This is a genomic window from Nonomuraea sp. NPDC049625 (genome assembly GCF_040675285.1).
In the GTDB taxonomy this organism is placed as follows: domain Bacteria; phylum Actinomycetota; class Actinomycetes; order Streptosporangiales; family Streptosporangiaceae; genus Nonomuraea; species Nonomuraea angiospora_A.
In genome coordinates, this window is record NZ_JBFAOQ010000003.1 from 826,582 (window position 1) to 884,252 (window position 57,671).

Here is a 57,671-nt window from a genome sequence, read left to right on the forward strand (position 1 = left end):
CCGCTGTTGGTGGTCGTGGGCGCGGGGGCCGCGGGCGCCCGACAACGCCTGTTATGAATCACGGATCGGCACCGATCTCATCTGGGAGAGCGCTCTCTCTCCTACTGGAGGTACCGTGTTCCGATCCAGACGCCCGTTATGGGTGGCTCTTTCCCTGGTCGCCGCCCTGATCGTCGCACCACAGGCGGCCGCGGCCGCCGACCCCCTCACGATCACCGATTTCGAGTCGGACAGCGTTCCCTCAGGCGTGTACGCCTGGGGCAACGACGCGGCCTCGACCCCCACGCTCACGATCGAGCCTGGCCCCGGCAGGCCGGGAGCCCCGGCGACCAACCGGGTGCTCAAGTCGGTCTACACCGTGAGCCAGTGGGGTGGCTGGTCGCACGATCTGGCCGCCACCCAGGACTGGTCCCCGTACGAGGGCTTCTCCTTCTGGGTGAACGGCGCCGCCTCGGGCCAGAAGATCTTCTTCGAGGTCAAGGACGGCGGCGGCGGGGCAGGCGCCGCCGAGCTGTTCGAGTCGTCGTTCACCGACGACACGGCGGGCTGGCGGCAGGTGAAGGTGCCGTTCGGGAGCTTCACCAGGCGCGCCGACTACCAGCCCGGCGGCGCGCCGTCCGACGGTGAGCTGGACCTGGTCGCCATGTGGGGCTACTCGATGCGGCTCCCGGCCTCCTCCCAGGGCACCCTGGAGTGGGACCAGGTCGAGCTCTACGGCACCGCTCCCCCGCGCCCGGTCAGGCTGTCCACTGACCGGCCCGTCTACCCGGTGAACGAGAAGGGCGAGGCCAAGGTCAACGTCACCGTCGCCACCGCCGACGGCCGCCCCCTGCCCGCCGACCTGGCCGTGTCCTACAGGACCGGTACGGGCACCGCGACCCCCGGCGGCGACTACACGCCCGTCGAAGGCACGCTGACGTTCCCCGCGGGCACGGCGTCCGGGGCCGCCAAGGCGTTCACGGTCAAGACGCTGAAGGACGGCCAGGACGAGGTCGCCGAGACCATCCCGATCGAGCTGTCCGGCACGGGCACCAGGCCCCCGGCCGAGGCCCCGGTGGTCATGATCAACGCACACGGCCTCCCCTACCTGAACCCCCGCAAACCGATCAAGGAACGCGTCGCCGACCTGATCGGGCGGATGACGCTGGACGAGAAGATCGGGCAGATGACGCAGGCCGAGCGCGGCGCGCTGGGCAAGCAGAGCGACATCGCCACGTACGTGCTCGGCTCCCTGCTGTCGGGCGGCGGCTCCACCCCCTCGTCCAACACGCCGCGGGCCTGGGCCGACATGATCGACGCGTTCCAGCTCCAGGCACAGCGGACCCGGCTCCAGGTGCCGCTGATCTACGGCGTTGACGCCGTGCACGGCCACAACAACGTGGTCGGCGCGACGATCTTCCCCCACAACGTGGGCCTGGGCGCCACCCGCGACCCCGACCTCGTCGAGCGGGCGGGCGAGATCACCGCCCGCGAGGTCAAGGCCACCGGCATCCCCTGGGACTTCGCGCCGTGCCTGTGCGTGTCGCGCGACGACCGGTGGGGGCGGGCCTACGAGTCGTTCGGGGAGGACCCGGCGCTGGTGTCGCGGATGGCCACGGTCATCGACGGCCTGCAGGACAACGGGGTGCTGGCCACGGCCAAGCACTACGTCGGCGACGGAGGCACCGCGTACGGCTCCTCGACCAGCGGCGACTACACGATCGACCAGGGCGTCACCAAGACCGGCCGCCAGGAGCTGGAGGCGGTCCACCTGGCGCCGTTCGTGGAGGCGGTCAAGCGCGGCGTGGCCACCGTCATGCCGTCGTTCTCCAGCGTCGACTTCGGTGACGGCCCGCTCAAGATGCACGCCCACAAGGAGCTGATCACGGACGTGCTCAAGGGCCGGCTGGGCTTCAAGGGATTCGTGATCAGCGACTGGCAGGCCATCGACCAGATCCCCGGCGACTACCCGAGCGACGTGCGCACCTCCGTCAACGCCGGGCTCGACATGATCATGGTGCCGTACGCCTACCCGGCCTTCGAGAGCACGCTGAAGGCCGAGGTCGAGGCCGGGCGCGTGCCGGTCGGCCGGGTGGACGACGCGGTCGCCAGGATCCTGACCCAGAAGTTCCGGCTGGGGCTGTTCGAGCACCCGTACGCCGACCGGTCGGGGATCGACGACGTCGGCTCGGCGGCGCACCGGGCGGTCGCGCGTACGGCGGCGGCCAGGTCGCAGGTGCTGCTGAAGAACGACGGCGGCCTGCTCCCCCTGCGCCGCGACGCCAGGATCTACGTGGCCGGCTCGAACGCCGACGACATCGGCAACCAGACCGGCGGCTGGACGATCAGCTGGCAGGGCTCGTCCGGGCCGATCACTCCCGGCACCACGATCCTGTCAGCGATCCGTTCCCGCGCGTCCTCCGTGACGTACTCGCGCGACGCCTCGGCCGAGCTGGCCGGGCACGACGTGGGCGTCGTGGTGGTGGGCGAGACCCCGTACGCCGAGGGACAGGGCGACGTGGGCCGCGCCGGGCGCACGCTGGAGCTGTCGGCCGCCGACCGGGCCGCGATCGACAAGGTGTGCGGGGCGATGAAGTGCGCGGTCCTGGTCGTCTCCGGGCGTCCGCTGCAGCTCGGCGACCTGTCGGGCGTCGAGGCCGTGGTGGCCTCCTGGCTGCCGGGCACCGAGGGCGCGGGGGTGGCCGACCCATTGTTCGGGGCGGTGCCGTACACGGGGCGGCTGCCGTTCACCTGGTTCCGCTCGGTGGCGCAGCTGCCGATCAACGTGGGCGACGCGGCCTATGACCCGCTCTGGCCTTACGGGTGGGGGCTGCGCACCGACCGGGCCCGCGACCGGCTCAAGGCGGCGCGCGACCGGCTCGCCTCCGGCGACGGCTTCTCCAAGGCCGCGTCGCTGGTCCTCGCGCTGCCCGCGCGCGCCTGGAACGCCGACGGGTCCGTACGTGACGCGCGGGCCGTCCTGGGCGCCCTGGGCACGGCCGCGACGCTGCTCGAACGGTCGAAGACGGACGCGTACACCGTGGACGACGCCGTCGTGTCGGTGGCCAGGGACGTCGCGCAGGGCGCGGGCAGGCGGCCCGACCTGCAGGCGGCGGCCGACCACGAGCTGGCGGCGGGCAACCTGAGGAAGGCGGTGGACCTGCTGGCCCAGGCCGCCCGCTGAGGTCACGAGGGGCTGTTCCCGCCCCGGCGGGAACAGCCCCTCACATCAGTCGCGGCACAGGCAGAACGGGTGTCCGGCCGGATCCAGGAACACCCGGAAGCTGTCGTCCTCGCTCGGCTGGTGCTCGTGCTTGGTCGCGCCGATCTCGATCACCTGCTTCTCCGCCTCGTCCATGTCGACCACCGTCACGTCGAGGTGGAGCTGCTGGGGGCGCTCCGGGTCCGGCCAGGTGGGCGGCCGGAAGTCGGGGGCGAGCTGGAACCCCACCCGCTTGGGAGCCCCGCCGTCGCTCACCACCGCCCACTCGTCATCGGCGTAGGTGACGGGCCATCCCAGCAGCCGGGAGTAGAACTCGGCCAGCGCCCTGGGGTCGGGACAGTCGAGCACGACAGTGCGGAACTCAGCGATGCCACTCACTCGATTCACCTCTCATATTCGTTTGCGGGCACGTCCGCAGACAAGAATGGATGCCATGGCTGCCAACTCGTACATGGTGCCGCTCGGCACTCCAGCACCCGCCTTCGACCTGACCGCCATCGACGGCGGCAGTGTCTCACTCGGGGATCTCAAAGGCTCGCCCGCCACTCTGGTGGTCTTCCTGTCCAACCACTGCCCGTATGTGCGCCACATCGAGAAGGGCCTCGGCGCCTTGGCCGCCGACTACGGCGCCAGGCTTTCCATCGTCGCGATCAGCAGCAATGACAGCGTGAACTACCCGGACGATGATCCGACACACCTGGCTGAGCAGGCGGCGCGGGCCGGGTTCTCGTTTCCGTACCTGCTGGACGACACCCAGGAGGTCGCCAAGGCCTACCGGGCGGCGTGCACGCCTGACTTCTTCCTGTACGACGCGCACCTGCAGCTCGTCTACCGGGGCGAGTTCGACGGCGCCAGGCCGGGCAACTCGGTGCCGGTGACCGGCGAGTCGCTGCGCGCCGCCATCGACGCCGTGCTCGAGGGCGAGCCGGTGCCCGGGGAGCAGAACCCTTCGCTCGGCTGCGGCATCAAGTGGAAGCCGGGCAACGCTCCCGCGTGATCCGGTTCCGGCCCTGCTCACCGGGCGGTGCCCAGCCGAGCAGCTACCGGGACGCGGTGACGGCCGACCGACCTCGGCAAGCCGGTCGGAAGTGCCCCGCTGCCTGCCCGTGTGGCACGTCGCCACCGCCTGCCCCCCGGCAGTCACCTGGTCGGCCCTGGCGGTGGGGGCCGCAGGGAAGGAGCCGGCGCTGCGGCCGCGAGAAGGTGGCACGCTTGTTCGCCGGGTTCGACGTGCTCGAACCCGGCGGCACCCGCGTGGCGGAGCCCGCGGGCGGCGAGCGGGCGGGCCGCTCAGGCGCCCGCGGCGCTGACGGCGGGTGGGAGGGCCAGCAGCAGTTCGTGCGGCTCGCCGCCGTCCCAGTGGCGGATCAGCTGGTTGCCTCCCTCCCCTGGGTCGAAGCTCTCGCACCCCAGGGGCCCGTAGCAACCCGCCTGGTCCAGCATGAGGATCAGCGGATCGTCCTCGGGCAGGCTGGCCGCATAGGCGGCGGTGTCGAGGAGAGCCAGGGCCAGCCTGGCGTTGCGACCGCCGTCCTTGGACTCCACGCGGTCGAGGCGGCGCCGGGCTTGGGCACGGAGGTACTCGGCGAGCGATTCGGACCTACTCACGACAAACCTTCTTCGATCACGTACATACGGCTACGACATCATCACGCAAGGTGACGGTTTTTCGTGGGACGTTTGCCAACTCCAGCCAGTCGCCACCCCGTCCATCACTGGCTTTGGGGCGCAGTGCATCATTTGTTGCATGAGTGCGTTCGACGACCTGTATGCCGCCAACGCGAGGTTTGCCAAGAAGTTCGGAAACTCCGGCCTCACAGGCCGCGCCGGCCGTGGGCTGGCCGTCGTGACCTGCATGGACTCCCGCATCGACCCGCTCGGCCTGCTGGGCCTGAAGCCCGGCGACGCCAAGATCCTGCGCAACGCGGGCGCCCGGGTGACGGACGACGTCCTGCGCACCCTGGTGCTGGCCGTCTACCTGCTCGGCGTGGAACGCGTCCTCGTCATGCCCCACACGGACTGCGGCATGGCCAAGGTCACCGACCCGGACGTCCACGCCCTCACCCAGGAACGCGGGGTGGACACCCGCAGCCTGGAGTTCCACACGGTCCCCGACCAGACCGAGGCGCTCCGCCACGACCTCACCCGCATCAGGACCAGCCCGTTCCTGCCGGAGGGCATGCCGATCGCGGGAGCCATCTACGACGTCCGCACGGGCCGGCTGACGCCTGCCGCGTTCTGAAGGAATTCACCTGACCTGAGTGGCGCCCGGTCCGTACAGCATGACCGGGCGCCCCGGACCCGCCCTGGGCGCGTACGAGAGGACGCGCTTTGGGCGATCCGAGCTCTCCCCCCGTCCCCGTACGAGAGGACGCGCTTTGGGCGATCTGAGCTCTCCCCTCGTCCCCGACGGCGCGAGCGCGGACGACTTCGTGGGGGCACTGCGCCGGTTGCGGTTGTGGGCGGGCTCGGTGGCACCAAGGTGGTTTCAGGGACCGAAGTCGCCGTCATACCCCTCAGCACGATCTCGTACGTGCTGGCGGGGTCGGGCTGCCCAAGCTGCCGCGCCTGAAGTTCGTGGAGGCGTACGTCGCCGCCTGCCTCGCGACCTGCGCTTGTCCGGAGGGGGACATACAGGAGCAGGTGGAACACTGGCGCACGATCTGGCGCCACTTATCCCACAACCGACCAGCCCGCACCAGGCACCCAAGACGGCGCGAGCGGCCCGCTCATTCAAAGCCCAGGACCCTCACAACCGAGCAGCCCGCACACCACGACCCCTGAGACGACGCGACCAGCCCGCGCATCAAGGCCCTTGAAACGACCCGAGCGGCCCGCATATCAACCCCGACCGCCCCGCGCACCAGGGCACCTGGACGACCCGAGCAGCCTGGACATCGTGAACCCTGGGACAACCCGGGCGGCCCGCACCATGGCCCTGAGAACCGTCAGCGAAGAGCCAGCGGCGCACGCGTAGCAATCCGAAGCCCCGCTCCGCGCGTCAGAGCCCCGAGAGGCCGCGCTGAGCCGCGACCCGGGGTACCACTCCAGGAAATCGCCAAACGGCCCTGCATGGCACCTCAGAGCCGCGCGCGCATGCCTCAGGAACTCCCCTGACCTTTCACAGGGGGCTCACCAGCCACCCTGGGCACCGCGGGCGGTCTCTCCCTGGGTCCCTTGGGCGGCCTCCCAGACGCCCGCCGCGTACACAACCTCACCGGACGGCAGAACGGCTCCACGTCCTCACCGGACGGCGGAACAGCTAGGCGTCGATGTGGTCGCGGTCGACCTCGGCGGCGCTGTTGACGATGAACTCCCGCCGAGGCGCAACCTCGCTCCCCATGAGCAGGTTGAAGATGGCCTCGGCCTCCTCGACGTCCTCGATGCGGACGCGGCGCAGGACGCGGTGGCGCGGGTCCATGGTCGTCTCGGCCAGCTGGTCGGCGTCCATCTCGCCCAGACCCTTGTACCGCTGCACGGGGTCCTTCCACCGCTTGCCCCGGCGTTCGAGATCCCGCAGCACCTTCTGCAGCTCGGCGTCCGAGTAGCAGTAGATGTACTTCTCCTTGCCCCGCCCGGGGTTGGTCAGCTCGATGCGGTGCAGCGGCGGCACGGCGGCGAACACGCGCCCCGCCTCCACCATCGGCCGCATGTAGCGGTGGAAGAGGGTCAGCAGCAGGCAGCGGATGTGGGCACCGTCCACGTCGGCGTCGGCCATGAGGATGACCTTGCCGTAGCGGGCGGACTCGATGTCGAACGAGCGCCCGGACCCGGCCCCGACGACCTGGATGATGGCGGCGCACTCGGCGTTCTTGAGCATGTCGCTCACGGACGCCTTCTGGACGTTGAGGATCTTGCCCCGGATCGGCAGCAGCGCCTGGAACTCCGAGTCGCGGGCCAGCTTGGCCGTGCCAAGGGCCGAGTCACCCTCGACGATGAACAACTCGCTGCGGTCGATGCCGTCGCTGCGGCAGTCGACCAGCTTCGCCGGGAGCGCCGAGTTTTCCAGCGCGCTCTTGCGCCGCTGGTTGTCGCGGTGCTCGCGGGCCGCGATGCGGGCCTTGGCGGCGGCGACGATCTTCTCGAGCACGGCGCGCAACTGCTGCTTGAAGCCGCGCGGCGGGTTGGTGAACAGCTCCCTCAGCTCGCGGGAGACCACGTGGGAGACGATGCGGGTGGCCGCAGAGGTGCCGAGCACCTCCTTGGTCTGGCCCTCGAACTGCGGCTCCGGCACCCGGACCGTGACCACGCCGGTCAGGCCCTCGGAGATGTCGCTGTTGGTGACGGGGTCGTCGCCGTTCTTCAGCAGGCGCGTCTCGCGCAGCAGCTCGTTGACCGTGCGCACCAGGCCGCGCTCGAACCCGGTCAGGTGGGTGCCACCCTTGGGGGTGGAGATCACGTTGACGAACGAGCGGACGGTCGACTCGTAGCCCTTGCCCCAGCGGATCGCCACGTCGACGGTGAGCTCGCGCTGCACCTCGGTGGGCGTCATGTGGCCCTGGTCGTCGAGGACCGGCACGGTCTCGTGGAAGTGGCCCAGGCCCTGCAGCCGCAGCACCTCGCACACGGCCTCGTCGCGGGCCAGGAACTCGGTGAACTCGGAGATGCCGCCGTCGAAGCGGAACTCCTCCTCGGTGCGCTCCTCGTGCCTGCTGTCGAAGACGGCCAGCGTCAGGCCGGGCACCAGGAACGCGGTCTGCCGCAGGCGCACGTGGATCTCGTCGAGCGAGACCTCGGCGTCGGGCAGGAAGATCTGCTTGTCGGCCCAGAAGCGCACACGGGTGCCGGCGGGGTTCTTGGGGAGCTTGTCGCCGATGCGCAGGCCGGACTTCTTCTTGAACTTCGCGGTGGGCCCGGGGCCGTCGAAGATCCCGGGGACGCCACGGCGGAAGCTGATCTCGTGGACCTTGCCGTCGCGGTCGACCTCGACGTCCACTCGCGAGGACAGGGCGTTGACCACGGAGGCGCCGACGCCGTGCAGGCCACCGGACGCGCCGTAGGAGCCGCCGCCGAACTTGCCGCCCGCGTGCAGCTTGGTATAAACCAGCTCGACCCCGGCCAGACCGCTCTTGGGCTCGATGTCGACGGGGATGCCCCGGCCGTTGTCGCGCACCTCGATGGAACCGTCGGCGTAGAGCTCGACCTCGATGCGGTCACAATGACCCGCCAGCGCCTCGTCGACGCCGTTGTCCACGATCTCCCAGAGGCAGTGCATGAGCCCGCGGCTGTCGGTGGACCCGATGTACATACCAGGGCGCTTGCGAACTGCTTCCAGGCCCTCAAGCACCGACAGGTGACGAGCCGTGTAACCCGCCTCCACTAGCGTCACTCCAGCTCCCCTGGTCTAGGCATCGAACACGTGTGCGTAGCTTACCGTTCTTCCCACACGCGCGCGTACAAGCTTGCCATGCCGACACGTTTGCCGTTACCAACCGGCTGATCGTCATTACTTTGGGACACATTCCGCTCTGGGCGTAGAGAGGGGGCGGTTGGGAACGTCCACGTCCGGTTAGATGTTGTTCCAAGTGACTGACGCCAGATCCTCGCTTCGGCGGGGGTGACCCGAAAGGCGATACGTGACTGGAGCTCTCGCCCCCGTTAAGCCGCTGACGGCCCTCGACCGCTGCGACCGCTGCGGCGCCCAGGCCTACATTCGCGCGACCCTGCCTGTGGGTGGGGAGTTGCTGTTCTGCGCCCACCACGGGCGTCAGCACATCGCAGCGCTGCGCGAAAAGGGTGCCGACATCCTGGACGAGTCGGCTCGACTCAGCGAAACCTCTTCAATTGCCCCCAACGACGAGCGCTGACGCAGCGCCTGTCGTGCTGAGATAACCACATATAGCGACAACGCAGAACGGCGACCCCGGCACCGCCCGGGGCCGCCGTTCTGCGTTCAGTCACTCGGTTATGCCCGGAGACACGCCGTAATGCACGGAGAACGGGCTTTATACGAGCGGATCGGCCGGTGCACACGCAGACGCGCGACTTCGCAGGCAGGTCGGCCACTTCGCAGGCAGACGCGCGACTTCGCGACAGACGCGCCGCTTCACAGGCAGACGCACGACTCCACGGGCAGACGTGCGACTTCACGGGCAGGTAAGCCGCTTCACGGGCAGACGCGTGACTTGGCAGGCGGACGCGCGACTTTGCGGGACGCCAGACCCCCGCAGAGCGGCCGCCGGGACCGATATCGAAGCGGTCGTGCCCAGAAGCATCGGCCGCGCCCAAAGCGACAGCGAGGCCGGTCAGCGGACCCGGTAGTGGTACCGGTCCACGATCTCGAGTCCCTCACCACGGTAGAGAGCCTGCGCGGCCAGGTTCGGGGCCGTGGTGACCAGGTAGGCGGATTTCGCATCCGCATGCCGCACGAGCGCCCGGATGACCGCACGAGCCAGTCCCCGCCTGCGGGCCTGGGGCAGGGTGGCCATGCAGTAGATCCCAAGCGTGTCACTCTGCGAGGACGCCTCGTCCCGAGAGACACCGTACGTGCCGGCCTGGGGCACGGCCCGGCCGACGGCCAGCGCCACGCCGTCCTCCTCGAACGCCGCGTACCAGGCGGGCACCCCGGTGCAGATGCGCTCCGCCTCCTCGAACCCGGTGCCGTAACGACCGTCCACGGCCCACCACGTCTCCAGCCAGCCCTGCCACGGCCGGTCCTCGATCCTCACCTGGTACGGGGGCGGAGGGCCGGCGGGCGAGCCGGCCATGATGACGGTCGGATCGACCAGTTCATAGCCTCTCCGCTCCAGCTCCTCGTCCAGCCCGGGCGTGGCGTTCGGCCCCAGCGAGAAGACGCAACGCACCCCGCGCTCCCCGTAGAAGGCCTCCGCCGCCTCGATCGCCCCGTCCAGGTCGGCGGGCTCGTCCAGAGGGAGTACCGAGTTGGCCCGCTTGGTCACGCCACCGGCGTAACGAAGCACCCATCCGTCGTGAACGCGCTGCTCATAGGCGGGCCAGGCCTCATGGACAAGGAGGTCGAAATTCACCCGCGCAGCCTAGCCGACCTCCGAATACGCCCTCCCTCCTGCCTGCCGGGCGCCGGTTGCCGGGGCTGAAGCCTCCCCAGAACGCTTCAACAGCGTGCCGCAGGGCCGGGCCCGACGCCGGAGCGGGACTCGCCGCCATGCCGGGAGCCTGCGCCCGAGGCCGACGATTCAGCGAAGAACATGGCCCAGGGGGCGCCGTTGCGGCGGCCGGCCATGTCCACCCGGTGAGCGTCACCCTGGACAGAGCCCGGCCACGGTCGGCGGGTGGTGCCCGCTTGGGCCACCGTAAAAGATCGTGACGGGGACGGCGGGAGAGCCTCCGACCAGGAGCAATAAGGTAGGGGGTTGTGCTGATCCTGTTGCCGCCGTCCGAGGGGAAGGCGCCCGAAGGCAGCGGGCCGCCCGTCGGCGAGCTGTCCTTCCCCACCCTCGACAAGGCCCGCAAGCGCGTGCTGAACTCGCTCGTACGGGCCTCCAAGCGCCGCGACGCCCTCGACGTGCTCGGCCTCACGCCTGGGCTCGCTGGCGAGCTGGTCAAGAACGCGGCCCTCAAGACCGCCCCCACCCTGCCTGCCGCCGACCTCTACACCGGCGTCCTCTACGACAACCTCGGGCTGGGCACCCTCGACGACGAGGCGCGGAGGCGGGCGGAGGAGGCGGTGCTGATCTTCTCCGGCCTGTGGGGTGTGGTGAGAATCACAGATCTCATCCCGCCGTACCGGCTCTCGATGGGCGTCAATCTCCCGCCTCTCGGCGGGCTGGCCACGTTCTGGCGTCCGTTGATCGCCAAGGAGCTGGACAGGGTGCCGGGGCTGGTGGTGGATCTCCGTTCGGCCACGTACGCGAGCGCCTGGCAGCCTGGTGCACGGTCGGTGACGGTACGGGTGTTCCGGGACGGCAAGGTCGTCAGCCACATGGCCAAGGCGACCCGGGGCGAGATCGCCCGAGCCCTTCTGCGGCACGACACCGCCCCGGACACCCCTGATGAGCTGGCCAAGACTCTCGATGCCCTGGGCTACACCATCGACCTGGCCGAGCCCGCTCGCGCCAACCGCCCCTGGACCCTCGACGTGCACGTCACCGACCCGGCGTAAGGGGTCGCGGGACGGCTACTGCCCATCGCCCGATCGCAGGGAGCCGGTCAAGGGCGGGCCCGCCCTGGTGATGCCGCCTCTCGACGGTGACCGCCGTAGCGACGACCCTCAGGCGGGGATACGTCTCCACGAGCCGTGCCACAACGGGCGTGGGGTGGGGCGATTGGCGTGCGGTGGGGGTACTGGGACTGCTGACCGTCGCTGACGCGGGGGCATACATCCGGGCTCGGGCGAGGCGCATGCGCCTGAGCCCGGGCGTGTCGGAGGCACGCGGCGGGCTGCGGGCCACGATCGTCAGCGCAGCGCCCCGGGCGTGTCGCACGATCGCGAACTGCCCAGGCGTTTCGCACGATCACCGGCTGCCCGGGCGTGTCGCACGGCCGCGACGCTGGATATACGCGGCGCCAGCGATGCGACCGGGGGCGCCCCGTAGTGCGGTGGAGAGCGACGGGAGCGCGACAGAGCCACCCGTGGTGCAGTGGGGGCGGTGGTGACAGTGCGTCAAGCCATCGACGCTGCAGCGGCGGTCCCGTAGGGGTACGGCGGCGCGGCGATGGTGCAACTGAGGCGTTGGGGACTGCGAAAAGCCACCGACGGCGCAGCGGCGGTGCCACCGGCCGAGGGGGCGGAGGTGCAGCCGAGGTGCCAACGGCCGGTGGGGCGGTGGCGGGGGCGCAGCGGCGGTGCCAACGGCCGGTGTGGTGGAGCGGCGGCATGGGTGCAGCCGAGGTGCCAACGGCCGGGTGCAGCTGAGGTGCCAACGACGCGACGAGCGACCATGATCCAGCGGCGGTGCGGGGAGTACGGCAGAACCGTCAGCGGTCTGGCGCGGCGTGCAGCAGGGCCGTCGGTTGGGTGACGAGGCGTGCAGCAGGGCCGTCAGCTGGGTGACGGGGTGTGAGACAGGGCCGTCGGCTGGGTGGTGGGGCGTGCGGCGGAGGCGGCTGCGGTGTGGCAGACGCGGGGTGGGATGGTGGGTGGGAATGCCGCCGCCCCGCACGGAAGGACCGGGCGGGGCGGGGGATTCGTGCGTGTTAGTCCAAGTAGTCCCGGAGGACCTGGGAGCGCGAGGGGTGGCGCAGCTTGGACATGGTCTTCGACTCGATCTGGCGGATGCGCTCACGGGTGACCCCGTAAACCTTGCCGATCTCGTCCAGCGTCTTCGGCTGCCCGTCGGTGAGACCGAAGCGCATCGAGACGACGCCCGCCTCCCGCTCCGACAACGTGTCGAGAACGGAGTGCAGCTGCTCCTGGAGCAGCGTGAAGCTGACGGCGTCGGCTGGGACGATGGCCTCGGAGTCCTCGATGAGGTCGCCGAACTCGCTGTCGCCCTCCTCACCCAGCGGGGTGTGGAGAGAGATGGGCTCACGGCCGTACTTCTGGACCTCGACGACCTTCTCGGGCGTCATGTCCAGCTCGCGGGCCAGCTCTTCCGGCGTGGGCTCGCGGCCCAGGTCCTGCAGCATCTGCCGCTGGACGCGGGCCAGCTTGTTGATCACTTCGACCATGTGGACCGGGATGCGGATGGTCCGCGCCTGGTCGGCCATGGCACGCGTGATCGCCTGCCGGATCCACCACGTGGCGTAGGTGGAGAACTTGTAGCCCTTGGTGTAGTCGAACTTCTCGACGGCCCTGATCAGACCCAGGTTGCCTTCCTGGATCAGGTCGAGGAAGAGCATGCCGCGGCCGGTGTAGCGCTTGGCCAGCGAGACCACGAGCCGGAGGTTGGCCTCCAGCAGGTGGTTCTTGGCCCGGCGACCGTCCTCGGCGATCCACTCCAGCTCGGCCTTGACGTCGACCGGCAGCCCCTCGGTCTCCCCGCCGCCGAGCTGCTCCTCGGCGAACAGGCCCGCCTCGATGCGCTTGGCGAGCTCGACCTCCTGCTCGGCGTTGAGCAGGGGGACCTTGCCGATCTGCTTGAGGTAGTCCTTGACCGGGTCGGCGGTGGCGCCGGCGGCGGCCACCTGGGCGACCGGGGCGTCATCGTCGTCGTCGGACAGGATGAGGACCTCGTCCTCGGTCTTCTGGACCGCGGCGACCTCGGAAGGCTTGGGCTCGGCGTCGGACTCGTCGTCGGACTCCTCCTCACCTTCGGAGTCGGAGTCCTCGGCCACGATCTCGTCGTCCTCGACGTCGATGTCCTCGAGGTCCTCCAGCTCCACGTCGCCGTCGAGCTCGATGTCCTCGTCGTCGTCGGCGTCGGCCCGGGACTCGGGCTTCGGCTTGGTCTCGGCAGGCCCAGCGCTCTTCGGCTCGGCCTTCTTGGCGGCGGCGGGAGCCGCGGCCTTCTTCGCCGCCGGAGCGGCCTTCTTGGCAGGGGCCGCCTTCTTGGCGGCCGGCTCGGCTTCAGTGGTGCCCACGACCGCGGTCACGGTCTCGGGCTGCTGCTCTTTGGCGGCCGCTGCCGTCTTGGTCTTGACGGGGGCAGCGGTGCGGCGCTTTGCTGGACCACGAGACTTCTTCGGCGCAGCCGAATCCGCGGCGGTCACGACCACGGTCACGCCCTCTTTGCTGAGGTTCCGCAAGAACGCGGCGGCGTGCGACATGGGGATGTCCGCCTCCTCAAAGGCCTGACGGACATCCTCAGACTCGAGGAAACCCTGCGAGCGCCCACGCTCGAGCAGTCGCTGAATGACGGGCTCGTTCAGCTCTTGTGGCTTCGAGCGAGTCGAACTTGCAGGCGACACGAACACCTCTCGAACGAACGCGTGGCGACTATGGACCCAGATGCCCGCTGGGGGGCTGTTGCCTCTCTCGGAGATCGGTGAGGCCGTGCGGACCGCGACGGACCTGCACAGCATTCTGGCACGACCCCGCGCTCCGTACGGCCACCTCCCGGCGGTTGACCTCCACCCTAGGCCGACCGAGACAGTAGTGCGTACGTAAGCGGGGCACTGATACCCGAAAGCAACCGTTATGACTGTTTCATTCAGTCACTCTTCGTGGCTGGCGGGACGTGAATTGCTAGCGCGGTAACGTCATCATCCTGTTCATATCCAGACAACATCCGGTCAACCAGGAAGTCCAGCAACATGTGCGGACTACTCACAACTTCAGGCGGAGCTTCGGTCACAACACTGCAAAGGTCTGCCAATCCGGCATCCAGCCCGCGCTTCCTGTTCTCGACGAGACCGTCGGAGTAGAGCACGGCGGTATGGCCGGGCGGCACCACGAACCGGAACTGCCTGCGGCTGGTCGGCCAGCCTAGCGGAGTGCCGGGCTCGCCGTCGCACAGGATCGCCGTGCCCTGCGGCGAAACCAGGACGGGAGGCGGGTGGCCGGCCAGGGCCAGAGTGCCCTCGCCGGTGACCGGCTCCACGACCATGTACGCCAAAGTCGTGACCTGTTCTTCCTCTTCCGTGGCCTCGAAGACCCGGTCGAGCCCGGTCAGCACGGCCGCGGGCGGCGGGTTGGTCAGCGCCAGCGCCCGCATGGCGTTGCGGATGCGGCCCATGCCCGCCGCGGCCTTGACGCCCTTGCCCATGACGTCGCCGACGACCGCCGCGACCCGCCCGTCCTGCAGGACGAACGCGTCGTACCAGTCACCGCCGACCTGGACGTGGCGGCTGCCCGAGCGGAAGCGCTGGGCCAGCACCAGACCCTTGATCACGGGCAGGCGGTCGGGCAGCAGGCTGCGCTGCAGCGTCTCGGCGGTGCGGTGCTCACGCTCGAACAGCGTGGCCCGCTCGACCGCCAGCGCGCACTGGCCGGCCAGCGCCTCCAGGAAGACGCCGTCCTCCTGGGAGATCTTCACCGGCCTCGTGAAGGAGAATCGGAGCGCTCCCAGAGCCCTCCCCGCCGCCAGCAGCGGCAGGCCCACCCAGGCCCGCTCGTCGCCGTGGGTGATGAAGCCGGCCAGGATCTCCTCGTCGTCGCCCGCCTCGAGCAGCTGGGCCTTCAGCGACTCGGGCGACTCGGCGAAGACCGGACGGCGGCTGTTGACGGCCATGGTCATCACGTTGGAGTGGGACAGCGGGATCTCGTCACCCGTGATCCCGGAGGCCTCCATGATGCCCTCGCCGTTGATCAGCTTGAGCGCCGCGCGGTCGGGGTCGAGCAGCGCCACGGCCGAGCGGTCGGCGGCCAGGGCCGTGCGGCCCACGTCGATGATGACCTGCACCACCTGCTCGACCGTCAGGGCCTCGGCCAGCTGGGCGGTGGCCCCCTGGAGCCGGGCGGTGCGCAGGGCGGCGGCGCCGAGCTGGTCGGTCAGCCTGCCGCGCATCTCCTCGGCCTCGCGCTGCGGGGTGACGTCGGTGTTGGCGCCGACCCACTCGACGACCCGGCCGTGCCTGATGATCGGCACGGCCCGCACCTCGAAGTGCCGGTAGCCGCTGGCCCGGGTGCGCACGCGGTAGTTCCACTCGAACATGGTGCGCCCGCGCAGCGCCTCCCTCCAGGCCTCCTCGGTCTGCTGGCGCTCCTCGGGGTGGACGACCTCCAGCCAGCCGTTGGCGAGGTATTCCTCCAGGCCCTGGCCGGTGATGGCGCGCCACTGGGGAGCGTCCTCGACGACCGCGCCGGTGGGGGAGGTGATCCAGACGAGCTGCGACTGGGCCTCGACGAGCGAGCGGTAGCGCTCCTCGCTGCGGCGCAGCGCCTCCTCGGTCTGGCGGCTCTCGGTCACGTCGAGCCCGACGAGCGCGATGGCGCGCAGCTCGCCCGCCGCCTCGTCGTGGACCGGCGAGAACGACAGCGACCAGTGCCTGGTGTCGCCCTCCGCCGTCCGCACGCGTACGCGGCCCTCGGTGACGGGCGCGTCGGTCTCGATGACGGCCTGCACGGCGTGGGTGATGATCTGACTGAGGTCGGCGGCCAGCACCTCGACCGGCAGCCTGCCGGCCATGCGCTCGGCGGGCACGTTGACGACGTCGCTGAACACGTCGTTGACCCGCTGGATGCGGCCGTCGCCGTCGAAGAACGCGAAGGCGAACTCGGCCTCCGACAACATGCCCTTGAACAGAGCGGAGTCCGAGATGTCCACATCCGACTCCCGGGGACGGGGAACGGAGGTCTCGGCACTCATGGTCCGCACCTCCGTCGCGTGCCAGGGTCTCCCACGCGGCACATCTCCATAACTGTGTATCGGCGTAGCGCAGCTCCGGGCGACCGGATTCTGCAGTACATCATCGGCGATGGGCATGTGCGGACGGAAGCCCCTGCCGCGGCCCGGTCGCCTTTAGGGTCTACGCATCCTGTCAAAGTCGCTCCACATTGCGCAGCAAGATCAGGTTACAGCGCTCGATGGCCGGGGCCGAGACCCCGGCCCCAACTACTTCGCCGCGCGCTTCGCCTCCTGCTTGAAGGCTCGCACTCGGGCCAGGCTGTCGGCGTCGACCACGTCGGCGACCGACCGGCTCGACCCCTCCTCGCCATAGTGTCCGGCCGCTTCCCGCCAGCCCGGCGGCTGGACCTCCAACTGCTTCCCCAGCAATGCCAGAAAAATCTGGGCCTTCTGTTTGCCGTATCCCGGCAGGGCCATCAGTCGTTTCAGCAACTCTTTGCCGTCGGCGGCGTCTGCCCACAGCTTCTCCGGCTGACCGTCGTAGTGCTCGACGAAGTAGGCGGCGAGCTGCTGGACCCGGGCCGCCATGGACTTGGGGTAGCGGTGCACGGCCGGCTTCTCGGCCAGCAGCGCCGCGAACACCTCCGGGTCGTAGGAGGCGATCTCCCCGGCGGTCAGGTCGTGGCCCAGACGCTGGGAGATCGTATATGGCCCCGTGAACGCCCATTCCATGGGGATCTGCTGGTCGAGCAGCATGCCGACAAGCAGGGCGAGCGGGCTGCGGCCGAGGAGCTCGTCTGCCTCGCTCCGCTGGGCGAGCTGGATGCGCATGGAGACAGCTTCGCACGAATGGGCACCGGGTGAAGTGAACACAACCGCCGCGGAGCCTTGACAGCAGCCCGAGAAAAGGTGAAATGAGAGCGCAAGTCGCCCTGCCGACATTCCTGGGGGTTTGCCCCCTGGTCTCCAGAGGAATCTCACTTCTATGCTCGCTCTGGCCACACGGTTCCTGCGGGAGCCGGTCAGTCTCAGGCTGGCCGAAGAGTTCCTGACCGTGCCCGTGGACACGATCGACCGCTGCGTGGCCGACGTGTGCGCGTGTGCGCAGCATCTCGGCGTCTCGGCGACGCCGGAGATCGTGGAGCGCATCGCTCGCGAGCATCTGCTCGCGATCGTCAACTCAGCGCCTCCGCCCCGAAGTTCCCGGTAGACAAACAAAAGCCCGGAAGTCGAGTTAAGTCCCATCCAGAAGTCCCCGATAACATCGGGGTCACCAGGCCGAGTTCTCCGCACCGTTTGCGCCTGGAATACGAGAGAGTGAGGGTGTGCGCCGACACCGACGAGATCCCCGGGAGAGCACCCCGCCAGACGACGTGTTCAAGGAGATGGTGCAGGCGGCTCGCGAGCTGCTCGCCGTACGCACCCCTCTGGACGCGGAGCTGATGGTCTCCGACATGATCGGGGCCTGGTGGGGCAGGCGGGTCAGGGGCGGCGACGTGGAGCAGGTGCTCGGGGAGGGACTGGTCGACTACGCCGCCAAGGCCGGCACGCCGGCCTCGCTGACGCTGCTCATCTGCCTGGCCTATCTGGGCACGGCCCGCCAGGGCGCCAAGGCCGAGGGCGCGGCGCTGGCCATGATGGAGTCGGGGGTGGCCAGGCCTGGCTGGGCCGACCGGGTGGGCGCGGTCAAGCCGGCGGGCTGTTACGTCTCCCGCGACTCCTACGGCGACCAGGACACGGTGATCTGCACCTTCGCCTACCGCTGGGACGAGGGCTCGCTGCCCGTCGACCGGCACGCTCTCGTCATGGTGGTCGACTACAACATGAGCGGCATGGCCCGGGACGCCTGGGTGTCCTCGCAGGTCGACAAGCTGCTGGAGCAGGCCAGGGCCGAGGCGGCGGGCAATCCGCTGCTGCTGTTCGAGGAGATCGAGCCCGAGCAGGCCAGGGCGCTGCTGGAGTCGGCCATGAAGGCCACCAGGGAGCCGAAGACGCCGCCGCCGGTGAGCGACAGCTACAGCGCCTACCACGCCTTCGCCCGCGCCAGGCTCAAGGCGCTGCCTCCCGGGCGCAAGCGGCCTGCGCCGCGGCACACCGAGGCCCCGTACAGCAGGGAGCGGCGGGCCATGCTGGCGGCGGAGTTCCTGGCGTCCGACGCGGCCGAGCACCTGTCCGACCCGTCGGCGGCCTCGCGCTGCGCCGACCACATCATCGACTACGGCTGCGACCAGGACTTCAACCGTCCGCTGCGGGTCAGCCCGACCAAATGTGAAACGTTCCTGCTCGACTGGCTGCCGCGCAAGGTGATGCTGAGCGTGGCCGAGCAGGAGGCGATGCCGCACGTGCTGTCGGCGTGGGTGCGCTTCGCCGCCCACCGCACGGGCCTGCCGGAGCAGGGGCTCAAGGCCACGCTGGACGCGGTGTGGGAGGCGATCGGCAAGTTCCCCGAGGCGTACCGGGACCCGACGTCCTTCGGGCTCGACCGGCCGCTGCTGGAGCGGCTGCTGCCGGACGGCGACCTGTCGGCGCTGGCCAGGCGGGTCTTCGCGTTCCCGTACCTGCAGGGCGTGCACAACGGGATCGAGCTCGACAAGCTCAACCCCGCCGACCAGGCGGACCGGCGTACGCTGCTCGAGATCGACCACGGCGACGCGATCGACCAGGAGCACCTGGCCTGGCACGAGGAGATCGCCACCCGGCTGTGGGAGGGCGACCCGCCGCAGCTGTGGGAGGCCGCGCAGCGCCTGCTCGACCTCGGCCACGACCGCCACGACGTGCTCCACGTGCTGATCGAGATCGCCGAGCGGATCGGCGGCGACCCCGACGAGCTGGCGGCGGCGCTGGACGACATCGCCGACATCCCGGACGAGTTCTAGGAACGGTCCCCGCGACGGACCGCCGGACGCGGACCGCCGTAGAATTTTCTTCTATGGCGATGTACACCCGCTTGACCGAAGGGCGTTATCGGTCGTCCGAGCACACGCAGGGTCCGTGGGACCCGCGCACCCAGCACATGGGCCCGGTCACCGCCCTGATCGTCCACGAGCTGGCCCAGACCGCGCCGCGCCCGGGCCTGGAACTGTCCAAGCTCGTGGTGGACGTGTTCGCCCCCGTGCCCGTGGCCGAGCTGGAGATCGCCACCGACGTGACCCGCGACGGCAAGCGCGTGCAGTGCCTGTCGGCCAGCGTCTCGTCCGGCGGCCGCGCGTACGCCAGGGCGAGCGCCTGGCGCATCCGTACGGCCGACACGCCCGCCTCGCCGGTCCCCGGGCCGCCGGGGCCGGTCCCGCCGCCCTCGGAGGAGGTCGCCGGCTCGTGGCTCGGCTCGGGATTCGGGTACGGCCGCGCGCTCGACTGGCGTTTCGCCGAAGGCGGCCCCATGCGGCCCGGCCCCGCCACGGTCTGGGGCCGGTTCACGGTGCCGCTGGTCGAGGGCGAGGAGTTCACCCCGATGGAGCGCCTGGCCGCCTTCGCCGACAGCGGCAACGGCGTCAGCGCCGCCCTCGGCTTCGACACGCACGTGTTCGTGAACGTGGACCTGACCATCTCGCTGTTCCGCGCCCCCGAAGGCGAATGGATCTGCATGGACGCCGCCACGGTCGTCGGCCCGTCCGGCAGGGGCCTGACCCGGTCCACCCTGTACGACGGCACAGGTGAAGTCGGTACGGCGATCCAGACGTTGTTCGTCGCACCGAGATAGGCGCCGAGATAGCCTCTACTGCCATGGTGATCGACCTCAACGCCGACCTGGGTGAAGGGTTCGGCGTCTGGCGGCTCGGCGACGACCTCGCCCTGCTCGACATCGTCACGAGCGCCAATGTGGCCTGCGGTTTCCACGCGGGCGACCCCGTGACGATCAGACGCACGTGCGCGGCGGCCGTCGACCGCGGGGTGACGATCGGCGCGCAGGTGTCCTACCGCGACCTGGCCCACTTCGGGCGCAGGGAGATGGACACCGAGCCGGAGGAGCTGTGCGCCGAGGTGCTGTACCAGCTCGCGGCCGTCGACGGCATCGCCAAAGCCATGGGCGGCCGGGTCTCGTACATCAAGCCGCACGGCGCGCTCTACAACCGGATCTGCCGCGACGAGGTGCAGGCGGCGGCGGTGATCGACGCGGTGGCCGACTACGACCCCTCGCTGCCGGTGCTCACGCTGCCCGGTTCGGTGGTGCACGCGGTGGCGGCCGCCGCGGGCGTCCCGACCGTGAACGAGGCGTTCGCCGACCGCGCGTACACCCCCGAGGGGACTCTGGTGTCGCGCAGGGAGCCGGGCGCGGTCATCCACGACCCCGCCGCGGTGGCCGACCGAGCGTGCCGGATGGCCGTGCACGGCTCCGTGACGGCCATCGACGGCAGTTCTGTCCCGGTTTCGGCACGTTCCATTTGCGTGCACGGCGACACGCCTGACGCCGTCCGGCTGGCGCAGGGAGTGCGGGACGCGTTGCTGGCGGCCGGAGTGGTCCTGCAGGCGTTCGCGTGATCCGGGCGGCCGGGGAGCACGGGCTGCTCGTGGAGACCGGCTCGCTGGAGCTGTCTCACCGGCTGGACGCGGCGCTGCGGGCCGATCTGCCGGCCGGGGTGGTGGAGATCGTGCCGGGGCCGGAGACGGTGCTCGTGGTGGCTCCTGGGGCGGATCAGGCGCGGCTGCGGGCGGTTCTGGCGGACGTCGTCGGCCGCGAACGGGACAGGGCCGGTGTACGGGCGGCCGAGGGGGAGGTCGTGACGATTCCCGTCGTCTATGACGGGGCGGATCTCGATTCCGTGGCGGCACTGGCCGGGATCCCGGTGGACGAGGTGGTCTCCCGGCACGCGGGGCGGGAGCTGGTGGTGGGCTGGCTGGGGTTCGCCCCGGGGTTCGCCTATCTCACGGGGCTGGATCCGGTGCTGGAGACGCCCAGGCTCGACACGCCGCGCACGTCGGTGCCGGCCGGGTCGGTGGCGGTGGCGGGGCCGTACTCGGCGGTCTACCCGAGCGCCTCGCCGGGCGGGTGGCGGCTGATCGGGCGCACCTCCGTGCGGGTGTGGGACGTGACGGCCGACCCACCCTCGCTCTTCAGGCCGGGCGTGCGCGTACGGTTTCAACCCACATGATCGAGGTGATGGCGGCCGGGCCGTACGCGACCGTCCAGGATCTGGGGCGGCCGGGCCTCGCCCACCTGGGGGTGCCCCGCTCGGGGGCGGCCGACGCGCCGAGCCTGCGGCTGGCCAACAGGCTCGTGGGCAACCCGGAGGGGCTGGCGGGGATCGAGCTGACGTTCGGCATGGCGCGGCTGCTGTTCCACGACGGGGCATGGGTGGCGCTGGCGGGCGCGCCCGTGGACAGCGCGGCGGGGATGGGGTCGCCGTACTGGGTCGCGAAGGGCACGGAGCTGCGGCTGGGCATGCCGGACTGGGGGCTGCGCACTTATGTGGCCGTGCGCGGCGGGATCGCGGTGGAGCCGGTGCTCGGCAGCCGCTCCACCGACTCGCTGTCCGGGCTCGGCCCGGAGCCGCTGCGGGCGGGCACGCTGCTGCCCGTCGGGCGGCCCGAAGGCGTGATCTCCGTCGACCTGGCGCCGCCGCCCGGGCCCCGGCCCGCCGTGCTGCGGGTGACGCCGGGGCCGCGGGACGACTGGTTCGTGCCGGACGCGCTGGCCGAGCTGTGCGCGCGGCCGTACTCGGTGAGCCAGGACAGCAACCGCGTCGGGGTACGGCTGAGCGGCGCCGAGCTGGTCAGGGCCAAGGAGGGCGAGCTGCCGAGCGAGGGGATGGTCACCGGGGCGATCCAGGTGCCGCCGAGCGGGCAGCCGATCGTCTTCCTCGCCGACCACCCGCCGACGGGCGGCTACCCGGTGATCGGCGTCGTACGCGAGGCGGACCTGCCGGTCGCCGCCCAGCTGCGGCCGGGCGACGAGGTGCGGTTCACAGTTCGACCTGGCCGGTGACGCAGGTCAGCACGGAGCCGCCCACCCACACGTCACCCTCGGCGTCGGTGGAGATGTGCACCCGGCCCGAGAAGCCCAGCACCGTGCCCTGTCTGGCCACGTACGGGGCCTTGGCCCGGCCCGAGCGCAGCAGCCACTGGGCCATGGAGGCGTTGAGGCTGCCCGTCACCGGGTCCTCGATGGTGGAGCCGTGCGCGTGCGTGAACGCCCGCACCTCGAAGTCGTACGGCGCCCCCTCGGGGTAGGGGCCCGCCACGCCCACGTAGTTGGGGACGAGGCCCGGGCGCAGCGCGAGCACGGACTCGGCGTCCGCGAGCAGCACCGCGATCCAGCCGGGGCCGTTGTCGGCCCACTCCATGTCCACGATGTCGGCCCGCCCGATCCCGAGGGATTCGGCGATCCGCCCGGCCAGCGGCTCCTCCACGGGGCCCGACCGCACGAGGGGCGGCGCGTGGAAGGCCAGCCCGTCGCCGCTCCTGCGTACCCGTACCAGCCCGGCCGCGCACTCCTGGACGATCTCGCCCTCCTGGTGCGGCACTCCCCCGGCCTCCAGCCAGGCGTGGCAGGTGCCGAGGGTCGGGTGCCCGGCGAAGGGCAGCTCCACGGACGCGGTGAAGATCCGTACCCGGTAGTCGGCCTCGGGTGTGGTCGGCGGCAGCAGGAAGGTGGTCTCGGCCAGGTTCGTCCAGGTGGCGAACCGCTGCATCTCCTCGGTCGTCAGCCCCTGGCCGTCGAGCACGACCGCGAGCGCGTTCCCGTGGTACGGGGTGGTGGTGAAGACGTCAACCTCGGTGAAAGGGCGCAACATAATTCGGAGTCTCGCAGACAGGTCTTTTCCCGTTAACACGCCACCAGCAGACTGGACGGTGTGGCGGACTTTGATGTTGTGGTCCTGGGTTCCGGGCCAGGTGGACAGAAGGCCGCGATCGCGGCGGCGAAGCTCGGCAAGCGTGTCGCCGTGGTCGAGAAACGACACATGCTCGGCGGCGTGTGCATCAACACGGGGACGATCCCCTCCAAAACCCTCAGGGAGGCCGTCCTCTATCTCACAGGGCTCAACCAGCGGGAGCTGTACGGCGCCAGCTACCGCGTCAAGGACGAGATCACGGTCACCGACCTCGGGATGCGCACCCAGCACGTGATCGGCCGCGAGATCCAGGTGATCCGCAGCCAGCTCGCCCGCAACCACGTGACGGTGCTGCAGGGCACCGGCCGGTTCCTGGACGCGCACACGATCGGGATCACGCACGAGGAGGGCAAGTCCGAGGAGACGAAGATCACCGCCGAGAAGGTCGTGATCGCCACCGGCACCTCGCCCGCCCGTCCGGACAGCGTCGAGTTCGACGACAGGACGATCATCGACTCCGACGCGATCCTGCACCTCGACCGGATCCCCGAGACCCTGGTCGTGGTGGGGGCCGGGGTCATCGGCATCGAGTACGCCTCCATGTTCGCCGCCCTCGGCACCAAGGTGACGGTGATCGAGCGGCGCGAGCGCATGCTGGAGTTCTGCGACCTGGAGATCGTCGAGGCGCTGAAGTACCACCTGCGCGACCTGGCCGTGACGTTCCGCTTCGGGGAGAACGTGGCCGCCGTCGAGCGCCGCCCCGGCGGGGCGCTGACCCTGCTGGAGAGCGGCAAGAAGATCCCCGCCGACTGCGTCATGTACTCGGCCGGGCGCCAGGGCAAGACCGCCGAGCTGTGCCTGGAGGCCGCCGGCCTGGCCGCCGACGCCCGCGGCCGCATCTCGGTGGACTCCAACTACGCCACCGAGGTGTCGCACATCTACGCCGTGGGCGACGTGATCGGCTTCCCCGCGCTGGCGGCCACCTCCATGGAGCAGGGGCGGGTGGCCGCGCAGCACGCGTGCGGGGAGCCGGTCGAGGACGCCCGCGAGCTGCCGCCCATCGGGATCTACACCATTCCCGAGATCAGCTTCGTCGGCCGGTCGGAGGACGAGCTGACCCGGGACAAGGTGCCGTTCGAGGTGGGCATCTCGCGGTACCGGGAGCTGGCCAGGGGGCAGATCATCGGCGACTCGTACGGGATGCTCAAGCTCCTCGTCTCCCCCGAGGACCGGCGGCTGCTCGGCGTCCACGTGTTCGGCACGGGGGCGACGGAGCTCGTGCACATCGGGCAGACGGTCATGGGGTGCGGCGGGACGATCGACTACCTGGTCAACGCCGTGTTCAACTATCCGACGCTGGCCGAGTCGTACAAGGTGGCCGCGCTGGACGCGATGAACAAGATGCGGGTGGTCGCCCGCCTCACCGCCGGCATGTGATCACGACAGCGTCCACTTCTGGTTGGCGGCGCCCGTGCAGGTCCAGATCTGCAGCCGGGTGCCGTCGGCGCTGGAGTTGCCGGTGACGTCGGCGCACTTGTTCGCGGCGGGGTTCACCAGGTCGCGGCCCGAGGTGTAGGTCCACTGCTGGTTGGCGCCGCCCGAACACGACCACAGCTGGAGCTTGCTACCGTCGGCGGTGCCGCGGTCGACCACGTCGAGGCACTTGCCGAGCGCGCGCAGCGTGCCGTCGCCCGGGCGGGTCCACTGCTGGGCGGCGGTGCCGTTGCAGGTGTAGAGCTGCACGGCCGCGCCGTCCGCGCTGCTGCCGCCGGCCACGTCGACGCACTTGCCGCCCAGGCCGGTGATCGCGCCGGCCGGGTTGCCGCCCGGCGTGCCCGACCAGGTGAAGGTCGCGGTGGTACGGGCGGGCAGCGTGTACACGAACGACTGGTTGCCCCAGTTGACCCTGACCGACTGGGCCGAGGTGCCGCCGTTGTGGGCGATCAGGGCCTTGGAGCCGTCGGGGTTGCGCCAGGCGACGTTCTGCACCGTGGAGTTGGCGGTCGAGTCGATCCGGTACGCGCCAGGTCTGACGAACTTGGTGAGGTGGCCGGTCGTGTAGTACTCGATCGTGTAGTCCACCTGGCCGGCGCGCGAGCCGCCCTCCTGGACCGTGATCAGGCCGGTGCAGGTGCCGCAGCCGCCGTTGTGCGGGCCCATCTGCTGGTTGAGCGCCAGGCTCCACTTGACCAGGCTGCGGCTCCAGTTGCGGGTGTAGTTCACGATGTCGGCCATGTCCTCGTTGTGCTGGTTGCCGATCCAGGTGCCGCCGGAGTGCTCGGTGCTGAACTGGGGCACCGACGGATACTGGTCGTGCACCTGCGAGCCGACCGCCGGGTCGCCGAAGTAGCCGTGCCAGGCGATGCCGCCGAACAGCGGGTCGTTCCGCAGCGCCGCGTCGGCCAGGATGGGGCCGCCGATCTGGCCGTAGTCGCCGTAGTTCCAGTCGTGTACGAGCACCTTCGTGGTGATGCCGGCGGCCCGGAAGGCCGGGTACACGAAGTTCTTGGTCAGCTCGATGAGGCCGGAGGAGTTCCAGTTCATGCCGGGGTAGTTCATGGCGGTCGGGTTGGACGCCTGGCAGCAGTTGGGCTCGTTCTGGACGGAGATGTAGTTCACCGGGACCCCGGCGGCCTGGTAGCTCTGGACGTACTTGACGAAGTACTGGGCGTACGTGGCGTAGTACTGCGACTTCAGCCAGCCCATCTGGTCCATCCGGCCGTTGTCCTTCATCCAGCCGGGCGCGCTCCACGGCACGCCCTTGACCCGCAGCTCCGGGTTGAGCTGCTTGGCCTGGACGGTCAGCAGGCGGACGTTGGTGTCGTAGCCGTTGGCGCCGAAGTCGTTGAGATCGCAGCAGGTGTCGTCGAGCGAGACCATGCCGGGGCGCGACAGGTCGGAGGCGCCGATCGGGTTGCGGACGAACGACAGGCCGATCCCGTCCGTGGGCGAGAACAGCTTGCGCATGGTCGCGTCCCGCGTGGCCGCGCTGACCGGGCCGCCGCGCAGCAGGTACGCGGTCGTGTCGGTGATCGACGCGCCGCCGCCCTCGAACTGCTGGTACGTGGTGCCCTCGTTGACGGTGATCGTCTGGTTGGCGCTGCCGCCGGCGGAGCCGAAGGCGATCGGGGTCTGTTGCGCGAGGCCGCGGGTGACGTTCCGGCCTCCGGAGTCCGAGGTGGTGGTGAGCCAGACGTTCACCGTCTCGCCGGCGGCGTACGCCGGGACGGGCACGGCCAGCGCCAGCACGGCCGCGCAGACAAGCGTGAGTATTCGGGACACGGCGTTGTTTCCCTTCCGGGCGGGGGGTGATGTCCATGTAACAAATGAAACAATAAAGAAACTTTCTTTTAGGTGACCACGGGTCATGGGCAGCGTCAAGGCCCATTTGTGGCTATGAAACAAATGAAACGATCAGGCGGGGCCGGTGGAGCCGCGGACGATCAGCTCGGTCTCGAGCGAGACGTGCAGCGCCTCCACCGTGTGGCGGCTCAGCAGCCGCATCAGCAGCGTGACCGCCATCCGGCCCATCTCCTGCAGGGGCTGGCGCACCGTGGTGAGGGCGGGCGAGGTGGCCCTGCTGACGTCGATGTCGTCGAAGCCCGCCACCGACAGGTCGCCCGGAACGCTCAGCCCGCGCTCGGCCGCCGCCCACAGCGCTCCGACGGCCATCTTGTCGTTGAACGCCACCAGCGCCGTCGGCCGCTCCGGCAGGTCGAGCAGCTCGCAGGCCGCCAGGTAGCCGTACTCGGTGCTCGGCTCCGGCACGCTGCGCAGCAGCTCGGGCTCGGGCAGCACCCCGGCGTCCGCCAGCGAGGCCGTGTAACCCGCGAGCCTGGCCTCGCTCGGCAGCCACTCCACCGGGCCGCCGATGATCCCGACCCGGCGGTGGCCCAGCCCGACCACGTGCGCCATCAGCTTGCGCCCGCCCGCGAAGTGAGCGGCCGAGACCGCCGCGATGTCCTTGGGGGGCGGGGTCCGCGGGTCGATCACCACGAAGGGGAAGCCGCTGTCGCGCAGGCGTACCAGCTCGTCGCCCGGCTCCGGGGGCAGGACGAGGATCGCGCCGGCCACGCCCTGCCTGCCGGGCAGCCCGGCGAGCACCGGGGCGTCCTGGGCGGCCTCGCCCGCGCCGAGGATCATCTGCCTTCCGTGCAGCTCGATGGTCTCCCCCACCGAGGAGACGATGAGCCCGAAATAGTCGGTCAGCACGTACGGGCAGCGCACGTACACGGCGCCGGCCGACGGGTCGTGGATCGTGCGCGGCCGCGGCGCCTGGTCGCCGAGGCGCCCGACGGCGCGCAGCACCAGCTCCCGGGTGTGCGGGGCGACGTTGGCCTGGCCGTTGAGCACGCGGGAGACCGTGGCGATGGACAGCCCCGTCTCCGCCGCGACGTCACGCACCGTCGCGCGCGCCCTGCCGGACCTGGCCGCCATCCACGCCCCTCGCTCCGCCCTGCCGCCAGAATAGCCGGGGCGGTCACGGCCTGGCCGAGGTGGCCGCCTCCCATGTGCGGAGGTAGGACTCGGCGCCGGCCGCCATGTCCCGGACGATCTCGTCGCCGGCGATGATCCGCATGTCCTCGATCCAGTCGGGCACCAGGCCGTAGTTGGCGACGCCGTCCGTGTTGACGTCCCACACCCGCTGGCCGGTGCGCAGCCGGTCCAGGAGCACGCTGCCGTCGTACGACCTGAACGGGTACGTCACCCCGTTGGCGCCCGCCCGCGGGGCCGGCAGCCTGCCCATGCCGTTGACGTCGAGCCCGTAGCCGTAGCCGGCGACCTGGTGCGCCTGCCTGGAGGGTCTGGTGCGGGCCCACTCGGCGACGAAGTGCTCCGCGTCGTGGCCGTACTGCGTGATCATGCCGCCGAGGGCGTAGATGCGGTCGAAGTAGAGCGGGTCGGCCCAGCTGTGGGAGGAGATCACGCCCGGGTAGCGGGCGGCTTCGAGCAGGTCGAGCGTGCGGTCGGCGGCCTTGACGCTCATGTGGTCGAGCTCGATCAGCATGCCGCGGCGGATCATGCCCTGGACCATGTACTCGCCCAGCGCGGTCAGGCCCCTGGTGTTGCAGTGCGGGGCGGGGGGATAGACCGGCAGCGAGATCCCGGGAGGCAGCAGGCCCGCGATCGGGTCGGGCAGGACGCCGCCCGGGTCGATCGGGTTGTCGTGCTCGGGGGTCGTACAGGTGCGGGCCTGCCAGAAGGAGCCGGTGCCGAGGAAGTTGCCCAGGTTGACGATCGCGCCCTGGGTGCCGGAGTCGAACCGCACGCCGCACAGGGCGTTGTCGTACTTGTGGCAGACGAACATGCTGCGTACGCCCAGCGCGTACATCTCGTCCAGGCCCCGGTCGATCTGCGCCCTGGTGCACTGGGGGATGCCCAGGATCTGGCGGCAGCCGAACGGCTCGGAGGTCTCGATCCCCAGGACCACGGCCAGCTTGCCGGCCTGGATGACCTGCCGGGCCTCGGCCGGATCGGCCACGATCCGGAACCAGCCTTTGCCCGGCCCGCCCTGCTCGGCGTCGATGTGGTCCTGCAGCTCCCTCGCCCGCTGGGCCTGGAGCCTGATGATGGTCATCTCGTCGCACGAGTTCTTCTTCAGGGGGTAGATCGCGCACAGCTGGCGGTTGGCCACCAGGTCGTTCACCAGGATCCGCAGTCCGCCCCGCCAGGCGCGCTCGACCCAGGTGTAGTAGGCCTGCTGGTGGGTCAGCGAGTCGTTCGCCGGCCAGTCCCTGAACGTGGGCCAGCCGACGGGGTCGTGGGTGCCGGTGACCGTGCCCTTGCGGGTGAAGTTCTCGAACCAGGCCAGTTCGCCGTTGGGGTAGTGGTCGGGGCAGTCGGTCAGCGCCTTGGCGATGCCGTCGGGGTCGAACGGCTTGCCGCACATGAGCCGGCCGCCGAACGCCTCGTAGGAGAAGAGGTGGCTGTGGGCGTCGATGAAACCGCTGACCTGGGCTGCCGTGGTGGTGGTGGTCTTGGCGGTGGCCGTGGCCTGGGGGATCACCAGGGTGCCGGCGAGGAGGAGCACGAGGACGATCAACCGGTGGGCTGAGCGGCGCGGCATGGGGCACCTCACGGGGCTGGGGGTACCGGGGGCTCGCCCACCAGCATCCGCCGCGTCCGCGTGACCAGCAAGACCCAAACATGAGCCCATCTCACATGCCACGCACCCCCGGACGGCCCCGGCCCACCGCCCGCCGCGAGGGCCTCCAGGCGGAGGTGACGCGCGGCCTCCGCCTCACCCGGCGCCGGGTCGGCGAGGCGGGGTGCGGCGGAGCTCGGCGCAACGCGGTCGGCGGCCAGGCGATCCGACCGCGAGACGGCGCACGCGAGACGGCGCGACGGGTCAGCCGGAGGACGCGCGAGACGGCGGGACGGTCAGTCGGAGGGTGGGCGGCGGGTGCGGGCGGTGGGTTTCTTGCGGCCGGCGACCAGGGTGTCGCCCGGGGCCGGTGCGGGGTCCTCCGCGCGGCTCGTCTCCCCGCTCTTGGCGCGCGGCCGGGGATGGGGCGCCGTGTCCTCCGTGGCGGCGGTGTCCTTGGGCTCGTCCTTCGCCTCCGGCTCCGGAGCCGGTGATTTGTCGGGTCCCCGGAGTGAGGCGATGACGCGGTCCGCCTCCGTGTCGGCCGCGAACTCGTTCGCCGCCTCCGACTCCCTCCGCCTGATCACCACCATGTGGTCCACCGACACCCGTCCCGCGCCCACCACGGCGAGCAGGAGGGAGGCGGCGCCCAGGAGGATGAGCTCGTTCAGGCTGATGGGGTTGAGCGGCGGGGCCACCACGAAGACCCCCAGCGCCTCGGCGAAGAGGATCAGGCCCGTGACCGAGACGGCCAGGCCCGCGATCAGCAGCGCGCCGCCGATGAGCTCGGTGAGCATGGTCACCGTGGCCCAGGCGCCGGGTGCGGGAGCGCCCTGCGCGAGAAACTTCGCCCCGGTGGCCTTCAGCCCGTCTTCCAGCTTGGTCCAGCCGTTCGCGAAGAAGATGCCGCCCACGCCGACGCGGGCGACTAAAGCAGCAAGATCACGAAGGGCCTGTTTCACGGTAGTTGTCTGCCCTAATCGGGACATGGCACACCTCAATCACGGCTGAGCAGCGTGGCCACCGCGACGGCGGTCAGGCTGAGCAGGACGACGCTCACGACCACGGTCGTGTGCAGGGCGTTCACGAAGGCCCATCGGGCCGCGTCGAGCAGGGCGCCGCCCGCGCTGCCGCCCACCTCGTGCGCGACGTGCGCCGCGCCCGCGAGCGACTGCCTGGCCTTGTCCATGCCGCTGGCGGACACGCCGGGCACCGAGTGCAGGCCGGGGGCGTACACGACGGCGGTGATCGTGCCGAGCACGGCCACTCCCAGGCCGGCGCCCAGTTCGTACGCGGTCTCCTCGATGGCCGCGGCCCCGCCCGCCTGGGACTCCGACGCCGCGGACATGATCGTGTCGGAGGCGGCCAGCAGCGCGACCTGGACCCCGAACCCGATGCCCACGAAGCAGAACGCCAGCATCACGGGATGACCCTCGACGCCCCAGGAGAGCGTGGGGGTGAGGGAGAGCGCGACGAGCCCGAGCCCGCCGCTCATCGTGGTCCGCATGCCGATGCGCGGCAGGATGTGGGCGGCGGCGAGCCCGCCGGAGATGGCCGAGATCACCAGCGGCAACATCCGGATCGCCGCGCGCAGCGGGCTGTCGCCGAGCACGAGCTGCAGGTATTGGGCGAGCATGAGCTGCAGGCCCACCAGCGCGAACACGCCGAGCAGCACGCCGGCCACCCCGGTCGTGAACTCGCGCCGCCGGAACAGCCCGACCTCCAGCAGCGGGTGGCGCAGGCGCGTCTGGCGGCGTACGAACAGGAAGAGCAGCCCCAGCCCGGCCAGGAACACCAGCACCGACGCCCACAGCGGCATCAGGCTGCCCGAGCCCGCCTCCTTCAGCCCGAACGCCAGCGCCAGGATGCCGAGCACCGACAGCACCGCGCTCGCGCCGTCCCATCCCCTGTCCTTGCGCCCCGGCGAGTCCGGCAGCAGGCGGACGGCGGCGGGGATCAGCGCGAGCAGGATCGGCACATTAATCAGGAAGACGGCGCCCCACCAGATGCCGACGAGCACGCCGCCGATGAGCGGGCCGACGGCCGCGCCGGCCGCCGCCACCGCGCTCCAGACGCCCAGCGCGATGGCGCGCTCGCGCCTGTCGGTGAAGATCTGGCGGATCAGGGACAGCGTGGCCGGCATGATCATCGCTCCGCCGATGCCGAGCAGCGCCCTGGCCAGGATCAGGGTCAGCGGCGTCGGGGCGAACGCGGCCCCGGCCGAGGCCAGCCCGAACAGTACGTAGCCGCACAGCACCAGCCGTTTGCGCCCGTACCGGTCGCCGAGCGTGCCGAACATGATCAGCAGCGGCGCGACCACCAGCGAATAGATGTCGATGATCCACAGCAGTTGCACCGCGGACGGCTCCAGCGCGGCAGTGAGCGCGGGCACCGCGATGTGCAGGACGGTCGCGTCGACGGTGATCAGCAGCAGGCTCACGCAGAGCAGCACGAGAATGGACCAGCGGCGGTCCCCGTGCTCCCGATCGGCAGTCCGTACGAGGGGTGCGGCCTGTATGACGGTCATGGGCCTCCTTGCAGGCCGATCCGTTGACAGGGCCCGCACGTGCTCTTTGGTCGGCGGCGGGAGCCCGGCTCGACGCTCGCTCCTCCCGAGCTCCTCCGCCTCGACTCCTCGCACTCCGGCTTGCGTCGCAGCTTAGGGCATGTCCAGCACTTGTCATAGCAGTATCGACTGATCCACAGATGCCCCGTTACCTCTCTAGAGAGATACAGCCATATGTCGGCATCTATCCAGGGTTCGCCCTCGACCCGATCATGGAGACCGTGGGGAGCGACGAAAGTGACAGAAATGGCGATATTTCCGACCGATCCTCACGTGAATGGTGTGACGAGGCCCTGACCAGGCTGAACGCCGGCCGCCCCGAGTCCGCGCTCGACGCCGCCCGCCGCGCGGCCGAGCTGGATCCGGGCGCGGAATGGGCGTACCGGCTCATCAGCCTCGCCCACGAACGGCTGGGCCGCGACGCCGACGCGCTGCCCGCCGCCGAGCATGCCGTGGAGCTGGCCCGCGGCTCCTGGCCGGCCCGCCTGCGCCTGGCCGCGATCCTGCGGCGCTCCCCTGGCCGCTCGCGGGAGGCGGTGGAGCACGCCACGCTGGCAGGGAAGTTCGCGCCGGAGCGGCCCGATCCCGAGGTCATGCTGGGCGACCTGGCCCTGCTGGGCGGCGACCACACCGGCGCCGAGCGGTCGTACCGGGCCGCGCTCGCCGCCGACCCCGCGAACCCCCAGGCCCGCATGAACCTCGGCCTGTCCCTGCTGCGCTGGGACCGCCCCCGCCCGCACCACGACCCCGCCTGGCCGGTCGACCCGCGCGAGACGGGCCGGGTCAGGCGGGCGCTCGAGGTCTGGTCCCGCCAGGCCCGCCTGCTGGTCGCGCTCGCCACGCTCGCGATCGCCGGGGCCGCGCTCCTCCTCGACCGGGACACCCAGCTCGGCGGGTTCGCCGTGCTGGTGCTCCTGGCGCCGCTCACGGTCAGGCAGGCGCGGCGGGTGGGGCTGTGGTCGTACGTGCCCGCGATGCTCTGCCGGGATCCCTGGCTCGGCGCGGCGGTGGTGTCGGCGGCCGTGTCGGTGGTCGCGTTCGCCGCCTGGCTGCTTCTGGGGGCGGTGCCATCCGTTCCGTCCGCGCTCGACCCGGTCTGGGCGGGGCTGGCGGGCATCGTGGTCCTGGGCTGGCCCGCGCTGGCGGCCGTACGGGCGCTGGCCGAGACGTGGCGCGGCCGCCCGCTCCTGGCGCTGGCCGAGACCACGCGCGCCCGGGAGGCCCGGGAGCACGCCCACGCGGCGCAGATCGACCGCACCGCCCGCAGGAACGCCGGCGTCCTGCTCTGGATCCTGCTCGGCAGGACCTGGTCCGTGCTGGTCCCGCTGGTGGGCGGGGCGCTCGCGGTGGAGCCCAGGGCCGCCGTCGCCGCCGTGGCGGTGCCGTACCCGATGGTGCGCGGCTACCTGCGCGCCCGTCACAGCGGCGACCGGTGGCTGCCCACCGCGACCGCGCTCGTCGTCCTGGCCGCGGCCTCCTGCGCGGCGGGCGGGCTGCTGGAGGCCTGGCGGGCCGAGCCGGCGGCGACGTGGGCGTGGCGGCTCGGGCTGGGCGCGCTCGCGGCGGCGATGGCCGTGTTCGGGGCGCGGGCGGCGCGGGCCTGGTGGCGGGGCGGGCCGGGCCCGTGGCGGACCTCCCTGATCATGTGCGACCTGCCCGTGGGCGCCGAGCCGTCCGTCACGCTGGACGCGGAGGTGCGCCAGACCTTCTCGTACGCCCGCAGCATCGTCCTTTCCTACGGCGACGCCCTCGGCCCCCGGGTCGCCGGCGCGGTGGCGACCGTCACCTCGTCGGGCGAGCTCCGGGTGATCACGGAACTGGAGGCGTGGGACGCCATCGCGGCCGACCCCAGGGTGGCGGTGTTCGCGGCGGACCCGCTGCAGCGGCGGTTCTGGGTGGAGGTACGCGGGATCGCCCAGCCCGACTCCGACGTCCTGCGCGTCACCCCCAAACAAGTGCTCGTCGGCGAATTCCCTGGGCGGCACCAGCGCCGCTAGCTAGAATCTTGTTCTATGCGTATCCTGCGCACGCCAGAAGAGCGCTTCGCCGGCCTGCCCGGCTTCCCCTACGAGCCCCGCTACGCCGAGGTCGCCGACGGCCTGCGGATGGCGTACGTCGAGGCGGGTCCCGCCGACGGCGAGCCCGTCGTGCTCCTGCACGGCGAGCCGAGCTGGTCGTTCCTCTACCGGCACGTCATGCCCGAGCTGGCCGCGGCCGGGCTGCGCGCGATAGCGGTGGACCTCGTCGGGTTCGGCCGCTCGGACAAGCCCGCCGACCAGGCCGAGCACACCTACGCCAGGCACGTCGAGTGGACCCGCGCCCTGCTGCTGGACGTGCTCGGGTTGAGCCGCGTCACCGTCGTCGGCCAGGACTGGGGCGGCCTGATCGGGCTGCGGATCGCCGCCGAGCACCCCGAGAGCGTCGCCAGGATCGTGGCCGCCAACACGGGCTTGCCGACGGGTGACATTCCCATGCCCGAGGTGTGGCACCAGTTCAGGAACGCCGTGCTCAAGGCCCCGGTGCTGGACATCGCCCGGCTCGTCCAGGCCGGCTGCAGGACGGAGTTGCCCGAGGAGGTCCGGGCGGCCTACGACGCGCCGTTCCCCGACGAGTCGTACAAAGCGGGCCCTCGCGTCATGCCGAGCCTCGTCCCGATCACCCCCGACGACCCGGCCGCGCCCGCCAACCGCGCTGCCTGGCAGGTTCTCACGACACTCGAGCGGCCTTTCCTCGTGGCGTTCTCCGACGGAGATCCGATCACCGGGGGCATGGCGCCCATTCTGCTCAAGTCGATCTCGGGCACGTCCGGCCTGCGGCATCCCGTCATCAAGGGCGCCGGGCACTTCCTGCAAGAGGACGCGGGGGCCGAACTCGGGCGACAGATCGCCGCTTTCGTGACCTCCACCTAGCGTGTCAGGAGCGCCCAATCGTCGGTCCGGTGCGGTATAACCGGGGGCGGACCGGGGAGGCGTGATGCAGGAGTCCGGCAGGGCCCAGGCCGCGGGGCGGGTCGCGGCGCGGGATCTGTTCGAGAAGGTTCGGCTGCGTTATTACCAGATTCCCCCGGCCGTGCGCCGGGTCCTCTACGTGGTGGTGCTGGTCGCCGTCATGGGCCTGGGGGCGGCGCTCGGGTGGAATCTGCTCAACACCTTCCCCCTCGTCCTGCTGGGGCTCGCGTTCGTCGCGCTGACCATGCGCTTCCCCCGCGCCGCCGCCACCGTGCTGGTGGTCGCGGGCTGGGTCGTGCTGACGCTGCCGATCTTCTCCGGGCTGTTCCCCGCGGGCTCCGGCTCGGTGCACCTGATGGTCGCGCTGGCCCTGCCCGCCGCCGCGGGCGCCCACCTCATCCGCTGGGTGGCGCCGTGGGTGACCACGCTGCTGGCGCTCGCCCCCGCCGGCGTGCTCGCCGTGCCGCTCTCGTTCGTCTCGGCGAACGTGGCGGTCTGGGTGGCGTACGCGGTGGCCGCCGCGGTGCTGGTCTACCGGTTCGTGCTGGCCCGCAGGGTCAAGGCGGAGAGCGCCGCGGCCGAGGAGCAGCAGGTACGCGTCAGGGTGCGCGAGGGCAGGCCCGAGTCCCCCCAGGACAGGCAGGGCGGGCTTCCGCAGATCTCCGTCGAGGAGGCGCTCAGCGAGCTGGAGAGCATGGTCGGCCTGGCCCCCGTCAAGGAGCAGGTGCGCTCGATCGCCGCCTCCATCGAGGCGTCCCGGCTGCGCGCCGAGGCCGGCTACACCACCGAGCGGCCCACCAGGCACTTCGTCTTCCTCGGCCCGCCCGGCACCGGCAAGACCAGCGTCGCCCGCGCGCTCGCCAAGATCTTCTACGCGTTCGGCCTGCTGGAGACCCCCTACGTGGTCGAGGCGCAGCGGGCCGACCTGGTGGGCGAGTTCCTGGGCGCTACCGCGATCAAGACCAACGAGCTGGTCGACCGGGCCCTGGGCGGCGTGCTCTTCATCGACGAGGCGTACGGGCTGGTCAACTCCTCCGACGGGCAGCCCGACAGGTTCGGGGCCGAGGCCGTGCAGACGCTGCTCAAGCGCGCCGAGGACGACCGCGACCGGCTGATCATCATCCTGGCCGGCTACGAGCAGGAGATGGGCGCGTTCCTGTCCAGCAATCCCGGGCTGGCCAGCCGGTTCGCCACCCGGGTGCGCTTCCCCGGCTACTCCCCCGCCGAGCTGGTCGAGGTCACCGAGCTGCTCCAGCGGCGACGGGGCGACACGATGGACGCCGAGACCAGGCGGGTGCTGCTCGGCCTGTTCGAGGACGTGCACCGGCGCGGCCTGGTCGACGAGCTGGGCAACGCCAGGTTCGCGCGCAGCCTGGTCGAGGCCGCCGCGCAGGCCCGTGACGTGCGCGTGGTGGGCGCGGGCGGCACCCCGACCACCGAGGACCTGGTGACCACCACCACGCCCGACGTGACCAAGGCGTTCGAGGAGCTGACCGCGCGCTTCCGCGGCTACGTCGCCACGCCCACGCTGGAGGAGGCGCTGTCCGACCTCGACAGGATGGCGGGCCTCGCGCCCGTCAAGCGGCAGGTCCACGCCATCGCGGCCCAGCTCCAGATGGCGCGCATGCGGCAGGAGCGCGGGCTGCCCACCCCGCCGCAGATGCGGCACTTCGTGTTCGTCGGCCCGCCCGGCACCGGCAAGACCACGGTCGCCAGGGTCATCGGCCGCATCTTCGCCGCGCTCGGCCTGCTGGCCAGGCCCGACGTGGTCGAGGCGCACCGCGCCGACCTGGTCGGCCAGCACCTCGGCGCCACCGCGATCAAGACCAACGAGCTGGTCGACCGGGCCCTGGGCGGCGTGCTCTTCATCGACGAGGCCTACAGCCTGGTCAACCCCGGCTACCAGGGCGGCGACGCGTTCGGCGCCGAGGCCGTGCAGACGCTGCTCAAGCGGGCCGAGGACGACCGCGACCGGCTCGTCATCGTGCTGGCCGGCTACGAGCGCGAGATGGACGCGTTCCTGTCCACCAACCCCGGCCTGGCCAGCCGCTTCAACCAGCGGGTGGGCTTCCCGAGCTACTCGCCGCAGGAGCTGTCCGAGATCGCGGTGCTGCTGGCCGGGAAGGCCGGCGACACCTTCGACGAGGAGGCGCTACGCGACCTCGACGACGTGTTCGCCTGGGTGTGCGAGGAGCGGCTGATCGACGGGCTCGGCAACGGCCGCTTCGCCAGGTCGCTGTTCGAGCGCGCCGCCATGCGCCGCGACGTGCGGCTGGCCGCCCATGCCTCGCGCGGCGGGTCCGCCAGCTCCGCCGACCTGACGACGATCACGAGCGAGGACGTCCGCACCGCCGTGGACGAGCTTTCCGGACGCTGACCATCTCCAGAGCCGACCATCTTCGGCGGTTCCCTGCGCGCGACCCGTCACATGGTGTAGCAATATAACTACGTGCGGTGCGCGTCGGAGGGGGAGCGCGATGGCGGGGTTTCTGGCCCGCAGGCTGCTCAACTACGCCGTGCTGGTCGTAGTGGCCGCCAGTCTCGCCTACCTTCTGGCTGCCACGGCTCTCAATCCCCGCTCCAACTACGCGGACCGCACGCCAAAACCTCCGCCCGCCGTCGTGGACGCGCAGCTCACGGCGCTCAACCTCAACGACAAGACGCCGCTGCTGCAGCGCTACGCCACCTGGGCGGGCGGGGTGATGCGCGGCGACTTCGGCAAGTCCGTCGGGGGCGCCCCGGTCAATGAGGATCTCAAGCGGCGCATGGGTGTGACGGCCCGGCTGGTCGTGCTGGGGATGCTGTTCGGGAGCATGCTCGGGGTGCTGGTGGGCGCCTTCGCGGCGGTCCGCCAGTACGGCTGGTTCGACCGGATCTCGACCGCCCTGTCCTTCGTGGTGCTGGCCGTGCCGGTGGTCGTGCTGGCCAACATGCTGATCCTGGTCGCCGCCTGGGCCAACGAGAACGTGTTCGGCCGCTCGGTGTTCCTGGTCAGCGGCGAGTACACCGACGGGCTGGAGGCCGGGTTCTGGGGGCACGTGGTCGACCGGCTGCAACACCTGATCCTGCCGACGATCTCGCTGTCGGTGGGGCTCGTCGCGGTCTTCAGCCGCTACCAGCGCAACATGATGCTCGACGTGCAGGGCGCCGACTTCGTCCGCACCGCCCTGGCCAAGGGGCTGAGCAGGCGCCGGGCGCTCGTCAAGCACGCGCTGCGGACCGCGCTCATCCCGGTCGTGACCTATTTCGCGTTCACGTTCGGGGCGCTGCTGACGGGGGCGACCTTCACCGAGAAGATCTTCGGCTGGCACGGGCTGGGTGAGCAGCTGATCAACTCCATCTTCAGCAACGACGTCAACACCGTCGCGGCCATCTCCCTTCTCGCCGCCGTCGCCGTGCTGTGCTCCGCGCTGGTCTCCGACCTGCTGCACGCGGCTCTCGACCCGAGAGTGCGGGCGTGATGACGCTTTCCGACGAGGAGCTCGCCGAGGAGCTGACCGACGGCACGGCGGCCACGGCGCCGTCCCGGCTGCGGGTGGTGGCCGGGCGGTTCTTCCGCTCCCCGCAGGGGCGGGTCGGGTTCGCGGTGCTGGCCGCGATGTTCCTGCTGGCGTTCGCGGGGCCGATCTTCTCCAGGTGGACGTACACCGACAAGGACTTCACCGCGTTCATGCAGCCGCCGTCGGCCACCCACTGGTTCGGAACGCTCCAAACCGGCGCCGACGTCTACGCGGTCACGCTGCGCGGCATGCAGAAGTCGCTGGTCGTCGGGCTGCTCGCGGCCCTGATCTCCACGGCGCTGTCGGCCGTGGTGGGCGCGTTCGGGGGCTACTTCCTGGGGTGGACGGACCGGACGCTGAACTGGGTGACCGACCTGCTGCTCGTGCTGCCCGGCTTCCTCATCCTGGCGATCATGTCGCCGCTGTTCGAGACCGGGCAGTGGCCGCTGTTCGTGGTCATGCTGGCGTTGTTCCTGTGGATGGTCACCTCGAAGATCGTCAGGGGGATGACGATCTCGCTGAAGGAGCGGGAGTTCATCCAGGCCGCCCGCTTCATGGGCGTGTCCCCCGTACGGATCATCTTCCGCCACGTGATCCCCAACCTGTCGTCGCTGCTGATCGTGGACGCCACGCTCAACGTCAGCAGCGCGATCCTCACCGAAACCTCGCTGTCGTACTTCGGGTTCGGCATCCAGCCGCCCGACGTGTCGTTCGGGACGCTCATCGCCGACGGGTCCAGGACGGCGGTCTACGCGCCGTGGACGTTCTGGTTCGTGGCGGGGCTGCTGGTGGTCACCGTGCTCGCGGTCAACCTCATGGGCGACGCGCTGCGTGACGCGTTCGACCCCTCGACCTCGCGGAGGAGGCGGCGATGAGCCCGGTCCTCGAGGTCACCGACCTCAACGTGTCGTTCGGCGGCGTGCCGGCCGTACGCGGGGTGAGCTACCACGTGGAGCCCGGCGAGGTCCTGGGCATCGTCGGCGAGTCGGGGTCGGGCAAATCGGTCACCTCGGCGGCCGTCATGGGGCTGCTGCCGCCCGGAGCGCGCGTCACCGGGTCCGTACGGCTGCACGGCAAGGAGCTGATCGGGGCCCCCGAGCGGGAGCTGACGTCCTTCCGCGGCAAGACCATCTCGATGGTGTTCCAGGACCCGCTCTCGGCGCTCACCCCCGTCTACCGCGTCGGCGACCAGATCGCCGAGGCGGTGCGCGTGCACCAGCGGGTGAGCAAGGAGACGGCCATGGTCAAGGCCGTCGAGCTGCTGGAGCTCGTGGGCATCCCGCGGCCGGCCGAGCGGGCGCTGGCCTTCCCGCACGAGTTCTCCGGCGGCATGCGGCAGCGCGTGGTGATCGCGATGGCCATCGCCAACGACCCCGACGTGATCATCTGCGACGAGCCGACCACCGCGCTCGACGTCACCATCCAGGCACAGGTGCTGGAGGTGCTGAAGAAGGCGCAGCGGAAGACCGGCGCCGCGATCATCATGATCACGCATGATCTGGGGGTCGTGGCCGGGTTCGCCGACCGGGTGCTGGTCATGTACGCCGGGCGTCCCGTCGAGGTCGGCGACGTCGATGACATCTACTACGGGATGCGGATGCCGTACACGGTGGGCCTGCTCGGCTCGATCCCGCGCGTGGACCGGGGCGCGCGGCAGCCGCTGGCGCCCATCGAGGGCAGCCCGCCCTCCCCCGAGGCGCTGCCGCCGGGGTGCCCGTTCGCGCCGCGCTGCCCGATGAAGATCGACGCCTGCGACGAGGGCGAGCCGCCGCTGTTCGACGTGGGGGCGGGGCACCGGGCGGCCTGCATCCGCTGGCAGGACGTACGCCCCCGCGAGCCCGTCCTCGTCCCCGTCGAACCGGGACGGCGCGAGCGCGGCGAGCGCACGGTGCTCGAGGTGCACGGCCTGGTCAAGGAATATCCGCTGCTCAAGGGCGCGATCTTCAAACGCAGGGTGGGCACGGTGCACGCGGTGGCCGGGGTCGGCTTCGACATCCGGCAGGGCGAGACGCTGGGGCTGGTCGGCGAGTCGGGCAGCGGCAAGACGACCACGCTGACGCAGATCCTGGAGCTGGCCGCGCCCCAGAGCGGGCGCATCGTCGTGCTCGGACGCGACACCGCGCGGCTGAGCGGCCCCGAGCGCAAGGCGATCCGGCGCGACATGCAGGTCGTCTTCCAGGATCCGCTGGCCTCGCTCGACCCGCGCATGACGGTGCACGACATCCTGGCCGAGCCGCTGCGTACGCACGGGCGGCGGCGCCCCGGGCGGCGCATCGCCGAGCTGCTCGCCCTGGTCGGGCTCGACGCCTCCCACGCGGCCCGCTACCCGCAGGACTTCTCGGGCGGCCAGCGGCAGCGCATCGGCATCGCCAGGGCGCTGGCCCTGGAGCCCCGGCTGCTGGTGCTGGACGAGCCGGTCTCCGCGCTGGACGTGTCGATCCAGGCCGGGGTGATCAACCTGCTCGGCTCGCTGAAGGCCCGGCTGGAGCTGTCCTACCTGTTCGTGGCGCACGACCTAGCCGTCGTGCGGCACATCGCCGACCGGGTGGCGGTGATGTATCTCGGCAGGATCGCCGAGATCGGCCAGGTGGACGCCGTGTTCGACGCCCCGGCGCACCCGTACACGCAGGCTCTGCTGTCGGCGATCCCGCTGCCCGACCCGGTACGCGAGCGCGCCCGGGAGCGGATCCTGCTCGAAGGCGACCTGCCCAGCCCGGCCAACCCTCCGACGGGCTGCCGATTCCGCACCAGGTGCCCGAAGTTCCGCGGCGAGCTCACCGACGAACAACGCAGGCTCTGCGTGGACGTCGAGCCCGAGGTGCGTCCGTTGGGCGAGGACCAGGGGGCGGCCTGCCATTACGCCGAGAGGCGCGAAGTCGTATAGACCTCGCTCTGACCAGGAGGAATTCTCTCGATGAAAGCATCACGTCTTGTCGTGGCCGCCGTTGTCACGGGCTCGTTGTGCCTGGCGGGCTGCGGCAAGGGCACGGGGAGCGGGCCGGGCCGGGAGAGCGGCGGTGACGAACGTACGATCAAGGCCTACGACATCAACCCGCAGCCGCGCGACAAGGTCAAGGACGGCGGGACGCTGCGGTGGGGCATCAACGAGTTCCCCGCGCAGTGGAACAGGAACCACGTCGACGGCAACCTGGCCATGGCCGCCGTGGTCAGCAACGCGCTGCTGCCCTCGCCGTTCCATTCCGACGAGAAGGCGGAGATCTCGGTCGACCGCAACTACGTGCTCGACGCCGAGGTGACCGCCCAGCGGCCCAAGCAGGTGGTCACGTACAAGCTGAACCCGAAGGCGAAGTGGTCCGACGGGAAGCCGATCACCTGGGCCGACTACGAGGCCCAGTGGCACGCGCTGAACGGGCGCAATCCGGCCTTCCACATCGCCTCGTCCACCGGCTACCAGGACATCGAGAAGGTGGCGCGGGGGAAGGACGACTTCGAGGTGGTGGTGACGTTCGACAAGCCGTTCGGGGACTGGCAGGCGCTGTTCGGGCCGCTGCTGCCCGCCGCCACCAACCGGACGCCCGAGGCCTTCGACAACGCCTGGCTGAACAAGATCCCGATGACGGCCGGGCCGTTCAGGTTCGGAGGGTTCGACCAGACGGCGAAGACGATCACGATCGTGCGGGACGACTCGTGGTGGGGGAACAGGGCGAAGCTCGACAAGATCATCTATCGGTCGTCGGAGCAGGACTCGCTGATCTCGGCGTTCAGCAACGGGGAGCTCGACCTCATCGACGTGGGGCCGTCGGCGCCCGACTACGCGCGGGCGAAGGGCACGCCTGGGGCGCAGGTGCGGCAGGCGGCTGGCCCCGATTTCCGGCATTTCACCTTTAACGGGTCCAGCGAGCTGCTCAAGGACCGCAACGTCCGGCAGGCCGTCCAGCTGGGCATCAGCCGCCAGGCCATCGCGCAGTCGGACCTCCAGGGCCTCGACTGGCCGATCGCCCTGCTGAACAACCACTTCTTCATGAACACCCAGGAGGGCTACCAGGACAACGCCGGGAAGCTCGGCGCGTACGACCCCGGTCAGGCGCGGCGGCTCCTGGACGCGGCCGGGTGGAAGCTGAGCGGCTCGTTCAGGCAGAAGAACGGCAAGGTCCTGGAGCTGCGGTTCGTGGTGCCGTCGGGGGTTCAGATCAGCAAGGCGGAGGGGGAGCTGGCGCAGACCATGCTCGCCCAGATCGGCGTGAAGCTGACCATTCAGGCCGTGCCGAGCGATGACTTCTTCACCAAGTACGTCATCCCCGGCAACTTCGACATCACGCCCTTCGCATACATCGGGACGCCTTTCCCGGTTTCCAGCAGTTTCGGGATTTATGCCAATTCCGCCGATGGCAAGACCTGGAACGCGAACTTCGGCCGTACCGGCTCGCCCGCCATCGACCAGGCCATGAACCGCGCCGCCCAGAGCCTCGACCCGGTGCGGGCGCGCGCGGCGGCCAACGAGGCGGATGCGCTGATCTGGCAGGAGGTCAACGTACTGCCGCTCTACCAGCGGCCGCAGAACGTCGCCGCCCGCCAGACGCTGGCCAACGTGGGGGCCCGCGGCTTCTACGACCTCCGCTACGAGGACATCGGCTTCACCGGCTGACCCGTTCGGAAGTGTCGGCGGCCGGGTGTAGAAGTGGACGCGTGACTACCAAGCTGACCTGGCCGCAGATCCTGGCCTGGCGCCTGCGCAGACAGTTCGTGAGCGAGCCGGACGCGCCCGACCCCGTGGCGGTGGCCCGGCGGCTGTGCGGCGTCCAGGCACAGGTCGCCTCCTCGGCCCAGCTCGCGGTGGCGGTCCGGAGCGACAAGCCCGACCCGGGCGGCATCGACCAGGCCCTGTGGAGCGACCGCACGCTGGTCAAGACGTGGATCATGCGGGGCACCCTCCACCTCCTCCCCGCCGACGAGCTGGCCGACTTCTGCGCGGCCCTGGGCACGTTGCGCTTCTGGGAGAAGGGCTCGTGGCAGCGCGGCCACGGGGTCACCGCCGACGAGATCGCGGCGATCATCGACGCGGTCCCCCGCGCCCTGCGCGACGGGGCGCCGGGCGGGCCGGCGCTGACCAGGGAGGAGCTCGTCGACGCCGTGGTGACGGTGACCGGGGACGCTCATCTGCGGGAGGCGCTCACGTCCGGCTGGGGTGCCCTGCTCAAGCCGCTGAGCCGCCTGGGCGAGCTCTGCTACGGCCCGCCCCGCGACGGCAGGGTCACCTTCACCTCCCCGCGCACCTGGCTCGCCGGATGGCCCGCCGCGCTGCCGCCGTACGAGGAGGCCGGGGTACGGGTGGCGCGCGCGTTCCTGGGGGCGCACGGGCCGGCGACGCCGGAGATGTTCGACACGTGGCTGTTCGGCGGCGTGGCGAAGAAGACGGTGCTGAAGGGATGGTTCCGCGACCTGGCACCCGAGCTGACCGAGGTGGAGACCGACGACGGCCGGACCCTGCTGGCCCTGACCGAGCACCTCGACGACCTCGCCGCCACCGGCCCGTCGGCCGAGGTCCACCTGTTGCCGGGCTTCGACCAGTACATCCTCGGCGCCCCGCGCGGCCTCGCCCCGCTGATCCCGCCGCCCCTCAAGCCCAAGGTGAGCCGTCAGGCGGGGTGGATCTCCCCCGTGGTCGTCCACGAGGGGCGGGTCGCGGGAGTCTGGGAGGCCAAGAACGGCCACATCACCGTCGACCTCGCCGCCCCCGTCCCCCCGGGCCCTCTTGAGGAGGCCATCACCCGCATCCGCACCCTGCTCCCGTAACCAGCCCGCGCCCGGGGGCGGGGTGGGTCAGCGGCCGGTGGTGGCCATGATGCGGTCGACGAGGCCCTGGCTGCCTTCCTCGCGCGCACAATGCGCGCAGCAGTACCAGTGCTCGCCCGACTGCACCCCGTGCCCGATGACCTTGGTGCCACAGTGCTCGCAGATGGGCGCCATCGCCTCGATCGCACACTGGAAGCAGTCGAAGGTGTGCACAGCTCCCTGCGCATGCACCTCGAACGCCATGTCGTAGTCATTTCCGCAGGTCTCGCAGACAGCCATGGTGATCCCTCCTACAGTCCATTCCGCCGGGGGGATACCCGGTTCTATGGCCTCTCTTCCTCAAAGGCCAACCAATTTCCCCAAATGTCCCTCGAAGTCGGTCAGGACCGGGCGAAGCGGGCCACCAACGGCAGGCCCAGGAGGCCGAGGAGGGCCAGGGCGGAGGGCAGGCCGAGCCATCCGCTCAGAGCCGCGACGAGCAGCGGGCTGATCACGAACCCCGCGTACGAGATCGTCGACACCCCCCACACCAGCGTTCCGCTCGGGTCGTCGGCGGCGGCCCGGCTGAGGAGGGCGGGCACCAGCGGGCCCAGCGCCAGCCCGGTCACCGCGAAGCCCGCCATTGAGGCGAGCACGGTGCCGCCCAGCCCCGCCAGGGCGATGCCCGCGCCGCCGCCCACCCCCGCCACCAGGTACAACGCCCGCAGCGGCACCCGAGGCAGCGCCTGCACGATGAGCCGCCCGGCCGTCAGCGCCGCCATGTAGACGGACGGCGCGGCGCTCGACACCAGGGGCGTGGCCCCACGGTGCTCCTCCAGCAGCAGCACCGACCACTGCTCGACCGAGTTCTCGATGACCAGGACGCAGGCGGCCAGCGCCCCCACCACGACCGCGGCGCCCCACAGCGCGCGCCTGTCCGGGCCGCCGGACGAGGCGGACGTTCCCTCGCCCGCGGGCAGCGCCAGCACTGTCAGGGACGTGGCGATCACGATCACGGCGATGATCACGATGACCGTGCCGACGCTCAGACCCAGGGATCGGGCCAGGCCGGTGGCGGGGGACGCCGCTATGACGGCGACCGGGAAGGCCGCGTGGACGGGCTGGAAGAGGCGGCGGCCGGTCTCGCGCTCGGCGCGCCCCGTGGCCAGGTTCAGGGCGATGTCGAGCGCCCCGCTGGTCGCCCCGACGAGCAGCAGCGACAGCGCGAGCTGCCAGGGTGTGGCCACCAGCCCGATCCCGGCCACGCTGAGCCCGAACAATGCCGTCGTCACCAGCAGGGCGGTCCGCTCGCGCCCCCGCACCAGCCGCCCGGCCAGCGCCATCGCGGGCAGGGCCCCCACGGGTACGGCGCTCAGCGCGAGTCCCAGGTCCCCCGCCGAGATGCCCAGCTCCACCTTGATGGCAGGCAGGAGGGCCGACCAGGAGCCCCAGAACACGGCCCAGGCCGCACACACCGCGATAAGCGGCATTTACCACAACCCCTTGATATTTCGGTCAAGGCACAGTAAAGATCGACGTTGTCCTTATTACCCCTGCCGAAGGGAAGCTCGTGCTCACCCGAACGGTCATCGCGACGGCCTTGGTCGCGGCCGGGATCGTCGCCACCCCCTCCTCCGCGTACGCGGCCACGGCCCGCTTCACCCCCGAGCGGGTCTGCGGCCCCGGCTTCCATCGTGTCAAGGACGGCCAGCGGGCGATGAAGACCCGCGAGGGCGCGGTGCTGGGACAGGTGTACCTGATGTACAACAAGCGGAGCGGCAAGAACTGCGTGACCGCCATCAAGAGCGCGTACACGGGCACGCGCACGGTCACCGGCGCCTACCTGGAGGTCAGGGGCGGCGGCCGGGCGGAAGACGTGCAGAAGTATCGCTTCTACGCCGAGACCGGCCACATCGACGGCAAGTGGAAGTGCGTGAAGTACGCCGGCTGGACCCGCGACCCGGACAACCGCGTCGAGGCCTGGGGCGGCCGCAAGACCTGGGGCAACTGCAAGGGCTGAGGTCCCTGGAGGGCGGCGTCCCGTCAGGGGCAGACGTTCTGGTACGGCACGCCGCCCAGGTACCGGGCCCACTCATCGGCCGACAGCGAACGCCCGGCCCGCGCGCACACCTCCTGCGCGACCCGTTCACTCCGCACGGGAATCGCGTGCAGGGCCTCGTCGGTCCCGGCGTGCAACGTCTCCCCGTCCGCACTGAACGCCAGCGACACCGGGCCGTCCCCCAGCCGGTAGGACCCGCCGAGCCGCCGCCTGGTCTCGACGTCCCAGAGCTGGAGCGCGCCTTTCTCCGTGACGGAGGCCAGGGTCCTGCCGTCGGGTGAGAAGGCCAGCAGGAGGAGTTCGTCGGCGGCCCGGGGCAGGGCGGGGCTCAGCCGGGTCGGCCCGTCCACCGACCACAGCCCGATCCGCCCGGTGGCCGCCTCGTTCACGGCCATGAGCCCGTTCCGGCTGAACTCGATCGCGTTCGTGGCCCCGAACCCGGCCCCCACCGGCTTGCCGGTGCGCAGGTCGACGAACCTGCCGCCGAGCAGCGACGCGTACGCCGTGCCGCCCGGGAGCAACGGCCCGCCCTGGTACCTGGTGTCGGCCGAGCTCAGCACGCGGCCGTCGGCGGCGTCGAGCACCACTTCCTTGGCCACCGGGTTCTGGGGGAACACGACGTTGGTCACCAGCCGCCGCCCGTCCCGGGTGAAGTGCACGTCGGTGACGGCGCCGGCCGGCTTGGACACCCGCGTCGACCAGAGCTTCGCGAGGGTCCGCACGTCCCAGAGCGCGATCGTGCCGTTGGCGTCCGAGACGGCCAGCCTCGTTCCGTGGAACTCCGCTGGTTCCCCGTCGTCATCGCCGACGGGAAGGCTGCCGGTCTCCTTGCCCGCGCGCACGTCCCAGATCCGAAGTCGCTTTCCGGCTTGGAGCGCCGCCCACCGGCCGTCCGGGCTGAGGAAGGCCGAGCCCGGCGTCTCCGTCGCATGCGTACGCGACCGCAGGTCCAGGCTGACGACGGCGTCGTCCACGACGTACCGCAGCGTCCTGCCGTCGGGGTCGAAGGCGACGTCGGCCAGCTCGCCCTCGGCGCGGTAGCCGAGTGCCGCCCGCCGGGTGCGCAGATCCCAGACCTGCACGTCTCTGCCGCGGTAGGCCGCGAGGTGGCGGCCGTCCGGGCTGAAGCGCAGCTTGCTTTCCGATCCGCAGACCTCGCAGGTCAGCGTCACGCCGAAGGCCCGGCCCGAGGCGACGTCCACGAGCGCGACCTCGGTCCCGTTGCCGCAGGCGAGCGTCCTGCCGTCCTGGCTGAACGCCGCCAGGTCGGGGTGCGTCACGCAGGCGCGGAAGGGCCGCTCGGCCCGCCAGCCCGGCAGCGAGCGCTGGTCGAAGCGGCCTCCGGGCAGCAGCAGGTGCCTGCCCGAGGGGTCCACGAGCGGATCGTTCACCGCCACCTCGCCGCGCTGTTCGAAGACGCCCTTGCCGAACCGCCTGCCGGTGGACACGTCGAGCAGGTAGTAGATCTCCTGCCTGGCGTACATCAGCGTGAGCGTGGTCTCGTACTCGCCGAACACGGCGGTGTATTCGCCTTCGAACGCCGGTGGAATGCGCCGTTCGAGGAGTTTCCTGCCGGTCTTCAGGTCCCAGACACCCAGCTCCTCCGTGGAGGTCTCGGCCAGCAGCCGGCCGCTGCGGCTCAGCGCGGGCGTGCCGATGATCGTCCCGTTCACCTTCATCTCGGGCCAGCTCGCCGTGCGCTCGTGGGTGCGCACGTCGTACACGTTGACCCCGCCCTCGCTGGCGCTGACCAGCGTGCGGCCGTCGCGGCTGAGCAGCCGCTCGGCCGAGCCCTTGACCGGCGGCTCGCGGAAGACGGCGGCCTCCTGCTGCTGCAGTGAGGCGATCAGGCTGGAGCGGGCCTCCGGCTGTGCCGGCGAGACCCGCCAGGCCGCCACGCTGAGCAGCATCGCCAGGGCCGGGTCGGCGGTACGCATGCGGTCGGCCTCGGCGGCCACCTGCTTGGCGGCCAGGATGTCGCGCTGGCGGGCGGTCTCCTGGCGCTGCCGGACCGCCAGCCCGCCGGCCACCAGCGCCACCACGAGCAGCAGGGCCAGCGTGACCGTGGTCAGCGTCCGGCGTCTGGCCCGGCGCCTGGTCAGGTCGGTGCCGGCGCGCAGGAAGTCGCGTTCGAGCGGGGTCAGCGTGACGTGACGGCGTCCGGTGGCGGCCCAGCTCAGCGCCTGTTCCAGGCGGCTGCCCTGGAACGCGTCGGCGTCGCGGCGGCCGTTGCCCGCCCAGTGCCGGGCCGCGGCGTTGACGGTGTTCAGCAGGGCCAGGCCGTCGCGGTCGGCGTCCACCCACATGCGCAGCCTCGGCCAGGCGCGCAGCAGGCCGGGGCGCGACAGCGCCACCGAGCCGTCCCCGTCGGCGATCACGTACGAGAACGCCTCCAGCACCCGCTTGACCGCCGCCGACTCGCGCTCGGACCGCCCGCCGAACAGCTCCTCGTACCCGGCCGTCCGCCCCTCCTCGTGCCCGTCCCCGTCCACGGCCACCAGTCGCAGGAACACCTCGGCTGCGACCTCCCGCTCCTCGGGAGCCAGCGACTCGTAGGCGTCCTCCGCGATCGTGCCGAGCGCGGGATCGGCGTGGCCGGGACCGTGCACGTCCCGGGCGGTCCGGCTGCCGGCCGCCAGCAGCCCCCTGATGTCGGAGCCGGTCCCGCTGACCAGCGCGAGCAGCAGGTCGTGGGCCGCGGGCCGGGCCGCCGGGTCCTTGTCGATGGCGGCTTCGACCAGCGCGGCCAGCCGCGGGGGCAGCGCGCTCAGGTCGGGCCGGTGCGAGAGCACCCGGTGCATGACGCCGCCCAGGTTCTCGGCGCCGAACGGCTCGTGCCCGGTCGCGGCGAACACCATGACCGCGCCCCACGCGAACACGTCGGCCGGAGCACCCGCCCGCTGCCCCGTGAACACCTCGGGCGCCATGTACGCCGGCGTGCCCGACACCTCGCCGGTCTTGGTGAGCGACATGTCGATCGTGCGCGCGATGCCAAAGTCGATCACGCGTGGGCCGTCGGGTCCGAGCAGCACGTTGTCCGGTTTGAGGTCGCGGTGCACGACCCCGGCGTCGTGGATCGCGGTCAGCGCCGTCGCCACCGCCGTGGCCAGCCGGTGCAGGTCGTCGCCGCCGAACCGGCGCCCGTCCCGCACGGCCGCGCCCAGGCTCGGCCCCGGCACGTACTCCGAGACCAGGTACGGCTTGCTCCCCTCCAGGTCGGTGGCCAGCACGCGAGCCGTGCAGAACGACGACACCCGCCCCGCCGCCATGGCCTCCTTGGCGAACCGGTCGCGGATCGCGCGGTCGCCGTTCGCGTGCAGCACCTTGACCGCGACCCGTCTGCCGCCGGCGTCGTAGGCGTCGTACACGACCCCCTGCCCGCCCGAGCCCAGCCGCCCCGCCAGCCAGTAATCCCCGATGCGCTGGGGATCCCCCGTTCTCAGCGCCTCCATGGCGGGTTAGATGGCACTTTCTTCGCGGAAGTTGTCACAACTGGGCGGCCCATCCCGTCCTCCTACAAACGAACTGAGGAGAGACACATGACCCAGCGGATCAACGTCGCACAGCAGGTTCCGCAGGCGTACCACCACTTCCTGGCCGTGGAGAAGCTGCTGCACGAGAGCGAGCTGCCGACCACCACCCTCGGGCTGATCAAGTTGCGCGCCAGCCAGATCAACGGCTGCGGCTACTGCGTGGACATGCACAGCCGCGACCTGAAGAAGGCCGGTGAGAGCGATGAGCGCCTCTGGTCGGTGGCCGCCTGGCGGGAGGCGACCGTCTACACGCCGGCCGAGCGGGCCGCGCTCGCGCTGGCTGAGGAGGCGACCAGGCTGGCCGACGGCGCGGGCGTGCCGGACGCGGTCTGGGAGGAGGCCGCGAAGAACTACAGCGAGAAGCAGCTGGGACTGCTCATCGTGGCGCTGGCCATGATCAACGCGTGGAACCGGATCGGTGTCACGGCCCGGCTCACGCCCGGAGCATGACATTCGTAGAAATGCATTGAGAGAGTCGGTGGTGGCCCGTTAGGTTGGCGCGCATGGCGGGTGGCAGGCGCCCGTCATGCCACCGGCCGGCGGCGCGGACACGCGCTTCCGAAGGGGGAGGCCATGAAACGCGTCAGAGTCACGAAGTCGACGACCAAGCGGCCCACGAAGCCGGCTCTGGAGCTGGACCTGCGGACCCCGGCGGGCCGCACACTCCCCTACTGACGTGCTCTCTTTACGCCGGATTTATCGGTCCTTCGGTAGATAACTAGATAACAAAGTCATCACGGGGGGCTCACGATGAAGAGGCTTGTGGTGGTGCCGCCACACATCGCCAGGCACAAGGTCCGCGAGATTCCTTCGGCCGACCGCCGCAAGCAGCCCGCCGATCCCAAGGTGATCGACCTGCGGGCCTACAGCGGCCGCAACGTCATCCGTTTCCCGGGCGGTCCGACCTCCGCCGCCTGAAACGCTTTGACAGCACCGTCGCCCGGCCCGGGGCCGGGCGACGGGCTCCGAGGTCAGCCGTAGAGGCGCTCGGCGTAGGTCTTGCCGTAGTAGCTCTCGAGCTGTTCGAGGCTTTCCTCCACTTTCTGCACGTCCTTGACGAGCCGCGCGTGGGAGGGCAGGACCTCGGGCTCCCAGCTGTCCGGCTTCCACAGCGAGGAGCGCAGGAACGCCTTGGCGCAGTGGAAGAAGATCTGCTCGATCTCCACCACGAGCGCGAGGTGCGGGCGGTGGCCCTTCACGATCATCTCGTCGAAGAACGGGGCCTCGCGGATGAGCCTGGCCCGGCCGTTGATGCGCAGGGTCTCGTTGCGGCCGGGGATCAGGAAGATGAGCCCGACGTGCGGGTTCGTCAGGACGTTGAGGAATCCGTCGGCCCTGCGGTTGCCCGGCCGGTCCGGGATGGCGATCGTGGTGTCGTCGATGACGTGGACGAACCCGGCGGGGTCACCCTTGGGCGAGACGTCGCAGGCGCCCGCGTCGTCCGACGTGGCGATCAGGCAGAACGGGGAGGCCGCCAGCCACTCCCGGTCACGCTCGTGCAGCCGTACGCGCTCCTTGGTCGCCGCCCTCGGCATGACCTCGCCGAGCAATTCGCGTAGCTCAGTCTCGGACCCGATCTCCACCCAGCTCATCTGCTCTCCCTTCGAGGGTTCACCCCATTTTGCCAGGGAGCGTCCGGGTCACCAGCGGCGGGCGTTCGCCATCATGCCCAGGTACGCGTCGCGTTCCACGGCGAAGCGGACCGGGTCCATGCCCTGGCGCTCGGCCCGCAGGTGCAGCATGGTCAGCTCGGTCGCCGCCTGCTGGTAGTCGCCCATGGCCCGGCCGAGCCCGGCGCCCCTGGCCCACTTGCGGGCCGCCTTGCGGCCGGACAGCGTGCTGAGCATCCTGACGTCGGCCTCCGTGATCAGCCCGGTCTGCTGGTAACCGGGCAGGTAGACGCCCATCCTGGTGACGAGCTGGCGGCGTTCGATGACGGTCACGGTGATCAGCAGGATGAGCGCCCCCATGATCACGAGGTACGCGGCGGCCACCCAGGCCAGGGAGCCCGTGGTGGCGGAGCCGTTCCAGAGGCCGTGCAGGAAGACCGCGCCCAGGTAGCCGAGCGGGATCGCGGCGAACCTGGCCGCGGTGCGCCTGGTCAGGGCGTAGGCGACACCGAGGCCGATCATGGAGGTGTAGATGGGGTGGCCGAGCGGGTCGATGAGGCCCCTGATCACAAACAGTTGCAGCGCCCCGCCGGCCCCGTCCTCGTTGTACGCGAGCAGGTAGTAGCCGACGTTCTCCACGGCCGCGAAGCCCAGGCCGGCCATGGAGGCGTACACGATGCCGTCGGTCAGCCCGTCGATCTCCCGCCGCCTGCGCAGGAGCAGCAGCAGCGCCGAGCCCTTGAGCGCCTCCTCGATCACGGGAGCCAGCAGGACGGTGCCCACGTCGTCGACGACCGCCTCGCCGAACCCGGCCCTGGTGAACAGCGCCTCCCCCACGAACGACAGCGCGATGCCCAGCACGATCGCCACCCCCGCGCCCCACGCGAAGGCGAACGCCAGGTTCAGCTTCGGCTCGGGCTCCAGCCTGTCGAGCGAGAGCACGGCCGCCAGCAGCACCGGCAGCGGCGCCACGCCCAGCAGCGCGGACAGCCCGAACCCCACGGGCCCGCCCGACAGCAGCATGACGGTCAGCACGATCAACGCCAGGGCGCTGGACACGACCAGGCCGATCAAGAGGGCCTTGCTGGGACGCTGGACTGGCATCGTGGTGCCTTTCTTTCGCTGGTCCGACCACTATGCTCGGCCCGCATCTACAGCCGCTTAACGGTCACTTGATTCGCGGTAATACGGATCCGCCACGACGGCCTCGCCGTCGGCGTAGGTGTACACCTCCCGACCGGAGACGAACACCCGCAGCGCCCGGCTCATGACGTCCAGCGGGTCCCCCGACCAGATCACGACGTCGCCGTCGAGCCCGGGACGGAGCGCGCCCACCCGGTCGTCGATCCCCATGATCCGGGCCGGGTTCAGGGTGATCGAGCGCAGCGCCTCGGCCGGGTCCAAGCCCTCCTTGACCGCCAGCGTGGCCTGGTGGACGAGGAAGTGGATCGGCACGACGGGATGGTCGGTGGTGATGGCCAGCCGCACGCCCGCCCGCGCCAGGATGCCCGGGTTGCGCAGCGAGCGCCGGCGCAGCTCGACCTTCGACCGGCTGGTGAAGAGGGGACCGATGATGACGGGGACGTCCCGGTCGGCCAGGGTGTCGGCCAGCAGGTGGCCGTCGGTGCCGTGGTTGATGATCAGCCGGTAGCCGAACTCGTCCGCCAGCCTGAGCGCGGTGGAGATGTCGTCGGCCCGGTGCGTGTGCTGGCACCAGGGCAGCTCGCCGTCCAGCACGCGGACCAGGATCTCCAGCGTGCCGTCCCGGTCGAACGGCTTGCCCTCGTCGGCGGCCGCCGCCCGCCTGGCCTTGTAGTCCTGTGCCTTCATGAACGCGTCCCGGATCACGGCGGCCACGCCCTGCCGGGTGGACGGCAGCTTCTTCTGGTCGCCGTACACGCGCTTGGGGTTCTCACCCAGCGCGCTCTTGACGCTGGCCGGCTCCTTGACCAGCATCTCGTCCACGGACCTGCCCCAGCACTTGATCGCGACCGTCTGGCCGCCGATCGGGTTGCCGGAGCCCGGCTTGATCACCGCGGTCGTCACGCCGCCGGACAGCGCGTCGGCGAAGGCCAGGTCGGCGGGGTTGATGGCGTCGAGGGCGCGCAGGCGGGCGCCGTTCGGGTCGGTCATCTCGTTGGTGTCCTGACCGGCCCAGCCCTCGGCCTCCTCGTACACGCCGAGGTGCCCGTGAGCCTCGACGAAGCCGGGCAGCACCCAGCCGCCTGCGGCGTCCACGACGGGGGTCCCCTCGGGCACGGCCACGTCCCGGCCGACGGCGGTGATCTTCCCGTCCTGGACGAGTACGGTGCCGCCGTCGATGGGGTCGCCGTCGATCGGCACAACGTATCCGCTGGTAATAGCAAAATTCATGACTCGTAACCTACCGGTGGGCGGATCGCCGAGCCCGTACGCATCGGGTCCTCCGGGGCCAGGTGACATGGGGATAGGCTGATATTTCAGGATTTGCACGAGGGAGAGGATGCATGTCGCAAACGTACGGGCCAGGCGCGGGCCCGGCCCCCCAGTCCCTTGGCGACGAGGAGCTCTCGCAGTTGCTGGCCGGCCAGCGCTTCGGCGCGCTGGCGACGAACAAGAGCAGCGGCCACCCTCACCTGTCCACCGTCCTGTACACCTGGGACCCCGACCAGCGCGTGGTGCGGATCTCCACGATCGCCGACCGGCTCAAGGTCCGCCAGCTCCACAAGGACCCGCGCTGCGCCCTCTACGTGGCCAGCGACGACTTCTGGTCCTACGCCGTCGCCGAGGGCCAGGCGGAGCTGTCGCCGGTGAGCGCCGAGCCGGGCGACGAGGTGGGCATGGAGCTCCTCGCCATGCAGCAGCACATGGACGACCCGTACGCCTTCCTGCGGCAGATGGTCGAGGACCGGCGGCTGGTGATCAGGATCCGCGTCTCGCGTTTGTACGGGACCGTGCTGCCCGTTTCGTGACGACGGCGCGGTGGCGGTTGTAGGCCACCGACGCGATCACGACGAGGACGAGCCCCAGGTCGATGCCCGCCGACCAGCGCATGGCAGTGACGTGGTGCCCCCCTTCCGCCGCCGCGAAGAAGACCGCGCCGATCACCGCCACGCCGCCCGCGCCCGCGAACTGCTGCGCCGTGCTGAGGATGCCCGACCCGATGCCGGCCTGGTGCGGGGTGACCTCCACCAGCGCCGCGCCGATGAGCTGCGGCAGGACCAGCCCGTTGCCCGAGCCGACGAGCATGAGCGCGGCCATGATGTACGGCAGGCCCAGCCCGGCCCCGACCACCATCAGGGCCAGTCCGAGCCCGATGATCACGCCGCCGATCACGACGACGATCAGCCCGTACCTTCTGACCAGTCGCGTCCCCAGGATCGACGTGACCGAGAACAGCACCCCCATCGGTGCGAACGCCAGCCCCGCCTGGAAGGCCGTCAGCCCCAGCCCGCCCTGCAGCAGCAGCGTCAGCGTGAACATGAACGAGGCGAAGTACGCCATGAACGCGACGATCGAGCCCACACCCGCCAGGTAGGAGTGGACCTTGAGCAGCGCCAGGTCGAGCACCGGCTGCCCGCCGCGCGCCCCGAGCGCCTGCTGCCACCGCCAGGTCAGCACGAACACGGGCACCGCGGCCCCCATGCTGATCCACGTCCAGACGGGCCAGCCCAGGCTGTTGCCCAGGCCGAGCGGCACCAGCACCAGAGCCAGCCCGACGGCCAGGCCCGCCGCGCCCGGCACGTCGAGCCTGGCCTGCCGGGCGGTCTCGACCTCGGGCAGCAGCCAGATGGCCAGCGGCACCACGATCAGGCCGACGGGCAGGTTGATCAGGAAGATGACCCGCCAGCCGAGCCCCAGCGTGTCGGCGGTCAGCAGCAGGCCGCCGAGCACCTGGCCCGCGATCGAGCCCAGGCCGCCCGCGACGCCGTACCAGCCGAGGGCGTGCGCCCGCTCCGACGGCGAGTAGGCCGCGGAGATCGTGGCCAGCACCTGCGGCACCATCGCCGCGCCCGCCAGGCCCTGGAGCAGGCGGGCGGCCACGAGCTGGACCGGGTTGACGGCCATCCCGCACAGCACGGACGCGATCGTGAACGCGACCACGCCCCAGATGAACAGTCGCCGGTAGCCGTAGCGGTCGCCGAGCCGGCCTCCAGTGATCATGCCGGCCGCGTAGGTGAAGGCGTACCCGCCCACGATCAGCTCGAGGGCGGCCGGGCCCGCGTGCAGGTCCCGTTCGATGGAAGGAGCGGCCACGTTGACCACGAAGAAGTCGAACTGGGCCATGAACCAGGCCGCCAGGAGTACGGCCAGCATCCCACCATGCTTCACGACATTCAGGCTAGAACTCCATGATTCGCTCCTCCGGCACGGGGGTCGCGTGTCGAATGCTCATCGGTCGGGCACCGGGCCGTTACTCTGCCATCAACCTGCAGTCATGAGATCTTGTCACCGTCGAGTCGACTGTCTCTCCCCACCCGAGGAGACCCATGTTCAGGCGACTCGCCGTCATGATCGCGATCTCGTCCACCCTCCTGACGACCCCTGCCGAGGCGGCCACCGCCGTCGTCAACGTCGCGCACCGGGGCGCCTCCGCGTACGCGCCCGAGAACACCATCGCCGCCTTCGAGCTGGCCGACAAGCAGCGGGCCGACGTGTTCGAGCTCGACGTCCAGGAGACCAAGGACCACGAACTGGTCCTGATGCACGACACGACCCTGGCCCGCACCACCGACGTCGAGCGGGTCTTCCCCGGTCATGCGCCGTGGCGCGTCGGAGATCTCACGCTCGACCAGATCCGCAAGCTGGACGCCGGCTCGTGGTTCTCCGACGAGTACGAGGACGAGCGGGTGCCCACGCTCGACGAGACGCTCAGCGAGATGAGCGGCTCGGGGCTGGACCTGCTGCTGGAGATCAAGGCTCCGGAGCTCTACCCCGGCATCGAGGCCCGCGTGGCCGCGGAGCTGCGCCGCCATCCCGGCTGGCTGGCGGAGGGGCGGCTGGTGGTGCAGTCGTTCAGCTGGGCATCGATGCGGACCTTCCACCGCCTGCTGCCCGACGTGCCGATCGGGCTGCTCGGCACGCCGTCCAGCGCCGACCTGCCGGGGCTGGCCAAGTTCGCCGACCAGATCAACCCGCCGTACACCTCGTTGTCGGCCTCGTACGTACGGCGCGTGCACGCCCTCGGCATGCAGGTGCTCGCCTGGACGGTGGACAACCCGGACACCATGCGGCGGATGCTGGACTACCAGGTGGACGGCATCATCACCAACAAGCCGGACGTCCTGGACGAGCTACTGAGCGGCTGAGACGGCGAGCACGGCCTGCGCGAGCGCTCCCAGGACCGCATCCACCCCTGTGAAGCGGTCCCCCACTGAGACACTTGGCCCGGTCATCGACCGGCCTCCCCCACGCCCAGCGCGCAGGCTTCCCTCACGCCCAGCGCACAGGCCGAGGACGATCACGTACCCACCGAACAAAGTCGGCAGCACAGGCGACGAGCCCAAGCCACTCACGACGGCCCCACTTCTCGCAGCCGGCCGAATCCGCTCACGGCGAGCCGCACCGGGCCCCTTCCTCAGACGGCGGGGCGCAGCACCCTCACGATGGCCCCGCGCTCAGGCGGCGAGCCGAATTCCCTCGGGAGGACCCGCGCCGGGACCCACCCCCGAGACGACGAGGCGGAGGCGAGCCGAATCCGCTCGCCCCCGCCCCGGTCAACCGATCTCGCGACTAGCTGCAGCCGCTGGTGGAGCCGCAGCCCTCACAGACGTAGCAGCTCCCCGCCGGCCGCATCTTGGTGCCGCAGGTCATGCAGAGCGGCGCGTCGGCCGTGAAGCGCTGGTGGCTCTCCAGCGTCAGCTCCTTGACCGCCGGCGACTGCTCGGCGACCTCCGCCTTCGGCTTCTCCTCGATGGGCGCCGACTGGGCCAGCGCCTCGCGGTCCACCGTCTCCTGCAGCGCCGCCGGGTCCTCGCCGCGCTGCTGCGCGGCGCGCTCGGCCGCCGAGAAGATGCCCAGGGCCGCCCGCTCGTCGTAGGGCAGGTGGTCGAGGGCCAGGCGGCGGAAGATGTAGTCCATCACCGACGTCGCCATCCGGATGTCCGGGTCGTCCGTCATCCCGGCCGGCTCGAACCGCATGTTGACGAACTTGCTCATGTACGTCTCGAGCGGCACGCCGTACTGCAGGCCGATGGAGATCGCGACGGAGAAGGCGTCCATGACGCCCGCCAGCGTCGAGCCCTGCTTGGACATCTTGAGGAAGACCTCGCCGAGCCCGTCGTCAGGGTAGGACGAAGCGGTCATGTAGCCCTTGGCACCGCCCACCGTGAAGCGGGTGGTCATGCTCGGCCGCTGGTTGGGCATGCGCCGCCGGGTCGGCCGGTTGACCTCGATGACCTTGACCTCGGGCTCCGCCTTGGCGGCCTCGTCCTTCTTGGCGGCCTCGTCCTTCTTGGCGCCGTTGCCGGCCGACAGCGGCTGGCCGACCTTGCAGTTGTCGCGGTAGACGGCCAGGGCCTTGAGCCCCAGCTTCCAGCCCTCCTGGTAGACCTGCTCGATGTCGTCGATCGTGGCCGACTCGGGCAGGTTGACCGTCTTG

The 57,671-nt window shown here is 70.9% G+C and carries 46 protein-coding genes (1 of these 46 running past the window's edge); 25 read left to right on the forward strand and 21 right to left on the reverse strand.

Annotated elements, in window-relative coordinates; all coding sequences use genetic code 11:
* The first annotated feature begins 115 nt into the window (after positions 1-115).
* A complete protein-coding gene (locus AB0J87_RS17335) occupies positions 116-3,163 on the forward strand; it encodes a glycoside hydrolase family 3 N-terminal domain-containing protein (RefSeq protein WP_363966235.1) in 3,048 nt (1,015 codons plus the stop codon).
* Between the two features lie 45 nt (positions 3,164-3,208).
* On the opposite strand, the gene AB0J87_RS17340 is transcribed toward AB0J87_RS17335, so the two are convergent.
* Entirely contained in the window at positions 3,209-3,580 is a 372-nt protein-coding gene (locus tag AB0J87_RS17340) for a VOC family protein (RefSeq protein WP_363966237.1), read from the reverse strand.
* Between the two features lie 55 nt (positions 3,581-3,635).
* On the opposite strand from AB0J87_RS17340, the gene AB0J87_RS17345 reads away from it, so the two are divergent.
* Positions 3,636-4,199: a thioredoxin family protein gene (locus tag AB0J87_RS17345; RefSeq protein WP_363966238.1), complete on the forward strand. Its 564-nt coding sequence runs from the start codon at positions 3,636-3,638 to the stop codon at positions 4,197-4,199.
* Between the two features lie 293 nt (positions 4,200-4,492).
* On the opposite strand, the gene AB0J87_RS17350 is transcribed toward AB0J87_RS17345, so the two are convergent.
* Positions 4,493-4,810, reverse strand: coding sequence for a hypothetical protein (locus AB0J87_RS17350; RefSeq protein WP_350739125.1), 318 nt, complete (start codon positions 4,808-4,810; stop codon positions 4,493-4,495).
* Positions 4,811-4,949: 139 nt separating this feature from the next.
* On the opposite strand from AB0J87_RS17350, the gene AB0J87_RS17355 reads away from it, so the two are divergent.
* Positions 4,950-5,444 (forward strand): carbonic anhydrase, encoded by a 495-nt coding sequence (locus AB0J87_RS17355; RefSeq protein WP_350739128.1) that lies wholly within the window; start codon positions 4,950-4,952, stop codon positions 5,442-5,444.
* 1,020 nt (positions 5,445-6,464) lie between these two features.
* On the opposite strand, the gene AB0J87_RS17360 is transcribed toward AB0J87_RS17355, so the two are convergent.
* Positions 6,465-8,531 carry a DNA topoisomerase IV subunit B gene (locus AB0J87_RS17360; RefSeq protein WP_363966241.1) on the reverse strand — a complete coding sequence of 689 codons (2,067 nt, stop codon included), beginning with the start codon at positions 8,529-8,531 and terminating at the stop codon, positions 6,465-6,467.
* A 247-nt stretch (positions 8,532-8,778) separates the two neighbouring features.
* Here AB0J87_RS17360 and AB0J87_RS17365 point away from each other — a divergent pair, with 247 nt between their 5' ends.
* Positions 8,779-9,009 carry a hypothetical protein gene (locus tag AB0J87_RS17365; protein ID WP_192786721.1) on the forward strand — a complete coding sequence of 77 codons (231 nt, stop codon included), beginning with the start codon at positions 8,779-8,781 and terminating at the stop codon, positions 9,007-9,009.
* A gap of 438 nt (positions 9,010-9,447) precedes the next feature.
* Here the strand turns inward: AB0J87_RS17365 and AB0J87_RS17370 are convergent, their stop codons facing one another.
* The gene (locus AB0J87_RS17370) at positions 9,448-10,188 is read right to left on the reverse strand and encodes a GNAT family N-acetyltransferase (protein WP_363966243.1); all 741 of its coding nucleotides are present in this window, start codon (positions 10,186-10,188) and stop codon (positions 9,448-9,450) included.
* Between the two features lie 347 nt (positions 10,189-10,535).
* On the opposite strand from AB0J87_RS17370, the gene AB0J87_RS17375 reads away from it, so the two are divergent.
* On the forward strand, positions 10,536-11,282 hold the full coding sequence (locus AB0J87_RS17375) for a peroxide stress protein YaaA (protein ID WP_363966245.1): 747 nt from the start codon (positions 10,536-10,538) through the stop codon (positions 11,280-11,282).
* A gap of 1,034 nt (positions 11,283-12,316) precedes the next feature.
* Here AB0J87_RS17375 and AB0J87_RS17380 read toward each other — a convergent pair.
* The 3 genes from AB0J87_RS17380 to AB0J87_RS17390 form a co-directional block, all read right to left on the reverse strand.
* Positions 12,317-13,969 carry an RNA polymerase sigma factor gene (locus tag AB0J87_RS17380; RefSeq protein WP_355204569.1) on the reverse strand — a complete coding sequence of 551 codons (1,653 nt, stop codon included), beginning with the start codon at positions 13,967-13,969 and terminating at the stop codon, positions 12,317-12,319.
* A 242-nt stretch (positions 13,970-14,211) separates the two neighbouring features.
* Complete coding sequence (locus AB0J87_RS17385) at positions 14,212-16,308, reverse strand: SpoIIE family protein phosphatase (RefSeq protein ID WP_355204572.1); 2,097 nt, start codon at positions 16,306-16,308, stop codon at positions 14,212-14,214.
* Between the two features lie 246 nt (positions 16,309-16,554).
* Complete coding sequence (locus AB0J87_RS17390) at positions 16,555-17,118, reverse strand: HhH-GPD-type base excision DNA repair protein (protein WP_363966248.1); 564 nt, start codon at positions 17,116-17,118, stop codon at positions 16,555-16,557.
* Positions 17,119-17,272: 154 nt separating this feature from the next.
* On the opposite strand from AB0J87_RS17390, the gene AB0J87_RS17395 reads away from it, so the two are divergent.
* The 6 genes from AB0J87_RS17395 (at position 17,273) to AB0J87_RS17420 (ending at position 22,210) form a co-directional block, all read left to right on the forward strand.
* Positions 17,273-17,497, forward strand: a complete 225-nt coding sequence (locus AB0J87_RS17395; RefSeq protein WP_185078019.1) for a hypothetical protein — start codon at positions 17,273-17,275, stop codon at positions 17,495-17,497.
* A gap of 175 nt (positions 17,498-17,672) precedes the next feature.
* Complete coding sequence (locus tag AB0J87_RS17400; RefSeq protein WP_363966250.1) at positions 17,673-19,163, forward strand: hypothetical protein; 1,491 nt, start codon at positions 17,673-17,675, stop codon at positions 19,161-19,163.
* Between the two features lie 53 nt (positions 19,164-19,216).
* On the forward strand, positions 19,217-19,987 hold the full coding sequence (locus AB0J87_RS17405) for a thioesterase family protein (protein WP_363966252.1): 771 nt from the start codon (positions 19,217-19,219) through the stop codon (positions 19,985-19,987).
* 23 nt (positions 19,988-20,010) lie between these two features.
* Positions 20,011-20,766: a 5-oxoprolinase subunit PxpA gene (locus AB0J87_RS17410; protein WP_350739149.1), complete on the forward strand. Its 756-nt coding sequence runs from the start codon at positions 20,011-20,013 to the stop codon at positions 20,764-20,766.
* Entirely contained in the window at positions 20,763-21,377 is a 615-nt protein-coding gene (locus AB0J87_RS17415; protein WP_363966254.1) for an allophanate hydrolase subunit 1, read from the forward strand. Before AB0J87_RS17410 ends, AB0J87_RS17415 begins: the two co-directional genes overlap by 4 nt.
* Positions 21,374-22,210: a biotin-dependent carboxyltransferase family protein gene (locus tag AB0J87_RS17420; RefSeq protein ID WP_350739153.1), complete on the forward strand. Its 837-nt coding sequence runs from the start codon at positions 21,374-21,376 to the stop codon at positions 22,208-22,210. Before AB0J87_RS17415 ends, AB0J87_RS17420 begins: the two co-directional genes overlap by 4 nt.
* Here AB0J87_RS17420 and AB0J87_RS17425 read toward each other — a convergent pair.
* Entirely contained in the window at positions 22,188-23,018 is an 831-nt protein-coding gene (locus AB0J87_RS17425) for a PhzF family phenazine biosynthesis protein (protein WP_355204586.1), read from the reverse strand. The genes AB0J87_RS17420 and AB0J87_RS17425 overlap by 23 nt on opposite strands.
* Before the next feature lie 60 nt (positions 23,019-23,078).
* Between AB0J87_RS17425 and sthA the strand changes: the two genes are divergently transcribed.
* A complete protein-coding gene (gene sthA / locus AB0J87_RS17430) occupies positions 23,079-24,494 on the forward strand; it encodes a Si-specific NAD(P)(+) transhydrogenase (RefSeq protein WP_350739158.1) in 1,416 nt (471 codons plus the stop codon).
* Here the strand turns inward: sthA and AB0J87_RS17435 are convergent, their stop codons facing one another.
* From AB0J87_RS17435 to AB0J87_RS17455, 5 genes are all read right to left on the reverse strand, one after another.
* Positions 24,495-26,339, reverse strand: coding sequence for a ricin-type beta-trefoil lectin domain protein (locus AB0J87_RS17435; protein WP_363966257.1), 1,845 nt, complete (start codon positions 26,337-26,339; stop codon positions 24,495-24,497).
* Between the two features lie 132 nt (positions 26,340-26,471).
* Positions 26,472-27,494, reverse strand: a complete 1,023-nt coding sequence (locus tag AB0J87_RS17440; RefSeq protein WP_363966259.1) for a LacI family DNA-binding transcriptional regulator — start codon at positions 27,492-27,494, stop codon at positions 26,472-26,474.
* A gap of 43 nt (positions 27,495-27,537) precedes the next feature.
* Positions 27,538-29,124, reverse strand: a complete 1,587-nt coding sequence (locus AB0J87_RS17445) for a Coagulation factor 5/8 type domain-containing protein (RefSeq protein ID WP_363966260.1) — start codon at positions 29,122-29,124, stop codon at positions 27,538-27,540.
* Between the two features lie 314 nt (positions 29,125-29,438).
* Positions 29,439-30,104: a DoxX family protein gene (locus AB0J87_RS17450; protein WP_363966262.1), complete on the reverse strand. Its 666-nt coding sequence runs from the start codon at positions 30,102-30,104 to the stop codon at positions 29,439-29,441.
* 35 nt (positions 30,105-30,139) lie between these two features.
* Positions 30,140-31,669: an MFS transporter gene (locus AB0J87_RS17455; protein ID WP_363966264.1), complete on the reverse strand. Its 1,530-nt coding sequence runs from the start codon at positions 31,667-31,669 to the stop codon at positions 30,140-30,142.
* Between the two features lie 251 nt (positions 31,670-31,920).
* Between AB0J87_RS17455 and AB0J87_RS17460 the strand changes: the two genes are divergently transcribed.
* The 8 genes from AB0J87_RS17460 to AB0J87_RS17495 all read left to right on the forward strand — a co-directional run bounded on the left by AB0J87_RS17460 (position 31,921) and on the right by AB0J87_RS17495 (position 43,910).
* Positions 31,921-33,705 (forward strand): hypothetical protein, encoded by a 1,785-nt coding sequence (locus AB0J87_RS17460; protein ID WP_363966622.1) that lies wholly within the window; start codon positions 31,921-31,923, stop codon positions 33,703-33,705.
* 15 nt (positions 33,706-33,720) lie between these two features.
* Positions 33,721-34,617 (forward strand): haloalkane dehalogenase, encoded by an 897-nt coding sequence (locus AB0J87_RS17465; protein ID WP_363966266.1) that lies wholly within the window; start codon positions 33,721-33,723, stop codon positions 34,615-34,617.
* 64 nt (positions 34,618-34,681) lie between these two features.
* On the forward strand, positions 34,682-37,033 hold the full coding sequence (locus AB0J87_RS17470) for an AAA family ATPase (protein ID WP_363966268.1): 2,352 nt from the start codon (positions 34,682-34,684) through the stop codon (positions 37,031-37,033).
* A 100-nt stretch (positions 37,034-37,133) separates the two neighbouring features.
* Positions 37,134-38,117 (forward strand): ABC transporter permease, encoded by a 984-nt coding sequence (locus AB0J87_RS17475; RefSeq protein WP_363966270.1) that lies wholly within the window; start codon positions 37,134-37,136, stop codon positions 38,115-38,117.
* Positions 38,117-39,031, forward strand: a complete 915-nt coding sequence (locus tag AB0J87_RS17480) for an ABC transporter permease (protein ID WP_363966624.1) — start codon at positions 38,117-38,119, stop codon at positions 39,029-39,031. Before AB0J87_RS17475 ends, AB0J87_RS17480 begins: the two co-directional genes overlap by 1 nt.
* On the forward strand, positions 39,028-41,040 hold the full coding sequence (locus tag AB0J87_RS17485; RefSeq protein WP_363966272.1) for an ABC transporter ATP-binding protein: 2,013 nt from the start codon (positions 39,028-39,030) through the stop codon (positions 41,038-41,040). Before AB0J87_RS17480 ends, AB0J87_RS17485 begins: the two co-directional genes overlap by 4 nt.
* A 30-nt stretch (positions 41,041-41,070) precedes the next feature.
* A complete protein-coding gene (locus tag AB0J87_RS17490; protein WP_363966274.1) occupies positions 41,071-42,762 on the forward strand; it encodes an ABC transporter family substrate-binding protein in 1,692 nt (563 codons plus the stop codon).
* Positions 42,763-42,803: 41 nt separating this feature from the next.
* On the forward strand, positions 42,804-43,910 hold the full coding sequence (locus AB0J87_RS17495; protein WP_363966276.1) for a winged helix DNA-binding domain-containing protein: 1,107 nt from the start codon (positions 42,804-42,806) through the stop codon (positions 43,908-43,910).
* 27 nt (positions 43,911-43,937) lie between these two features.
* On the opposite strand, the gene AB0J87_RS17500 is transcribed toward AB0J87_RS17495, so the two are convergent.
* Together AB0J87_RS17500 and AB0J87_RS17505 are read right to left on the reverse strand one after the other, a co-directional pair.
* Positions 43,938-44,189, reverse strand: coding sequence for a hypothetical protein (locus AB0J87_RS17500; RefSeq protein ID WP_350739188.1), 252 nt, complete (start codon positions 44,187-44,189; stop codon positions 43,938-43,940).
* 101 nt (positions 44,190-44,290) lie between these two features.
* The gene (locus AB0J87_RS17505; protein ID WP_363966278.1) at positions 44,291-45,379 is read right to left on the reverse strand and encodes an MFS transporter; all 1,089 of its coding nucleotides are present in this window, start codon (positions 45,377-45,379) and stop codon (positions 44,291-44,293) included.
* Positions 45,380-45,459: 80 nt separating this feature from the next.
* On the opposite strand from AB0J87_RS17505, the gene AB0J87_RS17510 reads away from it, so the two are divergent.
* Positions 45,460-45,909, forward strand: a complete 450-nt coding sequence (locus AB0J87_RS17510; protein WP_350739193.1) for a hypothetical protein — start codon at positions 45,460-45,462, stop codon at positions 45,907-45,909.
* 23 nt (positions 45,910-45,932) lie between these two features.
* Here the strand turns inward: AB0J87_RS17510 and AB0J87_RS17515 are convergent, their stop codons facing one another.
* Complete coding sequence (locus tag AB0J87_RS17515; protein WP_363966280.1) at positions 45,933-49,400, reverse strand: WD40 repeat domain-containing serine/threonine protein kinase; 3,468 nt, start codon at positions 49,398-49,400, stop codon at positions 45,933-45,935.
* 87 nt (positions 49,401-49,487) lie between these two features.
* Here AB0J87_RS17515 and AB0J87_RS17520 point away from each other — a divergent pair, with 87 nt between their 5' ends.
* Together AB0J87_RS17520 and AB0J87_RS17525 are read left to right on the forward strand one after the other, a co-directional pair.
* On the forward strand, positions 49,488-49,931 hold the full coding sequence (locus tag AB0J87_RS17520) for a carboxymuconolactone decarboxylase family protein (protein WP_363966282.1): 444 nt from the start codon (positions 49,488-49,490) through the stop codon (positions 49,929-49,931).
* A 300-nt stretch (positions 49,932-50,231) separates the two neighbouring features.
* Positions 50,232-50,399: a hypothetical protein gene (locus tag AB0J87_RS17525; RefSeq protein WP_350739201.1), complete on the forward strand. Its 168-nt coding sequence runs from the start codon at positions 50,232-50,234 to the stop codon at positions 50,397-50,399.
* A 53-nt stretch (positions 50,400-50,452) separates the two neighbouring features.
* On the opposite strand, the gene AB0J87_RS17530 is transcribed toward AB0J87_RS17525, so the two are convergent.
* Genes AB0J87_RS17530 through AB0J87_RS17540 form a run of 3 tightly spaced genes read right to left on the reverse strand, consistent with a single transcriptional unit; the run spans position 50,453 to position 53,464 of the window.
* On the reverse strand, positions 50,453-51,073 hold the full coding sequence (locus tag AB0J87_RS17530) for a pyridoxamine 5'-phosphate oxidase family protein (RefSeq protein ID WP_350739204.1): 621 nt from the start codon (positions 51,071-51,073) through the stop codon (positions 50,453-50,455).
* Positions 51,074-51,121: 48 nt separating this feature from the next.
* Positions 51,122-52,195 (reverse strand): PrsW family intramembrane metalloprotease, encoded by a 1,074-nt coding sequence (locus AB0J87_RS17535; protein WP_363966284.1) that lies wholly within the window; start codon positions 52,193-52,195, stop codon positions 51,122-51,124.
* A 57-nt stretch (positions 52,196-52,252) separates the two neighbouring features.
* Positions 52,253-53,464: an amidohydrolase gene (locus AB0J87_RS17540; protein WP_350739210.1), complete on the reverse strand. Its 1,212-nt coding sequence runs from the start codon at positions 53,462-53,464 to the stop codon at positions 52,253-52,255.
* Between the two features lie 113 nt (positions 53,465-53,577).
* Here AB0J87_RS17540 and AB0J87_RS17545 point away from each other — a divergent pair, with 113 nt between their 5' ends.
* A complete protein-coding gene (locus AB0J87_RS17545; protein WP_363966286.1) occupies positions 53,578-54,042 on the forward strand; it encodes a PPOX class F420-dependent oxidoreductase in 465 nt (154 codons plus the stop codon).
* On the opposite strand, the gene AB0J87_RS17550 is transcribed toward AB0J87_RS17545, so the two are convergent.
* A complete protein-coding gene (locus tag AB0J87_RS17550; RefSeq protein WP_363966288.1) occupies positions 53,993-55,402 on the reverse strand; it encodes an MFS transporter in 1,410 nt (469 codons plus the stop codon). The genes AB0J87_RS17545 and AB0J87_RS17550 overlap by 50 nt on opposite strands.
* Positions 55,403-55,560: 158 nt before the next feature.
* Between AB0J87_RS17550 and AB0J87_RS17555 the strand changes: the two genes are divergently transcribed.
* Complete coding sequence (locus AB0J87_RS17555) at positions 55,561-56,379, forward strand: glycerophosphodiester phosphodiesterase family protein (protein WP_363966290.1); 819 nt, start codon at positions 55,561-55,563, stop codon at positions 56,377-56,379.
* A 424-nt stretch (positions 56,380-56,803) separates the two neighbouring features.
* Here AB0J87_RS17555 and AB0J87_RS17560 read toward each other — a convergent pair whose 3' ends face one another.
* Positions 56,804-57,671, reverse strand: the end of a protein-coding gene (locus AB0J87_RS17560) for a vitamin B12-dependent ribonucleotide reductase (RefSeq protein WP_350739220.1). The gene runs 1,973 nt beyond the window's last position; only the last 868 of its 2,841 coding nucleotides appear in the window; its start codon lies beyond the right edge, outside the window — the gene reads right to left on this strand; its stop codon occupies positions 56,804-56,806.

Coding starts and splice junctions, on each gene's coding strand:
- AB0J87_RS17345 (WP_363966238.1), top strand. CDS start 3,636: ATGGCTGCCAACTCGTACATGGTGCCGCTCGGCACTCCAGCACCCGCC.
- AB0J87_RS17355 (WP_350739128.1), top strand. CDS start 4,950: ATGAGTGCGTTCGACGACCTGTATGCCGCCAACGCGAGGTTTGCCAAG.
- AB0J87_RS17385 (WP_355204572.1), bottom strand. CDS start 16,308: ATGAGTGCCGAGACCTCCGTTCCCCGTCCCCGGGAGTCGGATGTGGAC.
- AB0J87_RS17390 (WP_363966248.1), bottom strand. CDS start 17,118: ATGCGCATCCAGCTCGCCCAGCGGAGCGAGGCAGACGAGCTCCTCGGC.
- AB0J87_RS17395 (WP_185078019.1), top strand. CDS start 17,273: ATGCTCGCTCTGGCCACACGGTTCCTGCGGGAGCCGGTCAGTCTCAGG.
- AB0J87_RS17400 (WP_363966250.1), top strand. CDS start 17,673: ATGGTGCAGGCGGCTCGCGAGCTGCTCGCCGTACGCACCCCTCTGGAC.
- AB0J87_RS17405 (WP_363966252.1), top strand. CDS start 19,217: ATGGCGATGTACACCCGCTTGACCGAAGGGCGTTATCGGTCGTCCGAG.
- AB0J87_RS17410 (WP_350739149.1), top strand. CDS start 20,011: ATGGTGATCGACCTCAACGCCGACCTGGGTGAAGGGTTCGGCGTCTGG.
- AB0J87_RS17420 (WP_350739153.1), top strand. CDS start 21,374: ATGATCGAGGTGATGGCGGCCGGGCCGTACGCGACCGTCCAGGATCTG.
- AB0J87_RS17425 (WP_355204586.1), bottom strand. CDS start 23,018: ATGTTGCGCCCTTTCACCGAGGTTGACGTCTTCACCACCACCCCGTAC.
- AB0J87_RS17440 (WP_363966259.1), bottom strand. CDS start 27,494: ATGGCGGCCAGGTCCGGCAGGGCGCGCGCGACGGTGCGTGACGTCGCG.
- AB0J87_RS17445 (WP_363966260.1), bottom strand. CDS start 29,124: ATGCCGCGCCGCTCAGCCCACCGGTTGATCGTCCTCGTGCTCCTCCTC.
- AB0J87_RS17455 (WP_363966264.1), bottom strand. CDS start 31,669: ATGACCGTCATACAGGCCGCACCCCTCGTACGGACTGCCGATCGGGAG.
- AB0J87_RS17460 (WP_363966622.1), top strand. CDS start 31,921: ATGGAGACCGTGGGGAGCGACGAAAGTGACAGAAATGGCGATATTTCC.
- AB0J87_RS17465 (WP_363966266.1), top strand. CDS start 33,721: ATGCGTATCCTGCGCACGCCAGAAGAGCGCTTCGCCGGCCTGCCCGGC.
- AB0J87_RS17470 (WP_363966268.1), top strand. CDS start 34,682: ATGCAGGAGTCCGGCAGGGCCCAGGCCGCGGGGCGGGTCGCGGCGCGG.
- AB0J87_RS17475 (WP_363966270.1), top strand. CDS start 37,134: ATGGCGGGGTTTCTGGCCCGCAGGCTGCTCAACTACGCCGTGCTGGTC.
- AB0J87_RS17480 (WP_363966624.1), top strand. CDS start 38,117: ATGACGCTTTCCGACGAGGAGCTCGCCGAGGAGCTGACCGACGGCACG.
- AB0J87_RS17485 (WP_363966272.1), top strand. CDS start 39,028: ATGAGCCCGGTCCTCGAGGTCACCGACCTCAACGTGTCGTTCGGCGGC.
- AB0J87_RS17490 (WP_363966274.1), top strand. CDS start 41,071: ATGAAAGCATCACGTCTTGTCGTGGCCGCCGTTGTCACGGGCTCGTTG.
- AB0J87_RS17500 (WP_350739188.1), bottom strand. CDS start 44,189: ATGGCTGTCTGCGAGACCTGCGGAAATGACTACGACATGGCGTTCGAG.
- AB0J87_RS17505 (WP_363966278.1), bottom strand. CDS start 45,379: ATGCCGCTTATCGCGGTGTGTGCGGCCTGGGCCGTGTTCTGGGGCTCC.
- AB0J87_RS17515 (WP_363966280.1), bottom strand. CDS start 49,400: ATGGAGGCGCTGAGAACGGGGGATCCCCAGCGCATCGGGGATTACTGG.
- AB0J87_RS17520 (WP_363966282.1), top strand. CDS start 49,488: ATGACCCAGCGGATCAACGTCGCACAGCAGGTTCCGCAGGCGTACCAC.
- AB0J87_RS17525 (WP_350739201.1), top strand. CDS start 50,232: ATGAAGAGGCTTGTGGTGGTGCCGCCACACATCGCCAGGCACAAGGTC.
- AB0J87_RS17530 (WP_350739204.1), bottom strand. CDS start 51,073: ATGAGCTGGGTGGAGATCGGGTCCGAGACTGAGCTACGCGAATTGCTC.
- AB0J87_RS17535 (WP_363966284.1), bottom strand. CDS start 52,195: ATGCCAGTCCAGCGTCCCAGCAAGGCCCTCTTGATCGGCCTGGTCGTG.
- AB0J87_RS17540 (WP_350739210.1), bottom strand. CDS start 53,464: ATGAATTTTGCTATTACCAGCGGATACGTTGTGCCGATCGACGGCGAC.
- AB0J87_RS17545 (WP_363966286.1), top strand. CDS start 53,578: ATGTCGCAAACGTACGGGCCAGGCGCGGGCCCGGCCCCCCAGTCCCTT.
- AB0J87_RS17555 (WP_363966290.1), top strand. CDS start 55,561: ATGTTCAGGCGACTCGCCGTCATGATCGCGATCTCGTCCACCCTCCTG.